This window comes from Algoriphagus sp. UBA3586 (assembly GCF_002376385.1).
GTDB classification, from domain to species: domain Bacteria; phylum Bacteroidota; class Bacteroidia; order Cytophagales; family Cyclobacteriaceae; genus Algoriphagus; species Algoriphagus ornithinivorans.
In genome coordinates, this window is sequence record NZ_DFMT01000016.1 from 1 (window position 1) to 57671 (window position 57671).

Below are 57671 nucleotides of genomic sequence, written 5' to 3' on the forward strand. Positions count from 1 at the left end.
TCAACCTATTTCAGGGAATGACAAAGGGCGTAGCGACGATTTGAACTGCTAGTTTGACTTAATTAAAATCTAAAGGAGGAAAGTTATTGGAGGTGAAAGGAGTAGGGGAATGATAAAATCTGGCTTTCTATTCCTGTATGTTTTGATTCAGTTTGAATTATAGATAAATCTAGAAAAATAAGAAAAGCCACTTTTTTGAAGTGGCTTTTCGATTTTAGGTTGGTGGTTGATTGTATTTTTCTACATCGGTATGAAATTATCTTGGCAGGTCATTACCAATAAAGTTATTTGGATTGGCTTTCGGGATATTTGACCCCCATTTTGCATTAATCGCCTCAATAAAATGATTAGCCACAAATGCGTGTGCTCTTGCATTTGGATGTACACCATCCAAAGAGAAACCACCTGAAGGAGGAACAACTGATGCAGTCAATGCTACACCTCCAGAAGAAACCTGACCTTGAAGAACCTTATTAAGTAAATCATTTACATCAACAAGAACCAATCTTTCATTATTCCCCTGTACAGCAGCAGTAATAATTGAATTGAAGGCAGTAATTTTTTGATTGATTTCTGCCTGTTCCTGAGGAGTCAAAACATATTGGTCTTCTACAGGAAAACTTATTCCCCTTAAAAGAGCTGGGTTTCCTCCTACACTCTGACCTAACACTTGCGCTAATGGTAATGTAGCTCTATCAGACGATTTACTCATTCTTAATGAAGGTAATCCCAAGGCACTTAAGTTTGTCAATGATTCGTCTGACATTACAAACGCATTTTGTCCAGCTTTAAATTGAACTCTTCTCAATTGTTCTTCTTCAGCTGTAATTAATCCTGCATTTTTTGCAACTGCCAAGCCACCATTATATTGTGCATAACCTGCATTTGCTTGATCAGCTTGAGCTTGCGATAACGGCAAAGCATTCCATGGCACTAAAGTGAAATAAGGCAAAACTGCTAGGCTAGGCACATTGGCAACAGCTCCTTTTGCTTGTGGATTTGCTTGAAGTAGTGCCCCTAATGCAGCTGATAAGCGCTGTTGAAAATCTGAGTTAGAAGTTAAAATTGCTGGGTTTGAAGCACCTCCAGTAGCATACCCTAACACATCGTTACTTCCTAACCAAAATGTAAAGAAAGTACCACCATTTGCTAGAGCAGCAGAAGCATCACCTATAACTGTAGAGGTTCCAGGATTAGAAGCAAATCGTTCATAAAGTCTATTATATGCTGGGTTTTGAGGAGAAGCAGGACCTCCTGTTTGTGGAATAAGGGCTGTCAGTAGAGTTATTCCTGGTACTCCAAAATTATTCAAATTAGATTTATTCCCTGTGAAATTAGAAGGAAGATCTCCTTGACCGATTGGAGCGGGACTGGCTGCTCCTGTTTGAGGATTAACCCTTAAAATGAGTCTTCCAAGAGGACCTTGAGGCCCCATTTGAAAGAAGCCATTCTCTGAATTAATGGAAGGAACGTTAAATTCTCCGCCTCCTACAGTCTTTGCCTGCTCGGCAAATATTACTGCAAATGAATTTGCTTGACCCCTATTATACAAAGCACCATCCATGTAACCTGCTGTCAAAGAGTTTCCAACAGATATTATTTTAGAGAAATCTGCCGATCCTGCAGTAGGTTCATTTAACTGTGGTTCAGGAAAATCATAAGTACAGGCTGCAAGGGCGCCAAATACTAGTAAGAATATTGATTTATTAATATATTTCATGTTAGCAAATTATCAGTTCAATAATTCATCAAATGTGATTGAAACGTAGTAAATCGCTCCAATAGTTGGACCTCCAAAATTTTGGAAATAACGATTATTGAAAAGATTCGAACCGCCGATTTTGATAATGGATTTCAAATCTTTCACTTTATAGCTGATTTGTCCGTCAAATGTGTGAATTTCAGGTACATTTCCTTGCGCAAAGGTCGACTCCCATCTGAAACTACTTTGATATCTGTAAGTTATTCCAAAACCAATCTTATCTGTTACCTTTCTGTTAGCGAAAGTGATATTGGTTTTATGTTCAGGAGTATTAAAATCATTTAGGAAATCATCACTGATATCGGATATCAATCTATTAAAGTTATAATTGCCTCCCAAAGTAAAGTTTTTAGGTAAGTTGTAAGTCAACCCTAAAGCAGCTCCATGAGCTCTAACTTCTTGGCCTACGATATTAGTGTAGGTCTGGAATGTGTTTTCTTGTCCAGGAGTAGTAATAGGTGTTAGAAGAGTAGGTGCATTGATCGCATTTAATGCTCCTTGGTCTGTATCTGGCATTGCACCAGGGAATACAGGACCTGGAGCTTTTCTAACAGCAGTTTGAGAAATAAAGTCATTGTAGATGTTGTAGTAATAAGCAAAATCTACAAGTAATTTATTATTACTTAACAAACTCTTGTAACCTATTTCTATTGACTGTACACGCTCAGGTCTCAATTCTGGAATCAAATCTGGGGTAGCTCTTTCTAACAATCCGGTTGCTCTAGGGTCTACTGGAGATAAACCTGATCCCACGGCAGCAACATACTTATTTACAGAATTCAAGGTATATGCATTCTCATAGATATTGTATTTCTCTCTATAAAAAGGCAAACCCCCTATTAATCTAGCAGAAACTACATTCAAATCAATATGTTGTCCTTGCGTGGTAGGGTTACGGAATCCAGTTTGATAAGATAGTCTGAAATTATTGTTTCCTTGCGAAAATACACCTGATATTCTTGGACTAAGCTGTCCTTGGAAGTTTTCATTTTTATCATATCGCAAGGAACCAGTTAGTTTCAATTTATCCTGAATTACCTTTTTAGATGCTTGAGCAAAAGCTCCAACTTCTTGAATTGTGATATCATTTCCTTCAACATCTGCGAAAATGGTGCCGTTAGATCTCAAATCATAAACTCTGTAAGAGCCGCCAACCTGCAAATCCATAAATTCAATTTCATTATTGAAATTATATTGACCTTCTACCATATTCATCCTAGACTGGTCATTGAATAGAGAGCCATTAGGGATTACATTACCTCTAACACCTGTTTTTGCTGCTTCAAATTCGGGAGTACCGGGCATGAACCTTCCTTGATCAGCTGCACCTCTCGCAAACTGATGAGCAATAGCCTGTTGTGCTGAAGTACCTAGTTGCCCAGGTGTTACTCCCTGTCCGAATAAACTTTGTAAGTATGCACCAGCATATTGGCCAAACCAATCCGTATTTGACTTCCAGATCCCATTGATAGCGACACCAGTTAAATCAGCAATATAGGAATCACCAGAGTTTTCTATGGTGGTATATGCTCTCAAGAAATAATTAGCTCCCTTCAATTCTAGTTTATGCTGAATAATGGAGAAATTAGCTAAAGAATATCGCTGTGCTCCAGTATACACTGAGGTGCCTGCTCCATAGTTCATTGTGTATGAAAGCTCAGAACGATCATTGATCCTGTAGTGTAAAGCTCCGTTTAGTTTTAGGTTTTTAGCATTATAGTCAACCAAAAACCGCTCATCATAACCAGTTCTTGATACAATTTGATCTGGCAAAGAGTTAACACCTGCTCCAAATGCTTGCTGTAAGGCTCCAACATTTCTTAAAAGTCCGATATTATTGGATACCTCATCTCCGAAAACATGTACTCTATTTGATCCAGGATTAAAGCTAAGGTCGCCTTGATTTGCTTCTCCTAAGTCAGTCTGATCAGTACCATACCAGTCGAGAGCTTGCATGTAAGAAGCATTTAATTTAAAAGCAAACTTATTATTAAAAGCCTTCGCGTATCTAATTGATCCTTCGTACATAGGCTGAGGACTCGTTGGCTCTCCAGCTCTTCCTCCAAAATGATTCACACCTTGCTTATAAAAAGCACTTAATCCTTGATACTCAAATGGGCTTTTGCTATTAACTAACAAAATACCATTAAAAGCATTAGGACCATAAAGTGCTGATGCTGCTCCAGGAATAAATTCGACACTCTCCACGTCAAGCTCTGAAGGACCATTTAAATTTCCAATTGGAAAATTTAAGGCAGGAGCTTGAGTGTCCATTCCATCAGTCAACTGAACAAACCTTGTATTACCTGTCGAATTAAAACCACGGGCATTGATGATTTGGAAATTAATAGAAGAACTAGTTACATCAACACCCTTTAGGTTTCCTATTGCTTTATAATATGTATCAGAGGGAGTATCTCTTACAGCCAAGATGTCCATTTTTTCTATAGAAACCGGGGACTGTAAAATATTTTCCTCAACTCTTGACGCAGAAACAACAACCTCTTGACCAAGCATAGTCTGTTCTGATAATGCAACTTTAAGGTTAGAAGTATTTGCATTAGTGATTTCCATTTCCATTGAAACATATCCCACCATGGAGAATATTAAGGTAAAAGGTGGAGCTTGATTGACGTTCAGGGAAAATTTTCCTGATAGATCAGTAATGGTTCCGATTACCTTTCCTTTAACTAGGATGTTTACACCTACCAAAGTTTCATTAGTATCTGCATCAGTTACAGTACCCGAAATTGTGGTTTGTGCAAACACTGTCCCTAGGCCTAGGGAAACTAATAAAGCCAAGGTTGCAAAGGCTCCGTAGATTTTGCGTGTAAAATTGCTCATAGGCTATTTTGGTGTTTAAGTGAATAGTATACACAGAGATGGGTGAGTCTGCATATTTTGTCGAAAATTAAGGTAAAAACTGAATAAACAATGGGTTCAATTAAAAAATCATTTTCCGCCATAAATGGAAAATATATACCTCCTATGGAAACTCAGACTCTATTTATGAAAATCCTGAAAAATAAGATTCTTTTAATTATTAAAATTTAAGTCAAAGCATATAAATATTAAAAATTCCTAAAAAAAAATATAGGACATGTGGTAGTAAAAAAAAAAGCCTGATCAAATCAGGCTATCATTTTTTTTAGCTGCTCTTGGCATTTTCTTCATTCACATGCTTCACCAGCCTATCGCATAATTCTTTCATTTCTTCAGACATATATTCGTCTCCTGTACTGGTCAGAATGGTTTGGGCCATTCCTCTTATGATATCAATATAAAATCGCTTCATCTCAGCTACGGACATTTCCTCCGTCCAAAGATCAATTCGGAGTGTACTGTGATTCAAATTATCCCAAACATTCAAACTGATACTCTTGGTAGACTCTGCACCTTCCCCTTCTTTATCAGAAGCATCCCAGATTATATCTTTTGGAATGTTAGAATCGTCTAAATTGATTTGAAATTTAATATCTGACTTTTTCATTTTTTAAGATTTTGAAGGAAACCATAGCTATCGAACTCAGGTTCCCAGAACTTCATATTTTTAGAAAACCATTTCTGGTATTTCGCCTTCCACAATTAATTTACCTTCTGTTTTTTCCTGAATTTCTTCCACGCTCACACCGGGAGCTCTTTCCTTAAGAACAAAGCCACCCTTTGGGCTAACTTCTAATACAGCTAAATCTGTGACTATTTTTTTCACGCACTTGATACCTGTGATTGGAAGAGAACACTCTTTCAATAATTTAGAAGCGCCATCTCTGGAGCAGTGCTGCATTGCAACAATGATATTTTCAGCAGAAGCAACCAGATCCATTGCGCCCCCCATTCCTTTAACCATTTTTCCAGGAATTTTCCAATTGGCGATATCTCCGTTTTCTGAAACTTCCATAGCTCCCAATATTGTCAGATGCACATGACCACCTCTTATCATCGCGAAAGACTCTGCAGAATTGAAAAGCACAGATCCTTTTACCATGGTAATGGTTTGCTTACCGGCGTTAATTAAATCAGGGTCAATTTTATCTTCAGTAGGGAAGGGGCCTATTCCTAAAAGACCATTTTCGGATTGCAGCACAACCTCCAATTCATCAGGAATATAGTTTGCCACAAGGGTTGGAATGCCTATACCTAGATTGATATACTGTCCGTTTTTTACCTCTTTGGCTATTCTTTGGGCTATCTGTTCTTTGCTTAGCATGATTTCAATGGGTTTATATCAAGATTTGGCCTGAGATACTGTGCGCTGCTCTATTCTTTTCTCATAGTTCTTACCTTCAAAAATCCGCTGCACATAAATTCCCGGTGTGTGGATTTCATTTGGATTCAATTCACCCGCCGGAACTAATTCTTCTACCTCTGCTATACAGATTTTTCCTGCCGCTGCCATCATAGGGTTGAAGTTTCTGGCGGTTCCTTTGAAAATCAAATTACCGGCAGTATCTCCTTTCCAAGCTTTTACCAAAGAAAAATCAGCCCGAAGCCATCTTTCCATTAAATATAGTTTCCCATCAAATTCTCTGATTTCTTTTCCTTCGGCTACCTCTGTTCCAACTCCTGCCGGAGTAAAAAAGGCGGGAATGCCAGCTCCACCAGCACGAACTCTCTCTGCTATAGTACCTTGAGGAATCAAATCTACTTCCAGCTCTCCGCTCAATAATTGTCGCTCAAACTCTGCATTTTCACCCACATAACTGGAAATCATCTTCTTGACCATTTTCTTCTTCAAAAGAAGTCCAATACCAAAGTCATCAACCCCAGCATTATTGGAGACTATCGTCAAGTCTTTAATGTCTCTTTCTAATAAGGCTGAAATGCAATTCTCAGGTATTCCACTCAATCCAAAGCCTCCCATCATCAGGAAAGCTCCGCTGGGAATATCGGCAACTGCCTCTTTAGCGTCTTTTACGGTTTTATTGATCATTATATTGGGTTTATAGTATTGATTTTGCCTGCTGCTGATCTTTGAGCAGCTGCTCTTTTAATGCATCTAAGTTCTCAAATTTTTGCTCCTCTCTCAAATAGGCCTTTAGATAGATGGTCAGCTGTTTATCATACAGGTCTCCCTGAAAATCAAAAAGGTGAGCCTCAACTGTTTTTTTGTTTCCATCCACTGTTGGTCTATTACCGATGTTCAGCATAGATTTATAAATACTTCCGTTGACAGAAGTCTCTACTGCATAAACGCCATCTTTTGGAATGAGTTTATAATCATTTGGGATATGAATATTGGCAGTGGGAAATCCGATGGATCTTCCAATCTGCTGGCCCTTTATCACCAAGCCATTTAATTCATAAGACCGGCCCAAATAGGAATTGGCGGTTTCTATGTCTCCTGACTCTAGTGCCTTTCTGATTTTGGTGCTGGAAACTCCAATTTCATCCACATCTTGCCTGGAGATCTCTTCTAGCTCGAAGCCAAATTCAGCGCTGTTTTGTTTCAAATACTCAAAGGAGCCCTCTCTATTTTTACCAAATCTATGATCATAGCCAATTACCAGCTTTCTGGTTTGAATTTTTTCTACCAATACTTGATCAATAAATTCTCTGGAACTCAGCTGGGAAAACTCTTTGGTAAAAGGTATAGTCACCAAATGGTCTATGCCAAATTGTCTTAGAAGTTTTGCCTTTTCTTCAAATGTACTCAGTAGTCTCAATTTGTGCTCCTGAGGATAAAGGACTAATCTAGGATGAGGCCAAAAAGTGATCATCACCGTTTCTCCTCCAATGGAGCGGGCAATTTCCCGTATTCTTTGTAATATTTTCTGATGCCCTAAATGCACCCCGTCAAAAGTGCCACTGGTCACAACCGGATTAGTAACCGGTAAAAATTCATTTAGACCTTCATAAATTTTCATTCGCTTTCCGGGCTTTGATTTCTTCTATTAAAGGTAAAAGCTCTTTTGCTTGCGAAAGTTTCAAATCACCAATACGGGTTCTGCAAAGTGAACTCATATAAGCACCGACTTCCAAAATTTCGCCAAGATCTCTAGCTAAGCTTCGGATATAGGTTCCTTTTGAGCAAGAAATTCTAAACTTAACTTTCCGATCCTGATAGCTTAAAATTTCAAATTCCCGAACTTCCACTGGTCTAGGTTCCATTTTAACTTCCAAACCTTTTCGGGCCGACTCGTACACCCGTTTTCCATCAACTTTGATAGCTGAATGCATAGGAGGGATTTGGAGTATATTACCTGTCAACTCAGCTGCAGCTCTTTTTACGTCTTCTAATTTTATTTCAGAAGCATCAGCCACAAATTCAACAGGCTTTTCCAGATCAAAGGATTCTGTGGTTTCCCCTAATACAAAGGTGCCTTCGTATTCCTTTTCTTGCCCCATGAAGCCTTCTATTTGCTTAGTCATTTTCCCAGCACAAACAATCAATAAGCCTGTAGCTAGAGGGTCTAATGTTCCGGCATGTCCCACTTTCTTAATTTTCAGTGCATTTCGCACTTTTTTCACCACATCAAAGGAGGTCCATTCGAGCGGCTTATTGATTAAGAAAACTTCGCCGTAGGGTACTTCTTGCATAAGTTATACTGAATATAAATTCAGCTGTTTTTCTCGGTTTTGGCCAAAATGGCATAAAATTGAAAAATAAAACCAGCTAAGGTAATGATTGGTCCAACGGTTAAACCTAGAACACCATTACCATGAGGCTCTGGATCCAAACCGATTAAAATAAAACCCAAAGCGATCATCCCGATCCCAATGAACATCAGTTTGTAATTCTTTTTCGAAAAAGGAAAAGATGCTTTGCTCATATCAATATAATTCGTCTAAAGTCATATTTAAATACTTATTTACTGCCCGCAAGGTACTTAATACAGAAAGAATTCCGCCTACTACTATCAATATTCCAAATAGGATCAACATCAATTCCTGATTTTGTAGTAAGGCAAACCCCTCAATGGCTGATTTAGCATAGGTGATTAAGGCAAAAAGGATCAAGGAGGCAAAAGCACCTGCAAGCATTCCAAATATCCATGATCTTAGTAGGAATGGTTTTCTAATAAACCCTCTAGTAGCTCCTACCAACTGCATAGATCGAATCAAAAATCGCTGTGAGAAAAGTGCCAACCTGATTGTATTATTAATCAACATGATCACAGTGATCACCAAGATCAAGATAAAAGCTCCCATCACGATGCTAACTTTCAAGAGGTTTTTATTGATAGAATCCACCAAATCAGTCATATAGGAAACTTCGAAGACACCTGAAACGCCCTCTAACTCTTTACTGATTTCATTGATTTGTTCGCTCGTCTGAAACTCCTCGGCAATGGAAAGCACAAAACTATCTCTCAATGGATTATCCTCGAGAAATTTGGTAAAATCTTCACCGGTACTTTCAATAAAAGCTGCTGCCGCCTCTTCATCAGAAATAAATCTCAAACCAAGTGTATCTGCCTTTCTCAAAATAAAAGGCCTGCTGGACAGATTTTTTCGAATAGCTGAAATTTCATCATCATTCAGATTTTTATCCAAAAAGACCTGAATCTCCACATTTTCGCGGATCATGCTGGAAAGAGATTTGGCTTGGATGAGGATCGCGCCAAATAAACCAACTATAAATAAGGAAAGGGTAGTGCTAAAAAGTACACTTCCAAATTTGAAATGCCCTAAGGTTTTTTTCTTTCTTGGATAATTTGCCATGGAGTTTTTATAATTCACATCAAAGCTAACCATCCCCAAGGATTTTGCCAATTTGTTTTAAGAAAGCAATGGAATCACTTTTTCTGAGGTAATTCCATAAACTTTAGCTTCTTTTCCCGGCTTGATCAAAGCCAATCCTGTGAAGCTTCCAAAAGCAGGCAAAATCAACTGATTGTTTTCCAAATAAAAGCAGGACAATCTGAGGGATTGCCTCCCCATTCCTCGGAGCCTAATCCCGGGATGAATATGCCCACAAAGATTCAAATATCCTTCGGAAAAATCCTCTAAAGGTTCATGACTTAAAATTAAATTTTCTAAAAATACAGGTTGTTTGTGAATGGCTATGGGACAATTTTTATAAAAAGATGGGGGAAGAATATCATGATTCCCCTGAACCAAATGAAAGTTAATGGCTGGATAAGTTTCCAAAAAGTCCATTAATATGTCCCATTGGCCATTCCAGTCGCTGTGAAATAGATCCCCCAAAAAATAAACAGAAGAGGGAGAGAACTCATCAAATAGAAGACTTAGAGTTTCTAAATCAACCTTGTGTATTGGCTCAGGAATAGGAATACCTGACTTTCTGAAATGAGCGGCTTTTCCAAAATGTACGTCAGAAATAAAAAAAGTTCTTGTATTTTGATGGTATACAACCTTTTCTTTCATCAAAAATAATGTTGTACCATTATGATCTAATCTTACCTGTCTCAAATCCTTTTCTCCCATTTTCAATTAACAGTTCAAATCTAAATCGATTAAAATTTTAAAAACAGAGTTTTTATGAAATCACGACAATTAGCTTCTTTATTATTCACTTTTTTTTTAATTGCTTCCTTTTCTTCATTCGGACAAAGTAGAGATGAAATCCTGGGCACTTGGTATAATACTGAGAAAACAGCCAAAGTAGATATCATGGAAAAAGATGGTTCATTTTTAGGAAAAATATCTTGGCTAAAAGAGCCTATAAAAAATGGTCAGCCTGCAAAGGATGTGGAAAATGATGATAAAAAACTCCAGCAAAGGCCTTTGATGGGCTTAACAATCTTGGAAGGTTTATCTTACGAGGACGGAATTTGGAAGGGAGGAAAGATTTATGACCCAAAATCAGGGAATACCTATTCTTGCGAAATCAGGATGAAATCAAAAGATGTTTTAGAGGTGAAAGGATACATGGGCTTTTCTTGGATTGATAGAACCGTGGAGTGGACTAGAGTAAAAGAATTAAATCAAAAGAAGTAGAGTCGAGGATCCCTCGACTCCTCGTTCAATATAAAGTCGCAATTTCTGTCAGGTTGAGCGGAATCGAAGCCCTACTTAGCAATATTCCTGAGAATTATCCTTTGGTCTAGCTATCAATGACAGATTCTGATTCCTGTCAGGCTGAGCGGAGTCGAAGCCTAATTTTTCTCCAAGTAGAAAGACTGAAGCAAATAACTCAATTGATCAAACTCAATCAAAAAAGCATCATGGCCGGCTGTTGATTGAATTTCCTTATAGGTCCCGCGTTTAACATGTTTGGAGATAAACTGGGATTCTTCCGGTAAAAACAGCAAATCACTATTTACCCCAACAGTCAAAACCCTTGCTTCGATTTTTTGCAAAGCGGATTCCAAACCTCCTCTGCCTCTCCCCAAGTCTTGACTATCCATACTCTTGGAAAGAACCCAATAGGACAAAGCGTTAAATCTTTTAGCTAGTTTTTGACCTTGATAGCGGAGGTAAGAAGAGGCTTTAAAGTGATCTAGTCTGTGATCATTATCCAATTGCTTTTTCTGCAAATCAGAGGGATGCCTATAACTCAGCATTGCAATCGCACGAGCCGTTTCCAGACCTTTGAGACCTGCAAATTCACTTTTTTCTCCCCAGGTACAGTCTGATTCTATAGCCATTCTTTGAGTTTCATTAAATCCGATCACCCAAGGAGAAGATTTGGCTGTAGAAGCCAAAACTACTAAGTTTTCAAGCTTATTTCCTAAAGAATAAGCCCATTCCAAAGCTACCTGTCCTCCCAAGGAACCACCGATTAAGGTGTGAATTTTTTCAAGCTTGAGATGACTTCTAAGCCTTTCCAGAGAATTAGCTAAATCTCTTGGAGTAATGTGAGGAAACTCATAATAATAGGGTTCTCTGCTTTGTGGGTTGATGCTTAAGGGATTGGTTGAACCGTAATTTGAACCCAATAAGTTGGCGCAGATTATGAAATGGTCTGAAGGATCAAAGAATTTATCTTCCCCGATAAGCCCACTCCACCAATCAGTCACATTGGAGTCTCCTGTTAATGCATGAACCACCCAGACTACATTAGATTTGTCTGAATTCAAATTGCCGTAGGTTGTGTAAGCAAGCTCAAACTCCGAAAGATATTCCCCTGACTCTAAAGCCAGGGGTTTGGTAGACTGAAATAATTCCAAAGACATGGTAATCGATGCGTATTGACTAGTAAGGTTCATTTTTTAATTAAATCGAATCAAAGGCTTGTTGAAGGTCCGACTTGATATCTTCGATGTGCTCTATTCCCAATGAGATTCTCAACAGGGTAGGAGTAACTCCCGCAGCTTTTTGTTCCTCCTCAGAAAGTTGCTGATGCGTAGTGGCTGAAGGTTGGATTATTAAGGTCTTTGCATCACCTACATTCGCTAGGTGAGAGATCAATTTCAGAGAATTGATTACAGCAGATGTCTGCTCTTTATTTCCTTTAATTTCAAAGCTCAAAACACCTCCATAGCCATTTTTCAGATATTTCTTTGCTAGCTGATGATAGGGAGAAGATTCAAGACCGGGGTAATTTACTTTCTGAACTTTTGGGTGAGATTCAAGCCATTTTGCCAATGCTAGAGCATTATCTACAGTTCTTTGTACTCTCAGGGAAAGTGTCTCCAAACCTTGTAATAACAAGAATGAATTAAATGGGCTTAATGCCGGTCCGAAATCCCGGAGGCCTTCTACTCTTGCCCTAATGGCAAATGCTATATTGGGAAGTCCCAGTGGATTATTTTCTCCAAATACTTCCCAGAAATTCAATCCATGATAACCTTCTGATGGCTCGGAGAATTGAGGAAACTTGCCATTCCCCCAGTTATAGTTGCCAGCATCCACAATGATTCCTCCAATGGAGGTTCCATGCCCACCAATCCATTTGGTAGCAGAGGAAGTAACCACATTGGCGCCGTGAGCAATTGGATTAAATAAATAACCTCCAGCTCCGAAAGTATTATCTACTATTAGAGGGATATCATGTTTTTTGGCAACTGCCGCGATTGCATCAAAATCAGGAATATTAAATTCAGGATTACCAATTGTTTCCAAGTAAATTGCCTTGGTCTTTTGATCTATTAGTTTTTCAAAAGCCTCAGGGTTATCTCCTTTTGCAAATCTTGCTTCTATCCCAATTCTTTTGAAAGCAACTTTAAATTGATTGTAAGTTCCACCATATAAGAAAGAAGTCGAAACGAAGTTTTCACCTGCCTGCAGAATATTATTCAATGCAAGAAATTGTGCTGCCTGGCCTGATGCAGTAGCTACAGCTGCAACACCACCTTCCAGAGCTGCCAATCTTTTTTCAAAAACATCGGTGGTAGGATTCATAATCCTGGTGTAGATGTTTCCAAATTCTTTCAACCCAAATAGATTGGCTCCATGCTCTGCGGAATTGAAGGTGTATGAGGTGGTTTGATAAATAGGGACGGCCCTTGCATTCGTTGAAGGGTCAGGTTCTTGTCCAGCATGAAGCTGAAGGGTCTCAAATCTGTAAGTAGACATAAGTAATAGGGTTTAAAGGGTTTTAAATAAAAACTGTAATCCAGGATTAGGCAAAGCAGAATCCTTAAAGCATAAATGCTCTGAAAGAAAAAAGGGAAGTAACCTGAAGTAGGGGGGAATATCCTTTAATCATATTGCAGAGAATTTATAGTTCCAATTGAGACCTTCTCAATCGGCAGGAATTGGCACCTTTCCGACGTTACGGAAGGTTGCCAGAGGGTCATAGAGCCTGTCTCTTACCTCTTCTTTATAAATCCTAGCACCTTAAAAAGTGAAAGGATGATGCAAATAAAAATGAAGAATCTCAGAATTCAAAGAGATTCCTCAATTCGAATCAAATTAATGTAAGTGTTTCAATTGATCTTGATTGTAACGGAAAATAGGATTAATGTTTTCAAAATCAGGTTTAATATTGATTAACTCCTTCACCAATCCATCCTTTAACCCATAGGCCCAACCATGAATCTCAGGTGCCTTCCTTTCCATCCATGCTCTTTGTACGATGGAGGTTTTAATCAAATCTTGGCATTGTTCGATTACATTGTATTCAACCAACTTATTTACTTTTTCACTATGGTCCTCAATGGAATCAAGTTCTTCTTGATTATTGAAATAGACTTCCTTTATATTTCTCAACCACTTATTGATCAATCCAAGGTGAAAATTTGAAATTGCCGCTTCCACACCTCCGCATCCATAATGTCCGCATACAATGATGTGTTCCACCTGAAGGACCTCAACGGCATATTGAAGAACTGAAAGCAAATTTAGATCAGTGTGCACTACCATATTGGCAATATTTCTATGCACGAAAATTTCTCCAGGGTCTGTTCCCGTGATTTCATTGGCAGGAACTCGGCTGTCAGAGCATCCAATCCATAGGAACTTGGGCCTTTGCTGAGTAGCATTTCTTGAAAAGTATTCATGATCCAACTCTGTCTTTTCTTCGGACCAAGCTTTATTTTGTAATAAGAGTTTCTCGTACTGGTTCATGATTCTTTCAATTTATAATTAAATCCTTCAATGGTAATGGTGATATTTTTATCAGTAGAAGTCTCAATGAAATCATTTAAAACCTCCTGTATATCATGATCTATAAATCTGGCCCTTGTAGCATTTAAGACGACATCACTTCCATTTGGAATTTCAGCCAAATGCCTCATCAAAGGGGCTTTATTCAGAAATGAAACGTCCTTTTGCAGCTTAACCAAATACATTCCATCCAATTCAGTCACTGAAACTGACTTTTGATAATTGGTTCGAATAACGAAAAAGATTCCAAATATCATCCCAATCCCGATGCCTATTAGCAAATCGGTAAAGAGGATGGCACTGATGGTGACCATAAATGGAATAAACTGATTCATGCCTTTTTCATACTCGTGAACAAAGACTGATGGCTTTGCCAGTTTATATCCAACAAAGAAAAGTACAGCAGCCAAACAGCTTAAGGGTATCAAATTAAGTAATTCGGCGATACCAATGACTAATACTAGCAAAAGTATCCCATGGCAAATGGCAGAAAGCTTTGTTTTAGCCCCTGAGGTAATATTGGCAGTAGTACGTACAATCACAGCTGTCACAGGAAGACCACCTATTAATCCTGAAAGGGTATTACCTGCACCTTGTGCAACAAGCTCTCGGGAAGAAGGGGAAAGCCTTTTTTGTGGGTCCATTTTATCACCTGCCTCCAAGCTTAAAAGAGTTTCTATACTAGCGATCACAGCTACTGTTACTGCTATAAGCCAGAAATCAAGTGAGCCTATCATTCCAAAATCAGGAAAGGTGACCAAACTACTCAAATCTGAAAGTTGATCTACATCCGGTATAGATACTAAGTGCTCTTCATCTAATTTCCATGATGGCCTAATTATTCCATATAACTGATTGATTAAAATCCCTGCTATTACAGCCCACAAGGCTCCAGGTACTAAACCGAAAATTTTATGGTTTTTGATCTTAGGCTTCTCAAAAAAGATAATTAGTCCCAAAGCAACTAGAACAATTGGAATCGCTCCGGGACTGAAATATTGTATGGCATACCAGATTTCTGAAAATGTATTTTGCTCATCCATTTGACGAAAAGCAAGATCTCCCATTAAATCTTTGTCCCAGCCTAATGCATGTGGAATTTGCTTTAGGATCAAAATTAAGCCAATAGCGGTTAGCATTCCTTTGATTACTGAGTGGGGAAAATAATATCCTAAAACTCCAGCCTTTAAAAATCCCAAAATCAGCTGGATTAACCCTGCCATTACTACTGCTGCAAGAAAAAGTTCGAAGGTACCCAAAGATGAAATTGCATCTAAAACGATCACAGTCAATCCTGCTGCGGGACCACTGACACTGACATGAGATCCAGACAATGAACCCACCACAATACCTCCAATAATTCCGGCAATCAAACCAGACATAGGGGGGGCTCCACTGGCTACAGCTATACCTAAACATAAGGGTAATGCAACCAGAAAGACGACCAAACTGGCTTTTAAATCAGCGGAAAGGGTGGAACCAAAATAATTGGTTTTCATGGTGATGGGTTTGTCTAAAGTTTATAAATTTTCTTTATAACAAAAATAAATTTTACTAAAAAAAGAAAAACCCTAACAAATATTCTGTCACACTACGACAAAAGTTTCTTGTATGCTTCGTCTATTTTTTCAAAGTTAAATTGTGCTACTGCTTTTTCATTTTTCTCTTGAATCTCGGTCAGATTCAAATTCCCGATACTCCCTTCATGAACATGATTTAGTGAGTTTTGATCAGGGCTAAAATCTCCTTTTTCTATATCCAAGCCTACTTTTTTATAAGCATCTCTGAAAGGCATTCCTTTCAACACTAAATCATTGACTACCTCTACAGAAAACAAATGCTTATAGAATTCATCTTTCAAAATTCCTGATTGAACTTTAATGGACTTCAGCATGAAGGTAGTCATTTCCAGACAGGATTGAAGTGAAGCTATTGCAGGAAAAATCTCCTCTTTTAATAGCTGTAAATCCCGATGATAACCGGTGGTAGAGTTGGTCAGTAGGAGGGAAACAGTATTGGGAACGGCCTGAATTTGATTGGTTTTAGCGCGAATGAGTTCAAAAACATCCGGGTTCTTTTTATGGGGCATGATACTGGATCCTGTTGTCAAATCATCCGGAAAGGAAATAAAACCAAAATGCTGATTCATAAAAATACACACATCATCAGCCATGCGGTTTAAAGTTCCTGCCATACCTGCCATAGCAAAGGCTAAGGTTCTTTCAGTTTTTCCGCGACTGTTTTGAGCATTGATCACATTGTGATGAAGGTCCGCAAATCCCAATAGCTCTGAAGTCATAGTTCGGTCTAAGGGAAAACTCGAACCATAACCTGCTGCAGAGCCTAAAGGGTTTTTATTGCACAGATCAAATGCTGCTTTCATCAAACTCAAGTCCTCACTGATACCTTCAGCAAATGAACTAAACCATAAACCAAAGCTGGAAGGCATAGCCAGTTGCGTATGAGTGTAGCCAGGCATTAAATCGGATTGATGCTTTTTAGAAAGGGAAAGTAAAAGCTCAGATAATTCAGCGCTCGCCTCGACCAAATCCCGGATAGCAGCCCTATAGTATAGTTTCAAATCCACCAAAACCTGATCGTTTCGGCTTCTCCCTGAATGTAGCTTTTTTCCTACATCACCATAGCGCTCAGTCAATAAAAATTCTACCTGAGAATGAACATCTTCAACTCCGGCTTCAATTTTGAATTTACCTTTCTCGATCTCAAAATATATTTCTTTAAGTCCCTGCTGAAGCGTGGTATTTTCTTCCTCAGTCAAAAGTCCAATTTTCTGGAGCATAGCAGCGTGTGCCATAGATCCCAAAACATCAAAAGGAGCGAGGATACTATCAAATTCAGGATCTCTTCCAATGGTAAAGGATTCTACTTCTTTTTTGCTTCCAGTGGCTTTTTGCCAAATTTTCATGTGCTTATGGTTTGATGTATTTGTCAATCAATTTTAAATAAATTTCCAATTATGCCCATACGATTAAGGATTGGAAAGATGTTTCAATGATTAGTTCAGTTTGACAAATTGGATGTTTTTAATTCTGCGTATTTTTCTAAAATCAGGATATAATCCAAGATTCCCTTTTCAATCTCTTGTATGTAAATAAATTCATCAGCGGTGTGAGATCTAGCAGAATCCCCAGGTCCAATTTTGATGGAAGGATAGGGGATTAAGGCCTGATCTGAAAGCGTTGGGCTGCCGTAGGTGTCCATACCTAGTTTGATTCCAACTGTCAGTATGGGATGTTTTTGAGGAACCTTAGAGCTTTGAAGTCGGAGAGATCTAGGCTTGAGTTCTGCATTGAGATTCTCCTTTAATTCTTCCAATGCCTCTTCTAAAGTATAAGCATCAGTAACTCTCACATCGAGTGTATATTCGCAAGTATCGGGGACAACATTATGCTGTGTACCGGAATGAATGATAGTTGCTGAGACTTTAGACTTACCAAGAAATTTGGAAGTTCTTTTGAACCTGAAGTCCCTGATTTTCTGCAAATCATTGACCGCTAAATAAATAGCATTGATACCTTCTTCTCTTGCTGCATGTCCTGATTTCCCTTTCACAGTTGCATCAATTACCATCAGGCCCTTTTCGGCAATTGCCATTTTCATCAATGTTGGTTCACCGACTATAGCCAATTCAGCTTCTGGTAAGATAGGGACTAGAGATTCTATTCCATTTTTACCTGAAATCTCTTCTTCTGCAGATGCTATCAATAGAATATTAAATGGCATCTCTTTTCCCACAAAATGAAGAAAGCAGGCAATTATGCTTACTAAAGGCCCTCCCGCATCATTTGATCCTAAGCCAAAAAGTTTACCATCTTCAATAATGGGAGAAAATGGATCCTTGGTATATCCTGCGTTTGGTCTAACAGTATCGTGGTGGGAATTAAGCCAAATAGTGGGTTTATCAGGATCAAACCCATTGGCATAAGCCATTATGTTGTTATACTTTCTTTCAAATTCTATTTCCTTTTTGATGAAAAAGCGGCTAAGCAATGTAGCAGTATCTTCCTCTTGCTTGCTATAGGAAGGTGTAGCTATTAAATCTTTTAGCAACTGAATGCAATCCTGAACGATGCTATCCTGAATTTCCATTAAAAAAGATCGTATTTATGGCTTTCTATGATTGTTCCTGAAAGTTTGCCTTTAGTGGAAAGCAATAAATTCTCCGCCTTTCCAATCCAAACATGATGTACTCCTTTATGAAGTGCTGCAAAGGCATTGTCCAGTTTGGGAATCATTCCGGAATGGATGACATTTTCTTGCTTGAGTTCAGCATATATGTCTTCATTGATTCTGGGGATAATTGATGATTCGTTCTTCTCGTCAATCAAAACACCGCTTTTGTTAAAGCAAAAATAAAGCTTGACCTCATGGTCTTTTGCAAGACTGGTTGCCAAAGCGGAAGCTATGCTATCAGCATTGGTATTGAGCAATTGCCCTTTCCGATCATGGGTAATTGCATTCAGCACAGGAACTAGACCTCCATTCAATAGGTGCTTTATCAAATCTGTATCAACTTCTTCAATATCACCTACATATCCATAATCAATTCCTTTAACAGGTCTCTTTTTGGAACGGATAATATTGCCATCTGCTCCACTCATTCCAATGCCATTGACATGTCGAGCCTGAAGTTTTGCTACAATATTTTTATTGATGAGTCCGGCATAAACCATCGTGACCACATCGAGTGTATCCTTGTCTGTAATCCTTCTTCCATCCACCATTTCAGGCATCACACCCAGAGACTCTCCGAACCTAGAAGCCATAATTCCTCCACCATGAACCAGGATTTTATGGCCAGGAAATTTGGCAAACTGCCCCAAAAACTCATCGAGCTTTTCCGGAAAATCGATTACATTTCCACCGATTTTTATTACACTGATTTTCATAGGTTTGAGTATATACTATCCTAATATATGGCTTATCACTGATTGAGCAGCATAAATTCTATTTTCTGCCTGCTTTTGAACCAAAGATCTTTTGCCATCCAAAATCTCATCAGAAAGTTCCAAGTTCCGTCTTACTGGCAAACAATGCATCACCTTGGCATCAGGTGCATTTCTCAAATGCTTTTCCGTTAGCATCCATTTAGGATCTGTGGAAAGGATTTTCCCATAATCATTGAAGGAAGACCAGTTTTTAACGTACACAAAGTCTGCATTTTCCAATGCTTTGGCCTGATCATGCTCAATTTTCGCTCCTTTAGTAAAAACTGGGTCAAGTTCGTATCCCTCAGGATGGGTGATAGTTAAATCATGGCCCATACCCAAAGTCCATTCAGCAAAACTATTTGCTACCGCATGAGGAATAGCTTTAATATGGGGCGCCCAGGTTAATACAACCTTTGGCTTTTTTATATTTTTTAAATTTTCCTGAATAGTGATCTGATCTGCTAAACTCTGTAAAGGATGCCTAATCGCTGACTCCAGACTGATAACAGGCTTACCTGAATATTTCACAAACTGCCCAAAGGCGAAGTCATTGATATCTTCTTCTCTATTGGTCAAGGTAGGAAAAGCCCTGATTGCCAATATATCAAAATAGGAACCCAAGACTCCTGCAGCATCTTTGATATGCTCGACAGTACCTTTATTCATGATAGCACCTTCCTTCATTTCCAATGCCCAGCCTTCCTTATCCATATTTAGGACTATGGGTTCCATTCCGAGGTTTTGGGCTGCCAGTTGAGTTGATACTCGAGTTCTTAAAGAAGGATTCAAAAAAATACATCCGATCCTTTTTCCAGTTCCTTTAGAAATATCTTTTCTGGGATCAGCTTTGTAGGATAAGGCTGATTCAATCAGTTTGGATCCCAGTTCTTTGGATTCAAATTTGGTGAAGTGATTTAATGCAGAATTCATTGAAAAAGGTTAATTACTTAGGATTTCTTTAATTGCGACTATAAACGAATTTAACTGATTCCATTCAATGGACAAGGGTGGTAGAAGACGAATAGTCTGTTTATTTGCAGCAGAACCAGTAAAAATTTTGTATTTAGATACTAATTCAGAACGAACAGGTCCTGCATCTCTATCCAAATCAATTCCAATCATCAAGCCTTTTCCCCTGACTTCCTGAATCTGTGGGATGGCTTTTAGCTCTTCTATCAATTTGTCACCTAGCTCCAAGGCTTTGTTTTGCAATCCCTCTTTTTCAATAACTTCCAAAACAGCTAATCCAGCAGCACAGGCTAAATGATTCCCTCCAAAAGTGGTTCCTAGCAAGCCATAACTGGATTTGAATTCAGGGGAAATAAGCAAGCCTCCAATAGGAAATCCATTTCCCATTCCCTTAGCCATGGTAATCAAATCAGGCATCAATCCCTCTACCCACTGATGAGCGAAAAAACGACCAGTTCTACTAAACCCAGATTGTACTTCATCCAAAATCAGCTTAGCCCCATAAGCTTTGCAAAGCTTATCCAATCCCTTCAAAAAGGATGAAGAAGGTACTTGAATTCCACCAACGCCCTGAATGCCTTCGATGATTATTCCAGCGATGGATTCTGATTTTAAAAGCTCCTCAGTAGCATCCAAATCCCCAAAAGGAAGAATATGGAAATCGGATCTTTCATTACTGGGAGCAATAATTTTTGGATTATCTGTCAAAGCCACCGCTCCGGAGGTTCTGCCATGGAATGAGCCAGAATAAGCAATAAAACCTGATTTTCCAGTTGCAAAGGAGGCCATTTTGATTGCGTTTTCATTCGCTTCAGCTCCCGAGTTGCACAAGAATAATTGGTACTGGTGCAAGCAAGACAATTCTCCCAACTTAGCTGCATAAGCTTTTTGAATAGGGATCTGAATAGAGTTTGAATAAAATGCAATCTGATTCAATTGATCCTGAATCCTCTTCACATAATGCGGATGGGTATGTCCAATGGAAATTACAGCATGACCACCATACAAATCCAAATATTGATTTCCTTCATCATCCCAAAGTTTTGACCCCTCTGCCTTAGCAATAGTCACTGGAATTAGGGGATATACATCAAATAGATTCATTCTGTTTTTGATTGATTAAAGAGCTTCGAGTAATCTAAGCTTTGTTGGGTCTTTACTTTTAGAAGGCAATGGATTTTAAATTCAGCCCGGTTTTTTCATCCATTCCAAAAGCTAGATTGAAATTTTGAACTGCCTGGCCGGATGCTCCTTTCAACAAATTATCTATGGCGGAATAGATTACCAATTGCCCTTCTTGTTTTTGAACATGAAGAATACATTTATTAGTATTTACGGCCTGCTTCAAATCAATATCTTGCTCCGAAACGAAAGTAAAAGCTGCATCCTGATAAAATTCCTGATAGGCCTTTACCGCCTCATCCTGAGTTCCCTCAAATGGAAAGTAAGCCGTAATCCAGATTCCTCTGGAGAAATTACCTCGATATGGTACAAACAGTATCTCAGAATCATAGGATAAATTAACCTGATTGAAAGTCTGCTTGATCTCTTTCAAATGCTGATGATTGAAGAGCTTATATACAGACATATTGCCTGTTCTATAACTGAAATGAGATGTTTCTGCCAGCTTTTTTCCCGCTCCGGTACTTCCAGTAATTCCTGATAGATGTAAGGTTTCTTTTACCCAACCTTTTGAAATAGCCGGAAGTAAAGCCAATTGAATGCCTGTTGCAAAACAACCAGGATTAGCAATTCTTTTTGAGGATTGAATTTGATTTTTGTTTACCTCAGGAAGTCCATATATAAACCCATTAGACTCATCTCTAAAGTCAGTGGATAAGTCTATGATTACTGTTTGATCAGAAAAGGAATGATTTTCTAAAAAGCCCTTCGTTTCACCATGCGGAAGCCCCAGGAATACAGCTTCTATTCCTTCTGTTTGAACTTGATCTGTAAATACCAAATCACAATCTCCAATAAGATCAGGATGAACAGAAATTACAGGCAGACCTTTTTGACTATTAGAATGCACATAGACCAATTCACACTGAGGATGATGGACCAGTAATCTCAGGAGCTCTCCACCAGTATATCCTGCTGCACCAATAATGGCTGTTTTGATTTTAGTCATTGCCAGAATTTACTTGATGGAAAATAGCTGTTTGATTGCCCAATATTCTGGTAAAACCTTTCACATCCTCACCGGTATAGCCTTTGTTCATTTCTCCGTAGCTACCGAACTTATTGGACATCAAGTCGTGGACTGAATGTATACCCAATAGTGTAAAACGGTAAGGCTGCAACAATACTCTGACATCACCACTCACAAACTCTTGGGTACTTTGCATAAAGGCTTCCAAGTTTCTCATGATAGGATCTAAATAATGACCTTCATGCAGGTGGTTTCCATAAAATTCAGCCTGCTGATTTTTCCAGAAAAGTTGCCATTTGGTCAAAGTATGCTTTTCCAAAAGTTGATGAGCCTTAATAATGATTAAAGGCGCTGCTGCTTCAAAGCCAACCCTTCCTTTAATCCCAATAATCGTGTCACCAACATGAATATCACGTCCAATTCCGAATGGGGCTGCCAAGGCCTGAACCTTCTGAATAGCGTCTACGGGATTTTCAAATTGCTCTCCATTGACTCCCTTAAGCTCACCTTGAACGAAAGTCAATTTTATTTCTTTTGCTTCTTTTTCAGTCGCTTGTGTAGGCCAAGCTTCTTCCGGTAAATATTCGGATGAAGTCAATGTCTCTTTTCCACCTACAGAAGTTCCCCAAATACCCTTATTGATAGAATAAGCAGCTTTTTCAAAGTTCATAGAAACTCCGTGCTTCTTCAAGTATTCAATTTCTTCCTGGCGCGAAAGTTTCAGATCACGAATAGGGGTGATGATTTCAATATCAGGAACAATCGTCTGAAAAATCATGTCAAATCTTACTTGATCATTTCCGGCACCTGTGGATCCATGTGCAACAGCTTTAGCTCCGATTGATTTGGCATATTCAGCCAATGATTTTGCCTGCAAAATTCTCTCAGCAGATACAGATAGGGGATAGGTCTGGTTTTTTAATACATTCCCAAATACCAGATACTTGATAACCTCTTGATAATAAGTATCAACTACTTCTAATATTTTAAATGAAGCGATGCCCAGACTTTTTGCCCTGCTTTCAATTGTCTGAAGCTCTTCAGGGGAAAAGCCTCCAGTATTTACCAAAACCGCATGAACTTCATAGCCTAAATCCTTGGATAGATGTAAGGCACAGAATGTGGTATCAAGGCCTCCGCTATAAGCTAAAACAACTTTTTTCATAAGATAAGGGGTTCCAAATAGGTTTGAGATGATTAAAGGAAAATGCTTGTTGCTGCGTTTTTGGTTTTATTCAGCTTGAGCATCACATATTTTTTTAATCTGACCCAGCGGTCAAATAATTTGATTTTCTTTTTAAAATCTTGTCTTAAAGCCAATTCTGCCATTTGATTTTTCTTGGCATGTGGATCATAAAGCATGGCTGTACAAAGACAGTTTTGTCTGTTTTTAGCCATCAAAATCTCATAATTGATACAGCTCTGACACCCCTTCCAGAATTCATTATCATCTGTCAGGTCAGAATAAGAAACAGGGATATAGCCCAACTCAGAATTGATTTTCATTACAGCAGCTCCTGTAGTCAATCCGAAAATTTTGGAATCGGGATATTTCAAACGGCTTAATTTGAAAATCTCCTGCTTGATTTTTCTGGCTAGCCCATATTTTCTGAATTCAGGAGAAACTATAAGCCCTGAATTGGCCACATACTTTCCATGTCCCCAAGCTTCAATATAACAAAAGCCCGCCCAAACTCCGTCTGAAGTTAGAGCAATGATTGCTTTCCCTTCATCCATCTTGGTTTCTATATAGGCTGGACTTCTTTTCGCTATTCCTGTTCCACGAGCTTTGGCTGAATTAGCCATCTCGTCAGTGATCACCTCAGAATAGATTTTGTGAGAAGGGTCTGCAACAAGGATTTTAAATGAAATTTCTTCCATGGCTTTAGGCATGAATTGAAAATCCGATAGGCCGGATTGGTTTTAATAAATGATTAAGAGGGAAAATTTGCCGGGGTAGCTTTCCGCGTAGGAAAACCAGAAATACTACAGGGTCAAACCCTGAAAAAGAACCTGTGCCTCCTTGATGGAGAAAAAAGTAAATTCGCAGCAAGACACAACGTTAGTGGTAACGTGTGATTGGTTCTTGGCGCTATTTTTACAGTGTTAATCATTTGAATAGGGTCGCAAAGTTGAATGCTTTGAAAAGGAATTGCAAGAAAATTTTTCAAAAATTTAAAATTTCTTGAACTTCTTTAAAAATGACATAGGCAAACAAGCCTTTCTTCCCTCTTATCCTAAATTACCAAATATTATTTGGCATTTATTCTAAGTATTTCCTGATAAAGTTTTGATAGCCAGTACAAATTGATCCAACTCTTTTTCGGAAGTATACACATTCGGAGAAATTCTGCATCCTTTTACTCCGGCACCATCTATTGCAACTGTAAATATTTGAAAATCCTCAATCAGACGTTTAGCCAAATCAGCGGGCTTCATGCTTTCAATTCCTACATTAGCGATAGCACAGGACCTTTGGATTGCTTGAGGTGTATTGACTTGAACATTGGGGAGATCTCTGACCTGATCCGACCAATAGCGCTGAGTATATCTCAAGCGGTCCTCCTTTCTTTTACTACCTATTTTATTATGGAACTCAATCGCATTAATCACAGCCAAGTCAGTTGCTACTGGATGGGTTCCTGTATGGTTTAAATTGAGGATTCCTTCTCTATCCAATTCGTAAGGTGCCAATAAAGGCTTTATTTTACTGGATTTCCCCTTTTTAACATAAAGAAGCCCAGCACCTAGAGGCACACTTAGCCATTTGTGAAGGCTACTTCCGTAGTAATCACAATCTAGCTCATTCATATTAAACTGGAAATGCCCAACAGCATGAGCTCCATCCACCATCACTTCCACGCCATGCGAATGAGCCATATCACATATTTTTTTAATAGGAAGAATATGGCCGGTGATATTCACTATATGAGGTACCATCATCAATTTGGTGGCAGGAGTAATGGCTTGCTCATACACTGCCACGACCTCTTCATCTGTCTCCGGGTGCATGGGTATATCTATTTTTTTGATCTTGACACCGTGTCTCCTTGATGCTAATTCAAACATATTCAGCATACTCCCATAATCCTGATTGGACATGATGGCCTCATCTCCGGAATTCCATGGATAACCAGAAATAATCAAGTCCAGAGATTCGGTAGTGTTTCTGGTAATTACAACTTCCTCAGGAGATGCACCTACCAATTCAGCCAGCATGGCAGCGCTTTTGGCTTTATTTTCCCATTGAACAGTCCTCATATAGTGAGAGCCCTGATAATTAACTTCCCGAATATGAGCTATATACTTTTCCAGAGTTTCCTCCGGTAAAAAACAATAGTACCCATTTTCCAAATTGATATAATCTGGTTTGAGTTTATATCCAGCTCTGATCTGTTCCCACAAAGAGTCAGACTCAAAGTCAATTTCGGTAAACCCCTGTTTTTGGGCTTTTGCAGAAAATATGGAGCCGGAAGAAATCCCTAAAAAGGCCAAGGATTTTAGAAATGCGCGTTTGTTCATAGGGTATGTCTTAAAGGATATAGCTGATAATCCAGATAAAAAGAAGGAGTAGGGCAACCCAAGTGATCCAAGGAGATCTTTTTGGAAATTCAAACTGACAGATGGGACAAACTTTTGCCTTCTCATCTATTTCCATGGCACAGGAGGGGCATTCTTTCTTTTTCAAAATGGCTAGCGAACTCTTTTGATTCAAATTTGATTTCTACCAGTAATTAAGTCAAAATCTATGAAAATTGAAATCTGGTCGGACATCGTTTGTCCTTTCTGCTATATTGGTAAAAGAAAATTGGAAAGAGCTTTGAGCAAATTTCCACATCAAAACTTCATTGAAATAGAATGGAAAAGCTTCCAATTGAATCCTGATGAGAAAACTAACCCTTCCATTTCCACTATCGAGAATTTGGCGAAAAACAAAGGTTGGTCAATGACTCAAGCTAATGAAGCTGTTTCTTATGTTAAAAACATGGCTGCTCAAGAGGGTTTAGTCTTTAATTATGACAAGACAGTGGTTGCCAATACTAAAAATGGACATCGTTTGATTCACTTAGCTCAGCAGCAGGGAAAAGGAGACCAAATGAAGGAGCGATTACTGCAAGCTTACTTTACTGATGGTCTCAATATAGACGATGCAAATACGTTGGCTGCTTTGGGAAAAGAAGTAGGACTCGATGAAAAAACTATTCTGGAAATGCTATCTAGCAATCAACTGTTTGAAGATGTAGAAAAAGACATCTATGAATCTAGATTGATAGGAGTAAGCGGGGTTCCTTTCTTTGTTTTTGACAGGAAGTTTGGAATCTCCGGTGCGCAACCTGATGAGGTATTTGATCAAACTTTAGAAAAGGCCTGGTCAGAATACTCCAAAGAAAACAATCCTATTATCATGAATTCAGCTGATTCGGGAGATAGCTGCGATATGGAAGGTAATTGTTAAAAAAAATTAGCCGTTTCATCAATCGTGAAATAGTATTGATGAAACGGCTTTATTATCTCTACCAAACTCCCTGGGTTTTCATACGAAGGGTGTAAACAGCATCCATGGCAGTAATAAATAGCGTTTTTCTGTCCAATGAGCCAAAAACTACATTTGCGGTCCATTTTGCAGGTACTGGGATATGGGCGATTTTCTCTCCTTTTCTGTCAAAAACAGTGACTCCATCGCCTGTCAGGTATAAATTTCCTCGGCTATCTATAGTCATCCCATCAGAACCCATTTCGCAGAAGAGTTCTTTATTGGTTAAATAACCGTCTTCCCGAATCTCATATTTATAGGTTTTTTTATCCCCAATATCTGCTACATAGAGGTATTTGCCATCTGGAGAACCTACGATCCCGTTTGGTTTCACGAGGTCCTCTGCAACCCGAAATAACTCCGCTCTATCTTCGGATAAGAAATAAACGTGCTCGCCATCCTGTTCCATTTCCTTCCCTCTAATGCCTTCCCAATAGGGTCTTACGTACAAAGGGTCTGTGAAGAACAAACCTCCTTTTGGTCTAATCCACAGATCATTGGGTCCATTTAATTTTTTTCCTTTAAAAGCTGAAATTAAAATCTGCACATCTCCATCAGAGTCAATAGACCAAAGTTGATTGTCTTCATCAGCACAAGTCAGAAGGTTTCCATCAAGCATGAAATACATTCCATTTGATCTTCCCGCTTCATCTTTAAAAAGTGAAACTTCATTCGAAATTGCATTCCATTTGTAGATTTTATTATTGGGCTGATCAGTGAAGAATACGTCTCCAAATCGATTAACTGCAGGGCCTTCCGTAAATGAAAAACCGTCTTGTACTTTCACCAATTCGGCTCCTTTTTCTACGATTCCTCTTTTGTCTTCTATTTGAGCTTGCACTTGGATGATACTTAGAGAATAGGCTAAAGCTGAGCCCAACAGCATTTTTTTGGTCAAATTCATAATTGAATATTATTTTCTTTCCATAGCCACGACAATGACGTCTAGATCTTTGCTGTAAGCCAGTCTTGAAATATTTTGATGTGTTTCGGTTTGAATGGTACCCAGAAGAGACCAATTCTTTTCATTCCACTTGCGAATGTAAAGAGAATTTCCTCTTCCCATCAACAAGGTTTTTTTATCCAGCCAAATGAAATCCTGAGATCCTGCAAGGCTTAATCCTAAATCACCTTTTTCTTGGGATTCCAAATCCATATACTTTAACTCAAAGGCCTCTCCATCAGGTTGCTTAGCAGAGATATCTCTGGATAAATAAGTCATTTGAGATGTTTTGGGCCTTTTTTTAATGGATCTTCCTACATTTTCATCTATTTCCAACAAATCATTTCGGCCCTTGGCATAGATCAATTGATTGGGATTTCCCAATACAAACATGGCAGCCTTATTATCATACCAATCGTAATAGCCTACTGGTTCAATATCATCATAAAGCAATTCGGGTTCTCCAAAATTGGTTGGATACAACCATATTCTTTGCTTTCTATCTGGCTCAGTTACCACCGCTGCAATATATTGACCACAATCTGTAATCGAGGGTGAAAATTCACTTCTGTCAGCAGTCTTTGTCAGATTAGTAAATTTTCCATTTTCAAAATTATAAACGATGATATCATGATTTCCTTTATCGTCAGCTGCTGAAAAAACCAATTGATACTCATTGATAAATGAGGGCTGATTATCATATTCTTTTCGGTCAGTTATTGCCTTTTCGGATCCGCTGATTAGGTGAATCTTATTTCCTTTCCCTTTGGTGCTGATTTGCCACAAGTCGAAAGAGGTTTGGGCAAATAGAGAAGAGCAGGTGACTAGGAGAATTAATGCGGTAGGGTAAATTTTTTTATTCATTGATTTTACTTTCTCAGCCAACCAAATTACAAAATGAAGGTTAGAATGCTGTGGATAAATTAAAGCTTTATACAAATTCCAATTTTCAAGCGCTGAGAGGTCAGGGTGACCTATTAGCTGATGAAGCAGTGAAAAGTCTCGTGGCCAAACCTGAATGGATTGAAATTATTAACTCATGGGAAGAAATTCCTGAAGAAATTCCAGAGATTTTCGACTCTTCTGTTCAAAAATATTTCAATTTCTTCAATTCCTCAACGGACCACTACGATCTGGAAGTATTAAAAAAAGGCCAATTATTTTTTGAGAAAAAAGGGGATAGTTATTTAGGAATGCTGGGTTTTTATTCCTTGCCCTATTGTTATGCTTTTGCAGATGGAGCCGAAGTGCTGGTGAGATCTAATCGGATTGTCAATCAGATAGGAGAGAGGTTGGGCGAAACTGCTGTTTTCCTTATGGATATCTTCGCCCCGGGGGCGTTTTACGAGGATAAGAAGGCGATTTTAACTTGTGCTAAGGTCAGATTGATTCATGCATTTAGCAGATATTTTGTCGAGGCTTATGCAAAAGACTGGGATCCAAAATTTGGGAAGCCAGTTAATCAGGAAGATATGCTGGGTACTAATTTAGCCTTCTCCTATATTGTGTTGAGAGGGTTGATCAAAATGGGCAGAAGAATAGACAGGGAAGAAAGTGAAGCCATACTAGCCTACTGGAAGTGGATTGGTTATTTAATCGGCCTAGAGACTAAAAATTGGCCAAATACAGCAAGAGAGGCAATAGAAGTGGATCGACTGATAAGAAAAAGACAATTGAGGGCTTCTACTGCAGGCCAGCAGTTAATTCAGGCTTTGATTACTTATTACAAGAAATCTATTCCAGAACCATTATTAACTGAAAGAGTCGAAGATATTTTATATTTCTTTTTGGGAAAAGAAGCCTCAGATGCCTTGGGGATAGTACCAAAAAATCAATTGGAAGGAGGGATACTGGGCTTAATCTTCCAATATTCCGGATGGAAATCCTATGGAGGAAAAAAGAGCTATGCTTCCATTCGAAGAATGATGGAGCAACAGCAGAAAGAACAGTTTGGAAAGGTGATGAAAATCCAATTACCTGCGCGAAACCGTTCATAAACGAACACTTTTTTGTACGAATATCAGGCATGAAAAGAGAGTAATAGCCCTTTATAGGCTTTTTGAGCAGGATTTGTCTACTGGCACCTTTTTCGTACTTTACCGATCATGAAAGAAATCAGCAAACGGTTCAGCAGACTACCTCTTGAGCTTTTCTTTTGGATTGGAAGTATCATCGCAATTTTGATGATAGATCCTTCTTCGGCTAATCACTTCAGCCTTTGTCCTTTAGAAAATTTAGGAATCACTTGGTGTCCCGGATGTGGTCTAGGAAGAGCAATGAATCTTCTCGCGCGGGGAGAGTTTGAAGCCTCTTGGTCCATGCATCCACTAGCCATGTTGGCTTACGTGGTGATTCTTTCTAGAATTTGGAATTTGATTAAAAACCTAAAAACAACACACAATTATGGCTAATGTATTGAGACATCTTCCTGAATTGGAAGGTATGGAACTTGGATATATCCAGGGCTTGATGAAGAATATGGATGAAGATCAGGCTTCTCTATTTGCACAAGTTTACAGAGCAAGAAGAAAAGACTCCCAAATGATTCTAATCCTTACGCTACTTGGATTCTTTGGATTTGCCGGATTACACCGTTTTATATTGGGTCAAATTGGATTGGGTATACTCTATATCTTGACAGTAGGACTTTGTTTCATCGGTACTATTGTGGATTTGGTAAACTATAAAAGTTTGGCTTATGAGTATAATGTAAAAATGGCTCATGAAACTTTGGCCATGCTATCCAATTCTTATCCGAATATCATAGAGGAAAAATAATTAAACTTGATTACCACTTAACACCAACCTGAGAGCCTTGACGAAAGTCAGGGCTTTTTTTTACCAATTTTCATCAGAATTCATTTCCTCATCATCGGAATTCAGCTCCCAAGAAATGCTGGAATTCGGATTTTTAAGCAGGTGAAAGGCTGACAAAATTTTTCCAGCCTCTTGTAATTCCTCGAAAGAGGCCTGCTGAAAATGAATGGGAATTTGATATAAATTACTGTCTTTAGAATCAAAGGGTGGGGCAACATCAGAATTAAAAAAATAAGGCCAAAGTGTCTTAGCACAGGAAATACCCCACCGATCAATAGCAAATTCAGCCTGGTAAGAATTTAACCTCTCATTTATTTCTTCAAAAAATCGATTGGTTTCACCTAATCTGATTCTGGAACCAGCTCTGGATTTACCTTTGGTTTTCAAATACTTGATTTGAGACTTTCCTTGTTTTTGTCGAACCATGTAAGCTCTAAAAACCTTATGATCAATCAATTCTCCCTGATGAAAAAGTCCAGTCACCGCTTGTCCCGCCCGAATTGCTACTAGAGCAGCCCGAAAATCATCATATCGCTTTAAGCGCACTCCATCCCATTTCTGATCCCAAGGCAGAAAAACTTTAGCTTCCCAAGAATCTTCTCCATCAAGGATAAGTTGGTGTTTTTCTGAATTATAGGATTTCTGCCAACTTCTAGCCTCTGCCAATCCCAACAGCTGTTCAAACTGAGAAAAAGTAAGTATTTCGGAATTGGGTATTTTCATGTGTTTATAATTTGTTTTTCGAAGGTCACATGGAATCTCGCAAAGGATATAATCATACCAGTGTGTATCGGCTCCGACATGCTCGATTTCATCTCTGTTATTGGTATTTCAGGAGTTTTAGATGGAGCGATTCAGCAGACTAAAGCATACGTAATAATAAATGGAATAAACCAATTGACTTCTCCTGATTAAATCATGTGATCCCCTTGGCAATTCGAGTATATTTGCAAAATAAAGGAAAAAGAATGGATCAGGATATAGAAAGACTTTTTGAAAAAATGTGTGACCCCAATGAGTCCGAGGCATATTTGTTTGCAGATAAATTGGGACTGAAGGCAGATGAAGAAGCTAAAAATAGGCTGATAGAAATGATTAAAGGCGATAATTGGGAAGTTGCCTATCTAGCCTGCAGAGCATTATCTAAAACCCATTGGCAAGAAGAAGCATTGGATGCCATTTTCGAAGTGATTTTTGATAAAAAGAATAAAAACCTTCAAGGAGCTTTTGTACAAATTTTAGAAGAGTATAACCTATCCGAACGATTTGTAGATGTATTCAGAGTTTATCTTTTTGGCAATTTCAAAGCATCTACTTTAGCCAAGGACCTTTTGGATCAGGTAGAGTTTGAGATTACTCCTCGAACGATACGTAAAGCTGAAAAACACTGGAACCACTACTTACATAATCCTGAGGATGAGGGAAGTGTAGCAATAAAAAAATCAGAAGTAGAACCTATGTTACTGGAAATGAGGGAATTATTTTCATAATAATTTGCAACTTTTCTTATTTTCCGGAGTTCTTTACTATATGCTGAATATAGATATTAAAGAAAGGCATCAGGAATTTTTTCTTGACTTTGGGTTTGAATTCAATCCCAATTATTCCACCTATGAGAAATCATTTCCCCTGGGTAAGCAGGCAATTTTTGTCCATTTTACAGAGTATCCAGATACCAATTATTTGGAATACAATTTAGGGGTAAGAATAGATACTGTTGAAGAATTGATCCACCGATTTTTACCTAGTCTCAGTGATTATTCTTCAAGGTCCTTAACCCTTATCCAAACTCCCAACAAAATTGATCCAAGCATCCCAAATCGGTTTGCTATTACCAGTGATTTTGAAATGGAAGAAGCTTTAATCAAAGCGGAGAAGTTTTTTATCAAAAACGGTTTCAAATGGCTGGATAAAATGAGCCATCCTTTGACTTTAGAAAACGCTTTTGTAGCCAAAGAAAATTATACATTTAAGAGTCAGAACTTTATCTATAATGCCTTTAGAGCTACAGCTTTGGCGAAATTATACAAGCCTGAGGATTATCTAATTGTGAGAGAAAACTTTTTAAATATGGTAGAAAAGCAACAAGTTACACCTTTCACTATTGCTTCTTATCTACAATTTCTCAGTCACCTTGATCAAGAAGTTTAGAACTTCCTTTTCACACCTCGAACAGCCTCTGCTTTGATGGGATCTTCTGGCCATTCATGTTTGGGATATCTTCTTTTCAATTCCTTTTTCACTTCGAAATATCCATTGCTCCAGAAGCTTTTTAAATCCTGGGTAAGCTGAACAGGTTTATATCCCGGAGACAATAACTCTATCAACAAAGGGATTTTTCCCTGATTGATTTTTGGTGTTTCCAGCATACCAAAAATTTCCTGAAGCCTGACTGAAAGGAGAGGAGCCTCATCGGGTGATCTGTATTGAATTTGGATCTTACTACCGGAGGGAACTTCCAACTTTTCGGGAACTAACTTTTCCAATTCTCCCTGGAGTTCGTAGTCTAAACTATGAATCAACAATTGTTTGAGATTGATTTTTTTCAAATCCTCATTTTTTTGAATATCATTCAAATAAGGGCTTAACCATTCCTCAGCTGATTCACAAAGGCCATCAACTGTCCAATTGGGCCATTTTTCATCTTGATTCCATTTTCTCAAAGCATTCACTCTATGGATCAATTGCAACGTTTCTTCATCAAAATTCAAAAGTAAATCACCGTCTTCACGAATAGCTTCTAAAATTGCTTCTTTGACCTTTGTACGATCATAATTTTTTAAAGGTCTGGAGCCTAAAATAATGGCTCCAATTCTATGTTCTGCCTGAGCTATCAAACCACCGTTTTTTCTATCCCAGCGCAAAACCTCCTTGGTTTTTACCAAAGGCACCAAGTCACGTGGATTTAATGGAGCTGCAAGCCATATTTTCCCCATACCTTCTCTAGCATCTATATCTGCCACAGCTATCCAAGACTCATGGGCTAAATCATCTCTATGGCCTATTTGAGCTATTTTACCATTGGCTAACTGAAACTGAGCATTATTTCCCGGTCTTGCTGATGCAATGCGCTCTGGGTAAGCGAAGGCCAAAAGAATTCCTGTTTGCCAAGGATCTACAGCACCATTTTCCGCTTCAACCTGAAACATCCGTCTGTATTGAGCTGCTACCTTCTCTATTTTCTTGATCCTCGGTATACTATGACCTCTACTTCTAAACCTTCTTAGGGCCTCAATTCTTAAATTCAAGTCAACTCCAGCCTCTGGTCCTAATGGATCCCGCTCTTCCAAAACTGCAGCTATGTCTGTTCCAAAACCCAACAAGTTCTGTTTTTTTGCATAGAGCAATAAATGCGCGATTCTAGGATGGCATGGCAGCTGATGAATTTCTTTTCCATGAGAGGTGAGTTGACCATGGTCTAATGCTTCCAAAGATTCCAAAGTCTTCTCTGCTAAGCTTAGATTTCCAGCCGGAGGAGGTGTAAGCCAGGTCATATCCCTGATTTCATCCTTTCCCCAAACTTTCATATCCAAAACTAAACCTGTCAAATCCGCCTCCATCAGTTCAGGAGTTCTAAATTCCTGTAATTGATTTTGCGTCGCTATAGACCAAAGCCTATAGGCCGTACCTGCTGTTAACCTTCCAGCACGTCCGCTTCTCTGATCCGCAGAATCAGCACTAATTCTGTGTAAAACCAACTTAGAAAGGCCTGAACGAGGATCAAATCTATTGGATTTAGCATACCCAGAATCCACAACCACCTTGACACCCTCTATGGTTAGGGATGTCTCTGCAATATCTGTAGATAGGACAATTTTCCTTTTACCGCCCGCATGAGGCTGAATAGCTCTATTTTGCTCTGTTGGACTTAGCTGCCCATAGAGTGGTAAAATAAGGTCCTGCGGCAAGGCTTTTCTTAAAAGTGATTCTGCTTTTTTGATATCCCCCTGACCGGGTAAAAATACCAAGAAATCTCCCTCATGCTTCTTGGTCAATGGGATGATAGCTCTCGCTGTATCTTCCCCAATTGAATATTCATCAACAGGATTTAAATAATGAATATCTACTGGATATTGCCTACCAGAACTTTGGATTACTTTCGAATTCAACAAAGAAGAAAGCTCTTCTGAGTTGATGGTAGCTGACATCAATAGGATTTTTAAATCAGGTCTTAGTACTTCCTGAACTTCTCGGCATAAAGCCAAAGCAACCTCAGAATGCAGATTTCTTTCATGAAATTCATCAAAAATCACCAGTCCAACATCTTTCAATTCATTATCAGAATGCATCATTCTAGTTAGAATGCCTTCTGTAATCACCTCTAATTTAGTCCGATCACTTACCTGAGATTCAAAGCGAATTCTATAGCCTATTGTCTTTCCCACTTCTTCTCCAAGCATGGAGGCCATTCTCGTCGCGATACTTTTGGTAGCCAATCTTCTGGGCTCCAGCATCACTATTTTTTTTCCTTTAAGCCAATTTTCCTGAAGTAATGCCAAAGGCAAGAGTGTGCTTTTCCCTGCCCCTGGAGGAGCTTGAACGATCAAGGAATTATTGGATTGAAAATGGCTTTTTACATTGGGGATTATATCCGCAACTGGAAGCTGAAAGGAATAAAGATCAAAATCTGACATGAGTTTGCAAAAATAAAAAGGCCATCAAGATATTTCCTGATGGCCTCCAAAAACTTTAAAATCTAATTACATACTAGGAGCAAGCTTTGCTTCAGCTTTTCCATATTCCCACATAATGCTTAGCTTATTATCGGCAACTTCGTATTTCAAACGCTCCTGAAGAGAGGAAGATTGCTGAGAGGCAACTTTTACTCTCAACTGATCCTGGGAGGAATCGTAATCGAAAGCACCCCATTGCTTAGCTACTTTATTGAAGATGAAAGTGGATTCATATTCTCCAGGAATGATGAAGAAACTATAGGTTCCAGCTGGTAACTTTTGACCCTCTACCAAAATATCCTTAGTAGTGGTAATGGTAGTGGCTTCATTAGCACCAGCACGCCAAACTTGACCCAAAGGCACTAAATCACCCCAGATCATTCTGCCTTTAACAGCAGGAGAGGAGTAATTCACAGTAATTTTAGCATCACCAACAGAGCCCTCTGCGGTCATAGCTGGGCTGGCTTTTTCTTGGGCTTGGGCTGCAAAAGCAAATCCAGCAAATACTGCCAAAGCAAAAATCTTTCTCTTTAAATTCATGGTTTTCAGTTTTTTTGAATTGGATAATTTACAGAAAATTCAGAAATATTTCAGATTCTATTTTCCCAACTCTGTTAAAGCATGCTAAATCTTTACCCAAGCTTGCTTTTTATTACTCTCAATGATTCTTTCTCCGATAATTAATTCTCTTAAACCATCTGAAAAGGTTGGAAAGCTTGGGCTATCAGGCTGTTTTCCAGTTCTTACAGCTGCATAAACTTCTTTAAACATCTGCTTAGAAGTATCTGGGAACCCTTCATTATGTCCGCCAGGGAAACTAATCAATCCGGCAGCTTCTGGAGTAAATAAAGCTGGATCTTTCATCAAATGCTGATTAGCACTTTCTCTTTTTCCAATCCACAATTCATTCGGTCTTTCTGAATTGAATTCAAAATTCGACTTGGAGCCTGCGATTTCAATATTCAATCTGTTTTTTCTACCCGCATTGACTTGAGAAACAGTAATTGACCCTTTACTTCCATTGTCAAAACGAAGCATCACAGTGGCGTGGTCTTCTGTATTGATTGGAACCTCCTCGTAATCATCCATACTTAGCATTTTACCTGAGTATGTTTCGATCGCTTTAAGAGGCTTCAAACGGGTTTTGTGAACAGTAGAAAAATCTGCCATAACTTCCGTGATTTTCAAACCAGTCACATATTCTGTGATATCCAATAAGTGAGACCCGATATCGGCAATAGCTCTGGAATCACCGGATTTATCAGGTTCTAATCTCCAATTATAATCTGTTTGTAAAAAGAGCCAATCCTGAAGGTAAGAGCCCATAACTGCATAAACCTCACCCAAGTCGCCACTTTCTCTCATGGTTTTCATTTGTCTTACCACAGGATAATAACGGAGATTGAAATGCACTGCGTTAACCAACCCTTTGCTTTTAGCCAAAGACACTAACTCCTCTGCTTCATCTATTTTTACTGCTAAAGGCTTTTCGCAAATGACATGCTTTCCTGCCTCTAAAACTGCTTTTGCTTGCGCATAATGCAGAAAGTTTGGAGTACAAATATGAACAACATCGATTTCAGATACTTTAAGCATGTCCTCGAAGGTATAAGCATTGGGTATACCTAAAAGTCTGGCCTTTTCTTCAGCCAATTCTTGATTGACTTCTACTAAGCCAGTGACCATTACATTAGGAATTCTTCGAAGTGCTTCCAGGTGAGCCGGTCCAATAAATCCGGTACCCACGATGGCTGCTTTAATCGTTTGAGACATAGGTTATGTAGGTTTTATGTGTTTGAATAAAGTTTCAAATTAGGAAAAATGAATCAATTTCACTCATGACTTTTGATCACAAATTCAAGTCTTAAGAAAGCCCTAAAAGACTATGATCAAGAATGTATTAAAAAATACTAGCCTTTCTTTCCTGAAAATCAGAGAGATCTACCAAGTCAGGATTGATCCACCAAGGATAAAGTTCGGGTTGACTTTCTTCTTTAATTTCTATCATAGAACCGATTTTAGGCACCCTGATTTTCAATCCTAATTCCTGAGATTTGGCCAAAACACGCTCCACGGGGTCTGTCCAAGAATGCATAGCTAAGCTAAAGGCTCCCCAGTGAATGGGCATAAACTCTTTTGCTTTCAGATCCAGAGCAGCCAATGCCGTTTCTTCAGGCATCATATGGATTTCCTTCCAATTTTCATTGTATTGCCCGCATTCCAACATAGCAAAATCAAATGGCCCAAAACGATTTCCAATCTCTTGAAAATGTGGACCATACCCACCATCTCCGCTAAAAAATAGCTTTTCTTCTTTACCAATAATCACCCATGATCCCCAAAGTGTACTAAAGCGATTATTCAATCCACGGCCAGAAAAATGCCTGCTGGGAGTAAAAATCAAAGATATATCCTGAACCTTGAAGTCTTCCCACCAATCCAACTCAGTTATCCTAGCTTTCTCAATTCCCCAAGCTTCCAAATGAGCTCCCACGCCTAAAGGGACTGCAAACTGCTTTGTTTTTCCAGCTAATTTCTTGACTGACCCATAATCTAAATGATCATAATGATCATGAGAGAAAAGAATCATATCAATCACCGGCAACTCTTCAATTTCTATAGGAAGCTCTTTGAAAAATCTGGGGTTTCCCAACTAAGGATGGGGAGAGGGAACTTCCCCAAGCATGGGATCTAACAAGATATTTTTGCCGTCTATTTGAAGTAAAAATGCAGAATGGCCAAACCAAAATAGCCTTGTGGATGAACTATTGAGTAGTTCAAGAGAATCAATTTTTACTATCGGGATATCGAAATCCGGTTTTCTGCCTGGATCATTTTTGAAGAACTCAGGAAGTAGCTTGATGGCTTTCGCTAAATCCATTCCCATTTCAGTTGCTTGAAGGTTATGAAACTTGCCATCTGAATAATGATCCAATTTTTCAAATTCGCGAAGTTGCTCTGGTGAAGGCTTACCTCCAAACTGAGGGCTAAAACTGATAAAAAGAAAACCGAAAAGGAGAGGTGCCAAAAAAAGGATAAGTACGAAGAGTAATATTTTTTTTAGCACAGGAAAATGGATTTTAGGTTTTGTTTGAGCCAGAACTTGAAAATTATTTTATTAACCAAAAAAGGAGAAAAAAGGTCCGAGTACTTTGATTTTTTTATCATTTATTTCAATTAGGCCTCATTATTTGCCGATCAGACAATTAGGAAGTCAGATTTCCATAAATGGCATTTATCAAGGGATGATTTTTTGTAACTTATGAGCAAATAAAAGAAACATGGCAACTTTCAACTTAAAAGTAAACGGTAAAAATCATCAGGTGGATGTGGAAGATGATACCCCTTTATTGTGGGTTTTGCGAGATCACCTGGGATTAGTCGGAACCAAATTTTCTTGTGGTGTAGCTCAATGTGGGGCATGTACTGTTCACATAAATGGCAATTCCACTTTCTCCTGTGTCACACCTATTTCCAGTGTAGGCAATTCAGAAGTTATCACCATCGAAGGTCTTTCGGAAGATGGAGATCATCCTGTTCAAAAAGCATGGGAAGAAGTCGATGTAGCCCAATGTGGCTATTGTCAGGCTGGACAGATAATGCAAGCTGCAGCATTTCTGAAAAGCAACCCCAATCCTTCAATGGATGAAATTGACAATGCGATGAATAGAAACATCTGTCGCTGTGGCACCTATCACAAAATTCGAGAAGCAGTAGCATTAGCCGCTAAAACCAAATAATCATGAGCACAGTAACAAGAGCGAGCAGAAGAGATTTTCTGAAGATTGCCGGAACCACGGCAGGTGGATTATTTATTGGTTTCAACTGGTTCAGTTGCGATTCCCCGAAAGTAGAGGTATTGAGTACTGAGGAAATTTTATCTCAGGCTAAAAACTTCAATAGTTATTTATCCATCTCTCCAACTGGCGATGTGGTGATCTATTCTCCTAATCCTGAATTGGGGCAAAACATCAAGACTTCTTTTCCAATGGTCGTAGCCGAAGAATTGGATGCTGATTGGGAAAAAGTCAGAGTAATTCAGGCCAATTTGGATACAGAAAAATATGATCGTCAATTGACTGGTGGTTCAGGGGCTATGCCACACAGCTGGGAGAGATTACGTACAGCAGGGGCAACAGCCAAATATGTATTAGTAGCTGCTGCTGCGAAAACATGGAATGTTCCAGCAGAGGAAATTACAGTAGAAAAAGGCATCATTTCACACAAAGGAAGTGGGAAAAGTGCACACTTTGGAGAGTTCGTGACAGAAGCTGCCACCATGACTGCTCCTGAGCAAGTGACTTTCAAAGACAAAAAAGATTTTAAAATCATCGGGACTCCGGTGAAAAATGTGGATGCCAAGGAGATGTATACCGGGCAGCCATTATACGGATTAGATTTTTACAGGGAAGGAATGCTTCATGCCATGATTCAAAGAGCACCTTTTGGAATGAAAATCAAATCTGTCGACGATGCTGCAGCAAGAGCAGTGACTGGAGTTCAGGAGGTGGTAACTTTTGGAAATTCAGTCGCTGTGGTAGGTTCATCAACTTGGCCATTGATGAAAGCTAAAAAGCTGCTTCGAATTGAATATGAGCCAGAAGGCAAGGTAGAAAGTTCAGCAGACCACGATAGAATTTTCAAAGAGTTATTGGCTTCTGGAAAAGCGGAAGTTCGAAGAAAAGACGGTAACGTAGACGCAGCTTTTAAAAATGCCGCTAAAGTAGTGAGCGCTGAATATCAATGTCCTTTCTTGGCGCATTCTCCTATGGAACCAGAAAACTTCTTTGCCCATGTAAAAGGAGATAAATGCGAATTAATTGGTCCTACCCAAACTCCAGATAGAGCTAGACAGTCGGCTGCTCAAATCTTGGGAATTCCAGCTGAAAATATCACAGTGGAAATCACACGTCTGGGAGGAGGATTTGGAAGAAGACTTCGCGCCGACTATGTAGAGGAAGCGGTGGAAGTATCCAGAGCTATGAATGCACCAGTCAAGGTAACTTGGAGTAGAGAAGATGAACTCACAGGAGGCGCTTATAGACCGGCTGTAAGATACAGATTTGAAGCGGCCTTGGACGAATCGGGAAATATGATTGCATATAAACTCCGTGGAGTAGGGATGAATGCTGGTAATACAACCCGGGAGCATAATTTTCCTTCAGGAGCTGTGGACAATGTCTTGATCGAATCAGTGAATTATGAATCAAGTATCACAACCAATGCCTGGAGAGCTCCAATTACGAACTTCCTCGCTTATGCAGAGCAGAGTTTTTTGGATGAGGTAGCATTGGAAGCGGGCAAAGATCCTGTTCAGTTTAGATTGGATTTGCTTCAAAGGGCAAAAACCAATCCGGTGGGAGAGCTAGGCTATGATGTAGATCGAATGATTGGAGTTGTTCAAGCCGCCAAGGAAAAATCCAATTGGGGTAAAAATCCAAACGTGAAACAGGGATTCTCTGTGTACTTCTCTCATAGATCTTATGTTGCTCAAGTAGCTGATATCGCTATGGAAGGAGGTACTCCGACACTTAAGAAAATAACTGCGGTTACAGATTGTGGAATGGTTATCAATCCAATTGGAGCAAACCATCAGGTAAGAGGTGGCATTGTGGATGGAATGGGCCACGCAATGTATGGAAATCTAACTTTCGAAAATGGTGTGCCAAAGCAGAAAAACTATGACACCTATCGCTTAATTCGAATGAAAGAAGTTCCTGAAATTGAAACTCATTTCCTAACAACTGACTTTGATCCTACTGGCTTAGGAGAACCTGCACTACCTCCAACAGGTGGTTCTATTGCAAACGCGATATTTGCTGCGACAGGTAGAAGGTTGAGAAGTCAACCATTTATTGAGCAGAAAGAATTTTCAGATATCAAATTAGATATCCGAAGAGCTTAAGGTAATAAGGTGTTAAATTAAAAAGCCGCCAATGTGAATTGGCGGCTTTTTTTTTTAAATAAATACCGAATTATTGAATAGCTGCTGCTTCAGCTTTTAGCATTTCATGATCATCATTCAGACCAGCATTAATAAATTCCTGAGCTGCCTCTGTTTTCTCCTGGCCATTTTTTAGTAAAACGCCCAAGACTAACATGACACCAATTCGAGTACCCACTTTTTTAGCAGCCGTATTGAATAAAGGTTCAATTTCCTCATAGCTCACTTCTTCAGCTAATTTGAGTATAGATGCTTTAGCATTCGCCAACTTTTCTTCTGGAAGATTGGTTAGCTTTTTACTCAATTGCTGAATCTCGTTCAAAGGACTTCTTTTACCCTGATTCTGCTGAACAGCAGGCTGTTTTGGTTGCTGCGCTGCTGTATTTTGCTTAGCCCAAGAATCTTTTAAGCCTACAGTTTTATTGAAAATCAACTGCCCCTCCTTGGAATCTGTGTCTAAAGTAAAGTAACCCAATCGCTGAAATTGGTATTTATCATCCAAAGTAGCTTGAGCTAAATAGGGCTCCAAATAGGCCTTTTTGATGATATTCAAAGAGTTCGGATTGATAAACTCCATGAAGTTTTTGTCCTCATGTGCATCAGGAGCCTCATCAAGGAACAACCTATCATACTCCCTTACTTCAGCAGTGATAGCATGGGCTATTGAAACCCAATGAAGTGTTCCCTTTACTTTTCTTAAACTTGCTTCAGTACCGCTTCCGGATTTGGAGTCCAAATCCACCGTACAATGAATTTCTGTAATATTTCCAGCATCATCTTTTACCACAGAATCTGCTTTAATGATATAGGCACTTTTTAAACGAACCTCATTACCCAAAGAAAGTCTAAAGAATTTCTTATTCGCTTCTTCTTTGAAATCTTCTCTTTCAATATAAAGTTCTTTGGAAAATGGTACTTCATGAGTTCCTGAATTAGGATCTTCAGGATTATTTTCCATAGAAAGCATTTCTACCTTACCCTCAGGATAATTGGTCAAAACCACTTTCACAGGATCCAAAACCGCCATTACTCTGGTAGCAGTTTTATTCAAGTCTTCCCGGATACAATATTCCAATAAGGAAACGTCAGTGACATTGTCCCGCTTAGAAATACCGGATAAATCAGAGAATTTTCGGATAGACTCCGGAGTGTAGCCTCTTCTTCTTAAACCTGAAATAGTTGGCATACGAGGATCATCCCAACCTGAAACGACTTTCTTCTGTACCAATTCTAATAATTTCCGCTTACTCATCACGGTATAGCTCAAATTTCTTCGGGCAAATTCCCGCTGCTTTGGGCGCAGAAGCGTAGGATCATAGATCTGATCCAGATACCAGTCATAAAGCTCTCTGTGTAGCTTAAACTCTAAGGTACACAATGAATGAGATACCTGCTCAATATAATCCGATTCACCATGAGCCCAATCATACATTGGATAAATGCACCAATCACTTCCTGTACGGTGATGCGGAGCATTGATAATCCTGTAAAGAATAGGATCACGCATATGCATATTCGGAGAGGCCATGTCAATTTTGGCTCGAAGGAGATAAGATCCTGCAGGAAACTCCCCATTCTTCATCTTTTCGAAAAGCTCCAGACTTTCAGCCACAGGTCGATCTCTGAAAGGGCTTGGCTTTCCTGGACTGGTAGGTGTACCTTTTTGCTCTGCAATCTGTTCGGATGACTGTTGATCTACATAGGCTTTGCCTTCTTTGATCAATTGAACAGCCCAATCATACAGCTGCTGAAAATAATCAGAAGAATAGCATTCATTAGCCCATTTGAAGCCAAGCCATGCAATGTCTCGTTTGATTGCATCTACATATTCCTGCTCTTCTTTGGCAGGGTTGGTGTCATCAAAGCGAAGATTTACAGGAGCATTGTACTTTTCTCCCAATCCAAAATTCAAACAGATGGAAGCAGCGTGGCCAATATGCAGATAACCATTCGGCTCCGGAGGAAAGCGAAAACGGAGTTTTTCCTTCGGAAGACCTTTGGCTAAATCCTCTTCTATAATTTGTTCAATAAAATTGAGTGTCTCTGGTGATTCTTTCATAATTGAAAAACTGAATGCCAAAATTACTTCAAATGAAAGGAATTGCAACCTTTCATTTAAAATGAGGCAGATGAATTTGAGAATAATTCAGGTTCTATAGAAAGAGAAAAAAATCAGATCTCATCCATTTCTCTGCTTGGCCAATAAGGCCCTATCAGTTTTAATTTGGAAGATTTTGAATCAAATTCAAAATCAATTTTTAAAGATTCTCTCACTTGTTCATGAATGGCCAGGCAGGCATTAAAATGAACCAAAGAAAAATCTACCTCAAAACTGCCTGAATTAGAACCAGAAAATTGAGGCTCGGTTTTTAAGTTTACATCCTCGGCTACTGCGCCATCTTTTTTGTAGTAATAAGAAAGAAAAATGCCCAAATCTTTTTTTTTGGCTTTCAAGAAAGAACTCAATGAATCGTCTTTTATTTGAGATTTGGGATAGTCAAATGTCCAAGTTTCTTGCATACTGCAATTTAACTATCTAAAATGAATTTTACCGTTTCAGTAACTTAAATCCAATTTCTCTTCCTTGTCCCTGAAACATGGCAAGATTAATCCAAAACCAAGCGAATTGCTCCATCAATTCAAATTTGTCATTTCCACCAATTGAATAGCAAGCTTCAAATCCAGCATCTTTTGCAAGTTGGATTGCGACAGTTTTCCCTTTTTCACTATCTCCTGCGACAAACAAGTCCAATGAATGGGGTCCGTATTTAGGGTTTTGCAAGTTATTGTAGCCAGTGGTATTGAAACATTTGACTACATCTCTGGAGGCAGTATGATCAAGTATTGCGGCTGTAGTTGATTTATATCCAATGGGGCCATTTCCCATAATAATATTCATGGCGTCTATGATAATTTTTCCAGAAGTATCGCCCAAGCTTTGGGCTACTTCAATTGCTGCCTTTGCGGGAGTTGCTATTAAGATCACCTCAGAAATTTTTACAGCTTCAGATACTGAATGAACTGTTGTATTGGGATTTGAGACCAAATTATCTCCCTTAAAATTGGAGCTATCCTGAACACCCAAATGAATTTGATGCCCTGATTTTGCCCATTTAGTGGCTAATGCACCACCAACGTTGCCCGTTCCTATAATTGCTATTTTCATATCCTTACTTTTTTGATTTTAAATTCAACAAATCCACCACCAATTTCGCTGCTGCTTCACCAGAATTTTGCTGTTGACCTGTAATCAAGTTTCCATCTTGAATGGCATAGGAAGAAAATGGAGAAGAAACTTTAAAAGTTGTTCCTTTCAATCTTCTTGCTTCTTCTTCTATTCGATAAGGCTGAATTTTCATACCTACTGCCTGATCTGCAAATTCTTCCTCAGCATCTGCAAATCCCGTCCATGTCTTTCCTGTAACAAGGAGCTCACCGTTAGACTTTTTTGCTTCCAATAGGAGAGTAGTAGCATGACAAACAGCGGCACTGGGTTTACCTGATTCAAAAAATGTCACAAATAGCTTTTCCAAGTTGGTATTTCCTCTGAAAGTGTACATGGGACCTTGACCTCCAACGAGAAATATAGCATCAAAATCCGAAGGATTGACAGAACTCAATTTTCTAGTGTTTTTCAGCATTTCATTGAATTCAGGTTTTTGCATATAGCCCAATGAAATCACATCATGTGCGGAATAGCCACTGGAATCATTTGGATTGGAGTAAGCATCCATTTCCAGTTTTCCTCCCTCGGTAGAAGCCAACTCCACTTCATAGCCTGCTTCCTGGAAAACTCGAAGAGGATGTGTCAACTCTGCCGCCCAAAATCCAATTGGCCAACCAGTTTGTTTTGATCTTGTAGGAGAACTGGCAACCATTAATATTTTTCCTTTAAATGGTGCACCATGGAAATGCACGTAGCTTTGTTTTTCTTGAATCTTGCTCATAAAATTTTGGTTTAGCGAACAAGACAAATTTGAAATTAAACAGTACCTTTAACAATATACTTACTTATAGTTAGGATATACACTTTTAGGAAAGAAATGGAAAATTGATACGATATGCCTGATTTCTTGTTTGACAAAAAGCTTTATTACAATCCTGTAGAGTTTGCAATGGGCAGGATTGGTGGAACTTGGAAAATGCCTATTCTTTGGAGATTAAAAGACCGGGTAATGCGCTATGGAGAACTTAAAAAAGATATACCGCATATCACTCATAAAATGTTGACCAGTCAATTGAGAGAACTGGAAGCCGAAGGGTTTATTGATAGAAAAGTCTATCCCGTAGTGCCTCCAAAAGTTGAATACTCTATCACTGAGAGGGGTTTAAGTGCTGTACCAATTATTGAAACAATCAGAAATTATGGACTTCAGTTGATGGAGGAGTTCAATGTAAATGAAAACCATTAATTCTTAACCAATGAAATACCCCATTTACTTAGACTATAATGCCACTACTCCTTGCACTGAAGAAGTAATGGAATCCATGCTTCCATTTTTTTCGATTCATTTTGGAAATACGGCGAGTAAGAGTCATCCCTTTGGCTGGGTTGCAGAGAATGCGGTAGAAGAAGCCCGAGAAAAAATTGCTCAATTGATTGGTGCTAAGTCTAAGGAGATAATTTTTACATCTGGAGCTACAGAGGCATTAAATTTAGCTATAAAAGGTACTTTTGAAGCATTTTTGCCGGGAAAACAGCATTTTATCACCTGTCAAACAGAGCATAAAGCCGTTTTGGATTGCTTTGAAGAAATTGAAAAAAGGGGAGGAGAAGTGACCTATTTACCCGTAGACGAGATGGGTAAAATAAGCATAGATCAACTAGTCAAAGCCATTCTCCCGACTACCAAAGCGATTTGCCTGATGTGGGCAAATAATGAAACTGGAATCATTCATCCCATAGAGGAAATCGCAAATTTATGTGAGGATAGAAATCTTATTTTAATTACGGATGCTGTACAGGCGGCTGGCAAGATCCCGGTTTCTACCTCCGGAATTCACCTGATGGCTATTTCTTCCCACAAATTATACGGCCCCAAAGGTATAGGCGCATTGTACGTGCGACACAACCATGAATTACCCAAACCACTTGCTCAAATTCATGGAGGAGGCCATGAAAAAGGAATTAGAAGTGGGACATTGAATGTACCTGGAATAGTGGGATTTGGAAGAGCCGCTGAGCTGAGAATGGAAGAAATGAATGAAGAAGCTAATCGATTGCAAAAGCTTAGAGATCGGTTGCAAGAAGGATTACTAAAAATCTCCGGAACACAATTGAACGGAAGTCAAGATAATCGTTTGCCCCATGTTTGCAACATCGCATTTTCAGGTGTAGAAGGAGAGGAGCTATTGAAAAGAGTGAATCAAAAAGTTGCGGTGAGTTCGGGTTCCGCCTGCACATCCATTTCCCCAAAACCTAGTCATGTATTGAAAGCCATGGGATTGGATCCAGATTTAGGAAGAGCTTCAATTCGATTTTCTTTGGGAAGAAAAACTAGCGAAGACGAAATTCTACAAACCATAGATTGGGTAGAAAAAGTAGTAAAGGAATTAAGAGAATAGATCTTATTTGAGATTCTTGATCTTTTTCAAATCATCTTCAGTATCCAAATCAATCGAACCCTCAGGGAAATCAAGCGCTAAAACATCTTCAGAATGATTGAAAATTACCTTTTTGGCACCCTCTGAACCTTTGAGGCTCAGTAATTCATTGAAATAAGATGCATCAAAAAGCGCAGGCACTCCCATGGTTTCAGAGTAAGAACAAGCAATGATTCCTTTACCAGAGCTTTCTTTCTCCTCAATCAATCTATTCAAAAGAACCGCATCAACAAATGGCTGGTCGCATAGCATCAAAATCACTTGATCGGTTTGGCTATTTTCTATCAAAAATTTGAGCCCTGTCTGCATACTGGAAGCCATACCTTCTTCCCAGCTCTTATTGAATACAACATTTACGTTTTTGCTTTCAAAACCAGTTTGGATCAAGTCAGGATTCCAACCCAAAACAACTACCATTGAATCCGCTTGGCATTTTTTAGCTTCTTCTATAGCGTTTTGAATCAGCGTTTTACCTCCCAGCTCCACCAATTGCTTAGGTCTACCTAATCTGGAAGATGAACCTGCGGCCAAAAGAATTATGCCTGTTTTCATAGCCCAGACTCGTGAATGGGACCTTTTTTGTCCCGAAGGAAAATGGGACTCTTTTGATTTAGAACTGCTTTAATTTCTGCCATAATAGAAAGCGCAATTTCTTCAGAAGTTTCAGCTCCGATTTCAAGACCTACAGGGGCATAAATATTCTCCATGTTGACTTGCAATCCTATGGATTCCAATCGCTGTACCAACTTTTCAGTCTTTTTCTTAGGACCAAGAATTCCGATATAGGGAAGGTTTGATTTCAAAAGTTTTTCCAAAATAATCACCTCATATTCAAAATTATGGGTCATTAAAAGAGCAACAGTATTGGAATCAGTACTTATGCTTGGCAGCACTTCTTCTGCAGAACCAACGATAATATTTTGAACCGATGGAAAACGTGCAGATGTAGCCTGATTTTTTCTTCCATCGAAAAGAAATAGCTCCATTCCCAATAATTCAGCCATTTGGGCAACAGGTCGAGTATCATTTCCCGCACCAAAAAGTAATACCCTCGTCACAGGATGTATTTTTTCGAAGAATACGGAAATCTGATCCAACTCTTCGTATTCCCTGATTTGACTCTGATTTTCTTCAAAGCCATTGATTTCATGTTTTATCCTGAGCCATTGCTGAGGATTCAATTTTCCAGAATTGCCGAATTCCTGATTTCCTCTTTTCAAAAAGATGGTACCTATCTGCTCTGATTTAGATCTAGGAATAGAAAATACAGTAAGCAGAAGACTGGATTCACGCTCTTGGATGGCTTCCTTGATTAATTCAACGGGGTTGCTTGGGTTAGAAAATTCCAATGGTTCAATCAATACGTGGATTATTCCATTGCAACCTAGCCCTACACCGAATTTTTGATCATCTTCATCCGTAGTATCATAAGTGACCAACATAGATTTTTGCTGAAAAATTACTGTTTGGGCCTTTCTCAAGGCATCTCCTTCCAAACAGCCCCCACTGATGGCACCTGTTAATTGTCCATCTTGGGTTACGAGCATTCTCGCGCCTGGTCTTCTATAGGCAGATCCATCTACTTTTACCACAGTAGCCAATGCGGCTGAAATGGATTCTTCCTTGCAAACTTCGTAAGCCTGAATAATCTGCTTGAACTCTTTCATGCGCCTAAGTTAACTCAATTGGCTAACTGCATCCTTTCATTTTTCAAACAAAACCATACAGAAAGCAAACAAGATGAAAATAAATAGACAATGAAGAAAGTCAAGGCTCCGGGTAAAATTTGATTGATCCCAAACCAATCACCTGAAGTAAAAATGAAGTAAAAGGCATATATCACTTTCAAAACTTCCCAAACCCATGCATTGGGATTTCTATCCATTAATTCGGTGTAGGAGTAAACTGTCAAAAAGACAAAGGCTCCGTAATAAAAGATATCAGGCACTCCAATGCTGGCTAAATTTCCAAACAAATAGCTTAGAAGGAGCAAAAGCACAATTAACTGGGCAAAACTCCAAATCAACATTCCTTTGCTGAGGAATGGGTTGTATTTCTGAAAGTGATAAACATCTTCGATTTTAAAGACTGGGTATTTTTCTGCCACATCTTTGGGCCTCCAACCCAATGGCATAAACCAAATTTTTAGCTTGTCTTTCCAATCTTGAGCTCTCCAGGCATCTTTAATCAGAAGCCAAAGGTGCATAAAATTGATTTTAATCGGATTCCAGGTTCGAACAGGTCTTGTCACCCCATAAACTGCTGGGACATTCTCCTGTTCTTCCTGATAAGTTCCAAATAGCTTGTCCCAAATGATAAAAATTTGTCCATAATTCTTATCCAAATATTCCGGATTGATGGCATGGTGAACCCGGTGATGGGAAGGAGTAACGATGATTTTTTCCAAGAAACCCATTTTGCCAATATGTCTTGTGTGATACCAGAACTGAGCAAAGAGATGTAAGGGAGCTACAATGGCAATTACTTGGGCTGGAACCCCCAATAAAGCAGCCGGAAGCAAGAAAATTCCGAATATTTTGACAATTGAGGAGATGCTTTGTCTCAATGCACAGGCCAGATTAAATTCCTCTGAGCTATGGTGAATGATGTGGTTGTTCCAAAATAAATTATACTCATGGGAAATTCTATGCACCCAATAGCCTGCAAAATCCAAAGCAATAAAAGCGATTACGTATGTCAACCAAGAGGCATCGATTTGAAATAATCCAAATTTTCCAGCCATCCATTCATAAGAGATAACTACAATACTTAAACCCAAGACATCTTTGGTCACATTGGTTATTCCAGAGCTGAGACTGGCAATCATATCGTTGACAGGAACCGTATCATTTCCTTTCCATACACCCCAAAACTTCTCAAACAGCACCAGCACAAAAAATGCTGGCATAGCGATTAATAAGATTTTACCGTAGGTTTCCATTTGAGTTTATATTCCAATACTAAACTTAGGAATTATGCTGATTCCATTCAAATTCCATTGATTTGAGGAGCTTTTTTTGATACATATCAACCAAAGAATATCTTTTAAAAAGATACCAGAAAAATATTTCTATTTTTCTACTCTCTAAATCCAAGGCATGAATCGATTATACCTACTAATAACCTTATTTTCTTTGGTCTGGTTTCCAACTTTTGCTCAAATAGATAAAGTTGAGATCCTGCGCCTTTCAGAAGAAAGTTTACTCCCGTCTTTAAACAAGTTTAATGAATTCCTGAAAATCCCGAATAACGGACGTTATCCAAATCAAATTCAAGCAAATCTAATTTGGTGTCAAAAAGAATTGAACAAACTTGGATTTGAAACGCAAGTACTCAGCGCAGGGGGAGTTCCTCATTTATTTGCAAAAGGAAAGTTTGACCCCGCAAAAAAAACTATTCTGGTTTACATGCAGATTGATGGGCAAGCAGTGGATACCTCAGCATGGAACCAAAAAAGTCCATTTATTCCTGCCTCGAAAAAAGAAGTTGATGGGAAATTGCAGGAAATAGATTGGAGTTCATTGAATGACAGGATCGATTTGGATTGGAAAATTTTTGCCCGGTCGGCTTCAGACTCCAAAGGTCCAGCCATGAGCATTTTGACAGCAATGGAGATTTTTCAGCAAAATCAACTTGAGCCGGCAGTGAACCTGAAGCTGATTCTCGATTTTCAAGAAGAACTCTCATCTCCAGAATTAGCTGGAATAGTGCAGGCTAATCAAGCATTATTTGCAGCCGATGGGATATTGATCATGGACGGTACCCGTCACTTATCCAACCTCCCCAATCTAGCATTTGGTGCAAGAGGAATAGCTACTGCCACTATCAAAGTATTTGGAGCAAAAGAAAATCTGCATTCCGGACAATATGGGAATTTCTCTCCGAACCCGGTTTTTGGCTTATCCAGACTGCTGGCAGCAATGAAAGATGAGTATGGGAAAGTAGCAGTCCCGGGCTTTTATGAAGGAGTCAATTTAAGTGAATCCGACATGCAAGCTATGGCCGAAGTGCCGGAATCTATGGAAGAAATACTGTATGAACTTGGAATAGCTAAAGCAGATCAAGTGGGAGGGAGCTATCAGGAAGCCATGCAGTATCCATCATTAAATATTAGGGGAATCAATGCAGGTTGGGTAGGAAAGGAGGTAAGGACCTTGATACCTTCTGTGGCCATAGCAGAAATTGATATCCGGACAGTCAAAGAGACTCCCGGAGAGAGACAAATAGCACTTTTGCGAAAATTTATCACCGATCAAGGCTATCATATAATAGCTGGAGAGGAGCCAAGCTTGGAAGAGCGAAAGGCTTACTCTAAACTTGCCTCTTTTGATTTTCGCATCGGTTCCCAGCCTTTCAGAACCTCCATGGATTCTGATTTTGCACTATGGTTGGAAGCAGGAATGAAGCATGTTTTTGGATCAGATTATGTCAAAACCAGACAAACGGGTGGTTCCCAACCAATGGCACCCTTCATCAATATTTTAAATGCTCCGGCAGTTTCCGTACGGATTCCAAATCCAGATAACAACATTCACGGACCTAATGAGAATATCAGAATTGGTAACTATCTGGAAGGAATTCAAACTTGTTTAAGTATTCTTTCCCAACCTTTTCAATGAATTCATTTGATGAAATCATATCTCTAGTAATTGTTTTATTAACAGTTACTTTTGTATTGAAAATCAATACATTAAATAATAAAATAATCGAAGAAATTCTCAACTGGTTTCCTGCAATTTTATTTGCTTATGTGATCCCGGCAGGATTTACGCACCTCTTTGGATGGGATTTATCCAGTGTTTATTTACACAGCCTCAGCAGAAACTGGATTATCCCAATCACCCTTTTGGCAGTTATGTCCGCATTACCTTTCAAGCAGTTGGCAGTAGTAGGATTTAGACCTTTGGTTTTATTTTTTGGAGGAAGTCTTTTTATAGCAACATTACCCGTGCTATTGGTTTCAGGTGTGCTTTTAATCGAACCAGGTAATGATGTTATCTTTTTCGAACAGGAATATTGGAAAGGCCTCGTCCCCATAGTTGGAGGCTGGATTGGTGGAAGTACCTCTCAGTTGATTTTAAAAGAGCTCGCCCAAACCCCTGAAAATATCTTTCTCTCAGTTTTGGTATTGGATAATATTTTGGTCAATATCTGGACAATCTTAATGTTTCAGTTTATCAAAAAAGGAGAAGTTCTCAGCAAACTGATAGGAATCAAAGATCCTCTTCCAAGCACCCTAGCTGACCCCAAACTCAATTCTGGAAGGAAAATTAAACCGCTGGTGATCATTCTAATTTTTGCTCTGATCACAGGTATCAGTTACTTTTTAAATCTATCATTCCTCATGCTGGTTATAAGTTTATCAATTTTGGGAATGCTTTTGGGTAACTTGATTACACATTGGAATACCTCATTTTCCCTAAAAATGGGAGGAGTCTGTATTGTTTTGGTCATGGCCATCCTTGGATTGCGATTAGATTTCAGCAACCTAACCTTACCTTGGAGCTTTGTAAGTTTGGTTTTGGTATGGTTGATTTTGCACTTTATTCTCATGCTAGCTCTTTCCAAAGTATTGAGGCTTAATCTTATTTGGGTTCCCATCGCATCCATGGCAAATTTGGGCGGAATTTCTACTGCTCCGGCCGTTACAGCTGCATATAGGAAAGATTTAATGCCTCATGCGGTGCTATTAGCCATTTTGAGTATGGTTACCGGAACAGGGTGGGGGATGCTCACTATTTATTTATTCCAACAATTCTGAAGCAAGCAGCTTATTATTCTGATTAAATTCTAAAAAAGTATATGGACATTCCCAGTTTAGCCACCTTGAAAAAAGACCTTGGCTATCTTTCTGAACAGGAAATTAAAGATCTTTTGATCGAATTAATCAAGTTTAGCAGAGACAATAAGGCCTATTTATTTTTTAAACTCTATGAAAGGGATCAGCCAGGATTATTTGTAGAAATGGTTAAAGAAGACTTGTTAGTTGAATTTGAAAAGGCTAGGGTAGAGCATGGTTATTATGCGAAAAAATCAGCTCAAAGTATTCGAAGAAAAATGAATAAGCTTTTAAAATTATTAAAGTCCAAACCCGATCAGGCTGAGGTCATTCTTTTTTTCTGTGAAAAAATAAAGGAAATGGGATTTTTAAAGCACCGAAACTCTGTGATCAAAAATCTGTATGAGATCCAGAAAGGAAAAGTTGAAAAGTTAGTAAGTGGATTACACGAAGATTTACAATACGATTTTCAATTTCGACTGGAGAAACTATAAAAAAAGTCCGGGCAAATTACCCGGACTTTTTAAAACCAACCATCTACTATTAATTTACATTCACCCCAATATTTCCTTGGGCAACAACTGTTGCAAGTTCTGCCATGGAGAGGTGTACATTGATATATCCGTTAAATTCCAATAGTTGCTCATAAGTAATTGCTGTTTCATCATCTAAAGCAACAATATTGGTCATGCTCATTCCTGTAGTACCATCAACTGGCGTAAAGGTAAATGCAATGCTTCCGCCCATTTCGGCTGTATTATTGTGAATATGAGCTGGATGAGAAGAGCCTGCTATTGTGTTTTCTACATCTAAAATTGCTAGGGTAGTACCATTAGCTCTTTTTCTAAAAGTCGCAGTACCATTAATTCCTACTACATCTTTTTCACCTAATACATAGGTAGTTGACTCTCCGGTTAATTCATTAGATCCTATATCACCTTGAGCAACGATGGTTCCCAATTCACTTGCAGAAAGGTGCACATTGATATATCCATTGAATTCTAAAATATCATCATACCCGATCATAGAATCATCGTCTAGCGTGGCTACGTTGGTCACACTTACACCAGTTGCACCATTGACTGGAGTAAAAGTGAAGGCAATTCCACCACCTTCTAATGCCGTATTAAAGTGAATGTGTGCTGGATGCATTCCGTCTTCAGGAGTGTTCATCAACTCGATCATAGCTAAAGCTTCACCGTTCACACGCTTCTTGAAAGTAGCTGTACCGCTAATTCCATCCACATCTTTTTCTCCTAACTCATAAACTTTTTCTTCTCCAGTAAGCTCATTTTGACCTATATCTCCTTGGGCCACTAATGTTCCTAGGTCTTCAGCTGACAAGTGAATATTCACATATCCATCAAAATCCAATAATTGAGTATAGGTAATAGGAGTACCGTCATCTAGAGTTGAAATATTGGTTGCACTCATTCCTGATGCACCAACAACAGGGTTGAAAGAAACTGCGATTGCACCGCCTTCGGCTGCTGTATTAAAGTGAATGTGTCCTGGGTGCATGCCATCTTCTGGAGTTCCCATCAGCATAATTTCCGCTAATGTTTCACCATTGACTCTTTGACTGAAAGTAGCAGTACCGCTAATTCCATCTACATCTACAGAGCCTAGGGCATAAGTTTTAGACTCACCAGTTAAGGCATTCTCACCAATATCACCTTGAGCGATCAAGGTTGCTAAATCTGAACTTGACAAATGCACATTGATATAACCATCAAAATTGATTAGCTGCTCATAGGTAATAGCGCTACCATCGTCTAGTGAATTTACTGTGACGCTGCTCATTCCGGTTGTACCGTCAACTGTTCCTAAGGTTAATGCAATATCACCACCTTCAGCTGCAGTATTAAAATGAATATGAGCTGGATGCATACCACCAGAAGGTGTGCTTGACAGACGAAGATTAATAGTGGTTGTGTTATCGTCATTTTCAATGAATTCAGCTGTTCCAGAAATCGAAGGATCAGATACTGAGCTTAATTGAAAAGTTGCTGTTTGACCCGTAGGCATTGGCATGGGGTCAATTGGATCGATGTTTTGGTCGCAACTGACCAAAACTGCGGAGAATAATAAGAGTAATCCTCCCAAAATTTGTCTTGTGTAGTACATAATTTTTGAGGTTAGTTAAAATTTAAAATAGCAGGATTGGTTTCCTGAACTTTGATCTACCTTTTTAGCTACGAAGTGCTTTTAGGGTATGGATTGACTAAAATCAAAATTTTCAGGATTTTCTTTCTCTGTGGCTGCTGGGTGGAATTTGGGATATGCATTATTTGTTACATAATTTACATTATGTTAAGTAATAAATTTTGATACCCCGATTCCATTATAATTTTTTAACTTTTGCAAAATTTATCCCTACCCCAGAATTCACTGAATGAAGATCAATCTGTCTACCCTCGGTTTATTTGCAGGACCGCTTTCTTATTTTCTTATTTTATCTTTTGTCCAGTCTCCGGATTTAAATCCTCAAGCTTTAGCCATGCTGGCCTTAGCATCCTGGATGGCAATCTGGTGGATCACTGAAGCTTTGCCAATTGCAGCTACGGCTTTTCTTCCTTTAATATTTATGCCCACATTGGATATTCTTCCTATTGCTGAGGTTTCTTCCAATTACATGCATCCTACGGTGATGTTATATATGGGTGGATTTCTAATGGCTACAGGGATAGAAAAATGGAATCTACACCGCAGGATCGCCCTATCCATTATTAATTTTATTGGCACTGATCTTAGAACTATTGTTTTGGGATTTATTTTAGCTACTGGATTTCTATCCATGTGGATTTCAAATTCAGCCACTTCATTGATGATGTTACCCATTGGATTGGCTGTAGTAAAGCAATTTGAGGATTCATTTGGCTCCGAAAATTTTAGCCTCTCTCAAAAATTGGGGAAAAATATCATGTTGGGAATTGCCTACAGCGCTTCTATCGGAGGTGTGGCAACTCTTATCGGAACTCCTACTAACACGATTTTAGCCGCTGTAGTCTCAGACCTATATGATTATCAAATCGGATTAAATGAATGGATGCTTTTTGGCTTTCCTTTATCCATTTCACTTATTTTCATATGTTGGTGGTATTTAGTAACTTACGCCAATCCTCTCCCAAAAAGGTTTAAGCTAAACGATGCTAAAACCATCGTGTCTGAGCAGCTCCAAAAACTAGGAAAAATCTCCTATGAAGAAATAAATGTATTGGTCGTTTTTTCCTTAGTATGCTTTGCATGGATATCCAGAAGCTTCCTGTTAGATCAACTTATACCCGGTATTGACGACACCATAATTGTACTAACCGGAGTGGTAATTTTATTTCTCCTCCCCGATTCAACTAAAACTAAAAGAATTCTAGACTGGAAAACAGCAGAGCAAATTCCTTGGGGAATTTTAATCCTCTTTGGAGGTGGTTTGGCTTTGGCAGAAGGTTTTAAAGAAACAGGCTTAGCCGAGTGGATCGGTCAAAGATTCACCCTAATTGAAGGTGTGGGATTTTTCTTCCTGCTTTTGGTCATCATAGCATCTGTCAACTTTTTAACAGAGGTTACTTCCAATATGGCAACTGCTTCCATGCTTCTCCCGATTCTCGCTTCTGTAGCGATCAAATTAGACTTACATCCTTTCGGTTTGATGGTTGGCGCTACTCTGGCGGCCAGCTGTGCATTTATGCTCCCTGTTGCCACCCCTCCCAACGCAGTCGTTTTCGGATCTGGTTTTCTACAAATGAAAGATATGGTCAAGGCTGGGTTTTGGCTTAATATTTTATCAATTCTGCTTGTAACGCTTATGGTCTATTTCCTTCTTCCTTTGTTCTGGGATATTAATTTGCTTCAGAACCCATTTGATTAATTAAATAGCCTTTCCATCCCATAAACTAACCTATTCATCCCAACAAATTGACGCTGATTAGCTAACATGGTATTCTTGTATCCATGAAAGCAAGGGAAACAAAAAATTCAATTAGGCAGAAAAACGGGAAATCAGGTTTCTATTTTCTGATGATTGTGGCCTTGCTTTATCACATTTATTCCATTTTGACCCAATTCTAAGACCTATGAAGGTAAAAAGCTTTGATTTCAGGCAAATCGAATGGTGGCTAGTGAGCAGCGCTACCCTAACAGCATTCTTATTTATCCTCTTTGGATACAGACCACAGTTTTATAATGACTCTGGTCAGGAAATTTTCAAGTTTATCAGCAGACTTGTCATTTTGGGAACAATCTACACTGCTTTCCATTTGGTGCAGATGATTTTGATCCCCAAGTTTCAAAATGATAGCAACAAATGGCCCTCAATCTTACTAATGGCTTTAACCGGGGTTTTGACTTTTGTCATCTGCGCTATTTTCAGCTATCAATCAGGATTAGTCAAAACGGGCTTCCCTACTTTTTTGGTTGGAATTTTAGTCCTATTCATCTGCTATCTTCTTGCCGGAAGTCTCTTAAATCAGGCTTTAACTCCGCCAAGAGTCAGAGATTATCAATTGTATAATTATGCTCGTCTGATTGTAGCTTTCTTATTTACCTTTTTCTTCCTAATTCAGCTGGATCCCATTACAGGATTCGGTCCCTCCATTATTTTTGGAGTCTTCATCCCAATTATTTTCATTGCAGGCTTATTTAATTTCTTTTTGGTTTATGGAAAAAGAAGAGAAGGCAAAATTAAAGCATCAAGATGGTATAATTGGGGTTTGTCTGCTATCATACTTTTAATATTTCTTGTCATCTCTTTAGAAGAAAGTCAAGAGGAGATTTTTGTGATTGGTGGATTGGGAACAGTTGCCTTTATTCAATTGATCTTCTTTCCTCTCACAACTTTTCTTTTCAAAAAGTATGACAATTATATAGGCCAGATTACTTCCCTTAACACTAAAATTGATCAGGGACAGGCTAATATTGATTTTCTAAGATCTCAGATTAATCCGCATTTTCTTTTCAATGCTTTGAATACGCTATATGCGAGTTCATTGATAGAAAATGCAGAAAAAACATCAGATGGAATTCAGAAGCTTGGCGATATGATGCGCTTCATGCTGCATGAAAATCAAATGCCTCAAATTCCATTATCTAGAGA

55 protein-coding genes and 1 riboswitch (1 of these 56 running past the window's edge) are annotated in these 57671 nt (G+C 38.8%); of the genes, 16 read left to right on the forward strand and 39 right to left on the reverse strand.

Annotation, left to right across the window (positions count from 1 at the left end):
* Window positions 1-256: 256 nt before the first annotated feature.
* The 10 genes from B2906_RS04500 to pdeM form a co-directional block, all read right to left on the reverse strand.
* Complete coding sequence (locus B2906_RS04500) at window positions 257-1720, reverse strand: hypothetical protein (RefSeq protein WP_219958857.1); 1464 nt, start codon at window positions 1718-1720, stop codon at window positions 257-259.
* Between the two features lie 12 nt (window positions 1721-1732).
* Window positions 1733-4606 carry a TonB-dependent receptor gene (locus tag B2906_RS04505; RefSeq protein WP_219958858.1) on the reverse strand — a complete coding sequence of 958 codons (2874 nt, stop codon included), beginning with the start codon at window positions 4604-4606 and terminating at the stop codon, window positions 1733-1735.
* Window positions 4607-4910: 304 nt separating this feature from the next.
* The gene (gldC, locus tag B2906_RS04510) at window positions 4911-5252 is read right to left on the reverse strand and encodes a gliding motility protein GldC (protein ID WP_219958859.1); all 342 of its coding nucleotides are present in this window, start codon (window positions 5250-5252) and stop codon (window positions 4911-4913) included.
* Between the two features lie 60 nt (window positions 5253-5312).
* Entirely contained in the window at window positions 5313-5969 is a 657-nt protein-coding gene (locus tag B2906_RS04515; RefSeq protein ID WP_091650861.1) for a 3-oxoacid CoA-transferase subunit B, read from the reverse strand.
* 18 nt (window positions 5970-5987) lie between these two features.
* Window positions 5988-6692 carry a CoA transferase subunit A gene (locus B2906_RS04520; protein WP_219958860.1) on the reverse strand — a complete coding sequence of 235 codons (705 nt, stop codon included), beginning with the start codon at window positions 6690-6692 and terminating at the stop codon, window positions 5988-5990.
* Between the two features lie 10 nt (window positions 6693-6702).
* On the reverse strand, window positions 6703-7626 hold the full coding sequence (locus B2906_RS04525; RefSeq protein WP_091650857.1) for a bifunctional riboflavin kinase/FAD synthetase: 924 nt from the start codon (window positions 7624-7626) through the stop codon (window positions 6703-6705).
* Entirely contained in the window at window positions 7613-8299 is a 687-nt protein-coding gene (gene truB, locus B2906_RS04530) for a tRNA pseudouridine(55) synthase TruB (protein WP_286935747.1), read from the reverse strand. The genes B2906_RS04525 and truB overlap by 14 nt, the downstream gene beginning before the upstream one ends.
* A gap of 20 nt (window positions 8300-8319) precedes the next feature.
* A complete protein-coding gene (locus B2906_RS04535) occupies window positions 8320-8532 on the reverse strand; it encodes a DUF3098 domain-containing protein (RefSeq protein WP_091650849.1) in 213 nt (70 codons plus the stop codon).
* A 1-nt stretch (window position 8533) separates the two neighbouring features.
* The gene (locus B2906_RS04540; protein WP_219959422.1) at window positions 8534-9424 is read right to left on the reverse strand and encodes a cell division protein FtsX; all 891 of its coding nucleotides are present in this window, start codon (window positions 9422-9424) and stop codon (window positions 8534-8536) included.
* Window positions 9425-9481: 57 nt separating this feature from the next.
* Window positions 9482-10150: a ligase-associated DNA damage response endonuclease PdeM gene (gene pdeM, locus B2906_RS04545; RefSeq protein ID WP_219958862.1), complete on the reverse strand. Its 669-nt coding sequence runs from the start codon at window positions 10148-10150 to the stop codon at window positions 9482-9484.
* 54 nt (window positions 10151-10204) lie between these two features.
* Here pdeM and B2906_RS04550 point away from each other — a divergent pair, with 54 nt between their 5' ends.
* Window positions 10205-10663: a DUF2147 domain-containing protein gene (locus tag B2906_RS04550; RefSeq protein WP_286935748.1), complete on the forward strand. Its 459-nt coding sequence runs from the start codon at window positions 10205-10207 to the stop codon at window positions 10661-10663.
* A gap of 158 nt (window positions 10664-10821) precedes the next feature.
* Here B2906_RS04550 and B2906_RS04555 read toward each other — a convergent pair whose 3' ends face one another.
* The 13 genes from B2906_RS04555 to B2906_RS04615 all read right to left on the reverse strand — a co-directional run bounded on the left by B2906_RS04555 (window position 10822) and on the right by B2906_RS04615 (window position 25810).
* Window positions 10822-11874 (reverse strand): homoserine O-acetyltransferase family protein, encoded by a 1053-nt coding sequence (locus B2906_RS04555; protein WP_219958864.1) that lies wholly within the window; start codon window positions 11872-11874, stop codon window positions 10822-10824.
* A 7-nt stretch (window positions 11875-11881) separates the two neighbouring features.
* Entirely contained in the window at window positions 11882-13183 is a 1302-nt protein-coding gene (locus B2906_RS04560; protein WP_219958865.1) for an O-acetylhomoserine aminocarboxypropyltransferase/cysteine synthase family protein, read from the reverse strand.
* Between the two features lie 142 nt (window positions 13184-13325).
* A riboswitch (SAM riboswitch) is annotated at window positions 13326-13439 on the reverse strand.
* An 83-nt stretch (window positions 13440-13522) separates the two neighbouring features.
* Window positions 13523-14176 carry a carbonate dehydratase gene (can, locus tag B2906_RS04565; protein WP_091650840.1) on the reverse strand — a complete coding sequence of 218 codons (654 nt, stop codon included), beginning with the start codon at window positions 14174-14176 and terminating at the stop codon, window positions 13523-13525.
* On the reverse strand, window positions 14173-15714 hold the full coding sequence (locus tag B2906_RS04570) for a SulP family inorganic anion transporter (RefSeq protein WP_219958866.1): 1542 nt from the start codon (window positions 15712-15714) through the stop codon (window positions 14173-14175). Before B2906_RS04570 ends, can begins: the two co-directional genes overlap by 4 nt.
* 92 nt (window positions 15715-15806) lie before the next feature.
* Complete coding sequence (gene argH, locus B2906_RS04575; RefSeq protein ID WP_144604005.1) at window positions 15807-17141, reverse strand: argininosuccinate lyase; 1335 nt, start codon at window positions 17139-17141, stop codon at window positions 15807-15809.
* Window positions 17142-17236: 95 nt separating this feature from the next.
* Complete coding sequence (locus B2906_RS04580) at window positions 17237-18325, reverse strand: M20 family metallo-hydrolase (protein WP_219958867.1); 1089 nt, start codon at window positions 18323-18325, stop codon at window positions 17237-17239.
* Entirely contained in the window at window positions 18325-19125 is an 801-nt protein-coding gene (gene argB, locus B2906_RS04585; RefSeq protein ID WP_219958868.1) for an acetylglutamate kinase, read from the reverse strand. The genes B2906_RS04580 and argB overlap by 1 nt, the downstream gene beginning before the upstream one ends.
* A gap of 15 nt (window positions 19126-19140) precedes the next feature.
* On the reverse strand, window positions 19141-20097 hold the full coding sequence (locus tag B2906_RS04590) for an acetylornithine carbamoyltransferase (protein WP_219958869.1): 957 nt from the start codon (window positions 20095-20097) through the stop codon (window positions 19141-19143).
* 9 nt (window positions 20098-20106) lie between these two features.
* Window positions 20107-21240, reverse strand: a complete 1134-nt coding sequence (locus tag B2906_RS04595) for an aspartate aminotransferase family protein (RefSeq protein ID WP_219958870.1) — start codon at window positions 21238-21240, stop codon at window positions 20107-20109.
* Between the two features lie 58 nt (window positions 21241-21298).
* The gene (gene argC / locus B2906_RS04600) at window positions 21299-22267 is read right to left on the reverse strand and encodes an N-acetyl-gamma-glutamyl-phosphate reductase (protein WP_219958871.1); all 969 of its coding nucleotides are present in this window, start codon (window positions 22265-22267) and stop codon (window positions 21299-21301) included.
* Window positions 22260-23453, reverse strand: a complete 1194-nt coding sequence (locus B2906_RS04605) for an argininosuccinate synthase (RefSeq protein ID WP_219958872.1) — start codon at window positions 23451-23453, stop codon at window positions 22260-22262. Before B2906_RS04605 ends, argC begins: the two co-directional genes overlap by 8 nt.
* A gap of 32 nt (window positions 23454-23485) precedes the next feature.
* A complete protein-coding gene (locus B2906_RS04610; RefSeq protein ID WP_091650962.1) occupies window positions 23486-24169 on the reverse strand; it encodes a GNAT family N-acetyltransferase in 684 nt (227 codons plus the stop codon).
* Between the two features lie 387 nt (window positions 24170-24556).
* Entirely contained in the window at window positions 24557-25810 is a 1254-nt protein-coding gene (locus B2906_RS04615) for an aminotransferase class V-fold PLP-dependent enzyme (RefSeq protein ID WP_219958873.1), read from the reverse strand.
* A gap of 226 nt (window positions 25811-26036) precedes the next feature.
* On the opposite strand from B2906_RS04615, the gene B2906_RS04620 reads away from it, so the two are divergent.
* A complete protein-coding gene (locus B2906_RS04620) occupies window positions 26037-26744 on the forward strand; it encodes a DsbA family oxidoreductase (protein WP_219958874.1) in 708 nt (235 codons plus the stop codon).
* A gap of 58 nt (window positions 26745-26802) precedes the next feature.
* Here B2906_RS04620 and B2906_RS04625 read toward each other — a convergent pair whose 3' ends face one another.
* The gene (locus B2906_RS04625) at window positions 26803-27726 is read right to left on the reverse strand and encodes an SMP-30/gluconolactonase/LRE family protein (RefSeq protein WP_219958875.1); all 924 of its coding nucleotides are present in this window, start codon (window positions 27724-27726) and stop codon (window positions 26803-26805) included.
* A gap of 9 nt (window positions 27727-27735) precedes the next feature.
* The gene (locus B2906_RS04630; protein ID WP_219958876.1) at window positions 27736-28629 is read right to left on the reverse strand and encodes a hypothetical protein; all 894 of its coding nucleotides are present in this window, start codon (window positions 28627-28629) and stop codon (window positions 27736-27738) included.
* 50 nt (window positions 28630-28679) lie between these two features.
* On the opposite strand from B2906_RS04630, the gene B2906_RS04635 reads away from it, so the two are divergent.
* From B2906_RS04635 to B2906_RS04645, 3 genes are all read left to right on the forward strand, one after another.
* A complete protein-coding gene (locus tag B2906_RS04635; protein WP_219958877.1) occupies window positions 28680-29762 on the forward strand; it encodes an oxygenase MpaB family protein in 1083 nt (360 codons plus the stop codon).
* 108 nt (window positions 29763-29870) lie between these two features.
* Window positions 29871-30176 carry a DUF2752 domain-containing protein gene (locus tag B2906_RS04640; RefSeq protein WP_091650804.1) on the forward strand — a complete coding sequence of 102 codons (306 nt, stop codon included), beginning with the start codon at window positions 29871-29873 and terminating at the stop codon, window positions 30174-30176.
* The gene (locus B2906_RS04645; protein WP_219958878.1) at window positions 30169-30543 is read left to right on the forward strand and encodes a TM2 domain-containing protein; all 375 of its coding nucleotides are present in this window, start codon (window positions 30169-30171) and stop codon (window positions 30541-30543) included. The genes B2906_RS04640 and B2906_RS04645 overlap by 8 nt, the downstream gene beginning before the upstream one ends.
* 60 nt (window positions 30544-30603) lie before the next feature.
* On the opposite strand, the gene B2906_RS04650 is transcribed toward B2906_RS04645, so the two are convergent.
* Window positions 30604-31305 carry a hypothetical protein gene (locus B2906_RS04650; RefSeq protein WP_286935756.1) on the reverse strand — a complete coding sequence of 234 codons (702 nt, stop codon included), beginning with the start codon at window positions 31303-31305 and terminating at the stop codon, window positions 30604-30606.
* Between the two features lie 224 nt (window positions 31306-31529).
* On the opposite strand from B2906_RS04650, the gene B2906_RS04655 reads away from it, so the two are divergent.
* Window positions 31530-32072, forward strand: coding sequence for a HEAT repeat domain-containing protein (locus B2906_RS04655; protein WP_286935757.1), 543 nt, complete (start codon window positions 31530-31532; stop codon window positions 32070-32072).
* 40 nt (window positions 32073-32112) lie between these two features.
* Window positions 32113-32733: a hypothetical protein gene (locus B2906_RS04660; RefSeq protein ID WP_219958880.1), complete on the forward strand. Its 621-nt coding sequence runs from the start codon at window positions 32113-32115 to the stop codon at window positions 32731-32733.
* Here the strand turns inward: B2906_RS04660 and hrpB are convergent.
* The 5 genes from hrpB to B2906_RS04685 form a co-directional block, all read right to left on the reverse strand.
* Window positions 32730-35216 carry an ATP-dependent helicase HrpB gene (gene hrpB, locus B2906_RS04665; RefSeq protein WP_219958881.1) on the reverse strand — a complete coding sequence of 829 codons (2487 nt, stop codon included), beginning with the start codon at window positions 35214-35216 and terminating at the stop codon, window positions 32730-32732. The two genes, B2906_RS04660 and hrpB, sit on opposite strands and share 4 nt — an antisense overlap.
* A 66-nt stretch (window positions 35217-35282) precedes the next feature.
* On the reverse strand, window positions 35283-35795 hold the full coding sequence (locus B2906_RS04670) for a DUF2911 domain-containing protein (RefSeq protein ID WP_219958882.1): 513 nt from the start codon (window positions 35793-35795) through the stop codon (window positions 35283-35285).
* Between the two features lie 84 nt (window positions 35796-35879).
* The gene (locus B2906_RS04675; RefSeq protein ID WP_219958883.1) at window positions 35880-37028 is read right to left on the reverse strand and encodes a Gfo/Idh/MocA family protein; all 1149 of its coding nucleotides are present in this window, start codon (window positions 37026-37028) and stop codon (window positions 35880-35882) included.
* Window positions 37029-37155: 127 nt separating this feature from the next.
* Complete coding sequence (locus B2906_RS04680) at window positions 37156-37908, reverse strand: MBL fold metallo-hydrolase (protein ID WP_219958884.1); 753 nt, start codon at window positions 37906-37908, stop codon at window positions 37156-37158.
* Window positions 37909-38322 carry an MBL fold metallo-hydrolase gene (locus B2906_RS04685; protein WP_219958885.1) on the reverse strand — a complete coding sequence of 138 codons (414 nt, stop codon included), beginning with the start codon at window positions 38320-38322 and terminating at the stop codon, window positions 37909-37911.
* A 214-nt stretch (window positions 38323-38536) separates the two neighbouring features.
* Here B2906_RS04685 and B2906_RS04690 point away from each other — a divergent pair, with 214 nt between their 5' ends.
* Both B2906_RS04690 and B2906_RS04695 read left to right on the forward strand, forming a co-directional pair.
* Entirely contained in the window at window positions 38537-38995 is a 459-nt protein-coding gene (locus B2906_RS04690) for a (2Fe-2S)-binding protein (RefSeq protein WP_144604022.1), read from the forward strand.
* A gap of 2 nt (window positions 38996-38997) precedes the next feature.
* Complete coding sequence (locus B2906_RS04695; protein WP_219958886.1) at window positions 38998-41160, forward strand: xanthine dehydrogenase family protein molybdopterin-binding subunit; 2163 nt, start codon at window positions 38998-39000, stop codon at window positions 41158-41160.
* Window positions 41161-41230: 70 nt separating this feature from the next.
* On the opposite strand, the gene B2906_RS04700 is transcribed toward B2906_RS04695, so the two are convergent.
* The 4 genes from B2906_RS04700 to B2906_RS04715 form a co-directional block, all read right to left on the reverse strand.
* Window positions 41231-43258, reverse strand: coding sequence for a glutamine--tRNA ligase/YqeY domain fusion protein (locus tag B2906_RS04700; RefSeq protein WP_219958887.1), 2028 nt, complete (start codon window positions 43256-43258; stop codon window positions 41231-41233).
* Between the two features lie 113 nt (window positions 43259-43371).
* Window positions 43372-43719, reverse strand: coding sequence for a hypothetical protein (locus tag B2906_RS04705; protein ID WP_219958888.1), 348 nt, complete (start codon window positions 43717-43719; stop codon window positions 43372-43374).
* Between the two features lie 28 nt (window positions 43720-43747).
* Complete coding sequence (locus tag B2906_RS04710) at window positions 43748-44365, reverse strand: NADPH-dependent F420 reductase (RefSeq protein ID WP_286935759.1); 618 nt, start codon at window positions 44363-44365, stop codon at window positions 43748-43750.
* Between the two features lie 4 nt (window positions 44366-44369).
* Window positions 44370-45146 (reverse strand): type 1 glutamine amidotransferase domain-containing protein, encoded by a 777-nt coding sequence (locus B2906_RS04715; RefSeq protein WP_286935760.1) that lies wholly within the window; start codon window positions 45144-45146, stop codon window positions 44370-44372.
* Window positions 45147-45260: 114 nt separating this feature from the next.
* Between B2906_RS04715 and B2906_RS04720 the strand changes: the two genes are divergently transcribed.
* Window positions 45261-45611 carry a winged helix-turn-helix transcriptional regulator gene (locus B2906_RS04720; RefSeq protein WP_286935763.1) on the forward strand — a complete coding sequence of 117 codons (351 nt, stop codon included), beginning with the start codon at window positions 45261-45263 and terminating at the stop codon, window positions 45609-45611.
* Between the two features lie 10 nt (window positions 45612-45621).
* Entirely contained in the window at window positions 45622-46764 is a 1143-nt protein-coding gene (locus B2906_RS04725) for a cysteine desulfurase family protein (protein WP_286935764.1), read from the forward strand.
* A 3-nt stretch (window positions 46765-46767) separates the two neighbouring features.
* Here the strand turns inward: B2906_RS04725 and B2906_RS04730 are convergent, their stop codons facing one another.
* The 3 genes from B2906_RS04730 to B2906_RS04740 are packed head-to-tail and all read right to left on the reverse strand — an operon-like array spanning window position 46768 to window position 49711.
* A complete protein-coding gene (locus B2906_RS04730) occupies window positions 46768-47355 on the reverse strand; it encodes a nucleotidyltransferase family protein (protein ID WP_219958892.1) in 588 nt (195 codons plus the stop codon).
* On the reverse strand, window positions 47352-48470 hold the full coding sequence (locus B2906_RS04735) for an XdhC family protein (protein WP_219958893.1): 1119 nt from the start codon (window positions 48468-48470) through the stop codon (window positions 47352-47354). The genes B2906_RS04730 and B2906_RS04735 overlap by 4 nt, the downstream gene beginning before the upstream one ends.
* Before the next feature lie 14 nt (window positions 48471-48484).
* Window positions 48485-49711 carry a sterol desaturase family protein gene (locus B2906_RS04740; RefSeq protein ID WP_286935765.1) on the reverse strand — a complete coding sequence of 409 codons (1227 nt, stop codon included), beginning with the start codon at window positions 49709-49711 and terminating at the stop codon, window positions 48485-48487.
* A 190-nt stretch (window positions 49712-49901) separates the two neighbouring features.
* On the opposite strand from B2906_RS04740, the gene B2906_RS04745 reads away from it, so the two are divergent.
* From B2906_RS04745 to B2906_RS04755, 3 genes are read left to right on the forward strand one after another with little or no spacing between them, the layout of a single operon-like run.
* The gene (locus B2906_RS04745; protein WP_286935768.1) at window positions 49902-51422 is read left to right on the forward strand and encodes a M20/M25/M40 family metallo-hydrolase; all 1521 of its coding nucleotides are present in this window, start codon (window positions 49902-49904) and stop codon (window positions 51420-51422) included.
* Window positions 51419-52564 (forward strand): DUF819 family protein, encoded by a 1146-nt coding sequence (locus B2906_RS04750; protein WP_219958896.1) that lies wholly within the window; start codon window positions 51419-51421, stop codon window positions 52562-52564. The genes B2906_RS04745 and B2906_RS04750 overlap by 4 nt, the downstream gene beginning before the upstream one ends.
* Window positions 52565-52605: 41 nt before the next feature.
* The gene (locus B2906_RS04755; protein WP_219958897.1) at window positions 52606-53076 is read left to right on the forward strand and encodes a hypothetical protein; all 471 of its coding nucleotides are present in this window, start codon (window positions 52606-52608) and stop codon (window positions 53074-53076) included.
* 49 nt (window positions 53077-53125) lie between these two features.
* On the opposite strand, the gene B2906_RS04760 is transcribed toward B2906_RS04755, so the two are convergent.
* A complete protein-coding gene (locus B2906_RS04760; RefSeq protein WP_219958898.1) occupies window positions 53126-54709 on the reverse strand; it encodes a CHRD domain-containing protein in 1584 nt (527 codons plus the stop codon).
* Between the two features lie 268 nt (window positions 54710-54977).
* Here B2906_RS04760 and B2906_RS04765 point away from each other — a divergent pair, with 268 nt between their 5' ends.
* Window positions 54978-56447, forward strand: a complete 1470-nt coding sequence (locus tag B2906_RS04765; protein ID WP_219958899.1) for an SLC13 family permease — start codon at window positions 54978-54980, stop codon at window positions 56445-56447.
* A 205-nt stretch (window positions 56448-56652) separates the two neighbouring features.
* A protein-coding gene (locus B2906_RS04770; RefSeq protein WP_219958900.1) for a sensor histidine kinase crosses the window boundary here: on the forward strand, window positions 56653-57671 show its 5' portion. It continues 403 nt past the right edge of the window; 1019 of the gene's 1422 nt are visible here — the first part of the coding sequence; it begins with the start codon at window positions 56653-56655; its stop codon lies off the right edge, out of view.

Coding starts and splice junctions, on each gene's coding strand:
- B2906_RS04500 (WP_219958857.1), bottom strand. CDS start 1,720: ATGAAATATATTAATAAATCAATATTCTTACTAGTATTTGGCGCCCTT.
- B2906_RS04505 (WP_219958858.1), bottom strand. CDS start 4,606: ATGAGCAATTTTACACGCAAAATCTACGGAGCCTTTGCAACCTTGGCT.
- gldC (WP_219958859.1), bottom strand. CDS start 5,252: ATGAAAAAGTCAGATATTAAATTTCAAATCAATTTAGACGATTCTAAC.
- B2906_RS04515 (WP_091650861.1), bottom strand. CDS start 5,969: ATGCTAAGCAAAGAACAGATAGCCCAAAGAATAGCCAAAGAGGTAAAA.
- B2906_RS04520 (WP_219958860.1), bottom strand. CDS start 6,692: ATGATCAATAAAACCGTAAAAGACGCTAAAGAGGCAGTTGCCGATATT.
- B2906_RS04525 (WP_091650857.1), bottom strand. CDS start 7,626: ATGAAAATTTATGAAGGTCTAAATGAATTTTTACCGGTTACTAATCCG.
- truB (WP_286935747.1), bottom strand. CDS start 8,299: ATGCAAGAAGTACCCTACGGCGAAGTTTTCTTAATCAATAAGCCGCTC.
- B2906_RS04535 (WP_091650849.1), bottom strand. CDS start 8,532: ATGAGCAAAGCATCTTTTCCTTTTTCGAAAAAGAATTACAAACTGATG.
- B2906_RS04540 (WP_219959422.1), bottom strand. CDS start 9,424: ATGGCAAATTATCCAAGAAAGAAAAAAACCTTAGGGCATTTCAAATTT.
- pdeM (WP_219958862.1), bottom strand. CDS start 10,150: ATGGGAGAAAAGGATTTGAGACAGGTAAGATTAGATCATAATGGTACA.
- B2906_RS04550 (WP_286935748.1), top strand. CDS start 10,205: ATGAAATCACGACAATTAGCTTCTTTATTATTCACTTTTTTTTTAATT.
- B2906_RS04555 (WP_219958864.1), bottom strand. CDS start 11,874: ATGAACCTTACTAGTCAATACGCATCGATTACCATGTCTTTGGAATTA.
- B2906_RS04560 (WP_219958865.1), bottom strand. CDS start 13,183: ATGTCTACTTACAGATTTGAGACCCTTCAGCTTCATGCTGGACAAGAA.
- can (WP_091650840.1), bottom strand. CDS start 14,176: ATGAACCAGTACGAGAAACTCTTATTACAAAATAAAGCTTGGTCCGAA.
- B2906_RS04570 (WP_219958866.1), bottom strand. CDS start 15,714: ATGAAAACCAATTATTTTGGTTCCACCCTTTCCGCTGATTTAAAAGCC.
- argH (WP_144604005.1), bottom strand. CDS start 17,141: ATGAAAATTTGGCAAAAAGCCACTGGAAGCAAAAAAGAAGTAGAATCC.
- B2906_RS04580 (WP_219958867.1), bottom strand. CDS start 18,325: ATGGAAATTCAGGATAGCATCGTTCAGGATTGCATTCAGTTGCTAAAA.
- argB (WP_219958868.1), bottom strand. CDS start 19,125: ATGAAAATCAGTGTAATAAAAATCGGTGGAAATGTAATCGATTTTCCG.
- B2906_RS04590 (WP_219958869.1), bottom strand. CDS start 20,097: ATGAATTCTGCATTAAATCACTTCACCAAATTTGAATCCAAAGAACTG.
- B2906_RS04595 (WP_219958870.1), bottom strand. CDS start 21,240: ATGAATCTATTTGATGTATATCCCCTAATTCCAGTGACTATTGCTAAG.
- argC (WP_219958871.1), bottom strand. CDS start 22,267: ATGACTAAAATCAAAACAGCCATTATTGGTGCAGCAGGATATACTGGT.
- B2906_RS04605 (WP_219958872.1), bottom strand. CDS start 23,453: ATGAAAAAAGTTGTTTTAGCTTATAGCGGAGGCCTTGATACCACATTC.
- B2906_RS04610 (WP_091650962.1), bottom strand. CDS start 24,169: ATGGAAGAAATTTCATTTAAAATCCTTGTTGCAGACCCTTCTCACAAA.
- B2906_RS04615 (WP_219958873.1), bottom strand. CDS start 25,810: ATGAACAAACGCGCATTTCTAAAATCCTTGGCCTTTTTAGGGATTTCT.
- B2906_RS04620 (WP_219958874.1), top strand. CDS start 26,037: ATGAAAATTGAAATCTGGTCGGACATCGTTTGTCCTTTCTGCTATATT.
- B2906_RS04625 (WP_219958875.1), bottom strand. CDS start 27,726: ATGAATTTGACCAAAAAAATGCTGTTGGGCTCAGCTTTAGCCTATTCT.
- B2906_RS04630 (WP_219958876.1), bottom strand. CDS start 28,629: ATGAATAAAAAAATTTACCCTACCGCATTAATTCTCCTAGTCACCTGC.
- B2906_RS04640 (WP_091650804.1), top strand. CDS start 29,871: ATGAAAGAAATCAGCAAACGGTTCAGCAGACTACCTCTTGAGCTTTTC.
- B2906_RS04645 (WP_219958878.1), top strand. CDS start 30,169: ATGGCTAATGTATTGAGACATCTTCCTGAATTGGAAGGTATGGAACTT.
- B2906_RS04650 (WP_286935756.1), bottom strand. CDS start 31,305: ATGAAAATACCCAATTCCGAAATACTTACTTTTTCTCAGTTTGAACAG.
- B2906_RS04660 (WP_219958880.1), top strand. CDS start 32,113: ATGCTGAATATAGATATTAAAGAAAGGCATCAGGAATTTTTTCTTGAC.
- hrpB (WP_219958881.1), bottom strand. CDS start 35,216: ATGTCAGATTTTGATCTTTATTCCTTTCAGCTTCCAGTTGCGGATATA.
- B2906_RS04670 (WP_219958882.1), bottom strand. CDS start 35,795: ATGAATTTAAAGAGAAAGATTTTTGCTTTGGCAGTATTTGCTGGATTT.
- B2906_RS04675 (WP_219958883.1), bottom strand. CDS start 37,028: ATGTCTCAAACGATTAAAGCAGCCATCGTGGGTACCGGATTTATTGGA.
- B2906_RS04690 (WP_144604022.1), top strand. CDS start 38,537: ATGGCAACTTTCAACTTAAAAGTAAACGGTAAAAATCATCAGGTGGAT.
- B2906_RS04695 (WP_219958886.1), top strand. CDS start 38,998: ATGAGCACAGTAACAAGAGCGAGCAGAAGAGATTTTCTGAAGATTGCC.
- B2906_RS04700 (WP_219958887.1), bottom strand. CDS start 43,258: ATGAAAGAATCACCAGAGACACTCAATTTTATTGAACAAATTATAGAA.
- B2906_RS04705 (WP_219958888.1), bottom strand. CDS start 43,719: ATGCAAGAAACTTGGACATTTGACTATCCCAAATCTCAAATAAAAGAC.
- B2906_RS04710 (WP_286935759.1), bottom strand. CDS start 44,365: ATGAAAATAGCAATTATAGGAACGGGCAACGTTGGTGGTGCATTAGCC.
- B2906_RS04715 (WP_286935760.1), bottom strand. CDS start 45,146: ATGAGCAAGATTCAAGAAAAACAAAGCTACGTGCATTTCCATGGTGCA.
- B2906_RS04720 (WP_286935763.1), top strand. CDS start 45,261: ATGCCTGATTTCTTGTTTGACAAAAAGCTTTATTACAATCCTGTAGAG.
- B2906_RS04725 (WP_286935764.1), top strand. CDS start 45,622: ATGAAATACCCCATTTACTTAGACTATAATGCCACTACTCCTTGCACT.
- B2906_RS04730 (WP_219958892.1), bottom strand. CDS start 47,355: ATGAAAACAGGCATAATTCTTTTGGCCGCAGGTTCATCTTCCAGATTA.
- B2906_RS04735 (WP_219958893.1), bottom strand. CDS start 48,470: ATGAAAGAGTTCAAGCAGATTATTCAGGCTTACGAAGTTTGCAAGGAA.
- B2906_RS04740 (WP_286935765.1), bottom strand. CDS start 49,711: ATGCCAGCATTTTTTGTGCTGGTGCTGTTTGAGAAGTTTTGGGGTGTA.
- B2906_RS04745 (WP_286935768.1), top strand. CDS start 49,902: ATGAATCGATTATACCTACTAATAACCTTATTTTCTTTGGTCTGGTTT.
- B2906_RS04750 (WP_219958896.1), top strand. CDS start 51,419: ATGAATTCATTTGATGAAATCATATCTCTAGTAATTGTTTTATTAACA.
- B2906_RS04755 (WP_219958897.1), top strand. CDS start 52,606: ATGGACATTCCCAGTTTAGCCACCTTGAAAAAAGACCTTGGCTATCTT.
- B2906_RS04760 (WP_219958898.1), bottom strand. CDS start 54,709: ATGTACTACACAAGACAAATTTTGGGAGGATTACTCTTATTATTCTCC.
- B2906_RS04765 (WP_219958899.1), top strand. CDS start 54,978: ATGAAGATCAATCTGTCTACCCTCGGTTTATTTGCAGGACCGCTTTCT.